Source organism: Streptomyces coerulescens (genome assembly GCF_042657965.1).
Classification (GTDB): Bacteria; Actinomycetota; Actinomycetes; order Streptomycetales; family Streptomycetaceae; genus Streptomyces; species Streptomyces coerulescens.
On record NZ_JBHSKM010000012.1, the window covers coordinates 339,600 to 394,778 of the forward strand.

Here is a 55,179-nt window from a genome sequence, read left to right on the forward strand (position 1 = left end):
GCTGTACGACAGCTGGGGCGACCTGCTCGGCACCAGCGACCATGTGCACGAGGCCGCCGACCTCGGGGCGAACGGCACCGGCGGGATCGCGCTGGAGAAGCTGCCCAAGGTCCGGCAGACGTTCAAGCCGGGCAAGGGTCCGGGCATGCGGGCGGAGGGCGGCGTCCTCGTCACGCACCTCAAGGGCCGGGTGTCCGGGGTGCACGCCGAGGTCAACGTCTGGCTGCCGCCGCAGTACCACGAGCCCGCCTACCGCAACCACAGGTTCCCGGTCGTCGAGGTGCTGCCGGGTTATCCGGGCTCGTCGAAGGCCTGGTACGGCACCATGGACGCGCCCCAGCAGCTGGCGCCGCTGATGCGCAGCGGGCAGATCGAGCCGTTCATCATCGTCTCGCCGCGCACCACGCTGCTGCCGGGGAAGGACACCGGCTGCGCGAACATACCGGGCAAGGTCAACGCAGACAGCTGGCTCAGCATCGACGTGCCGAAGATGGTCAGGGACAACTTCCGGGCCCAGGCCGCACCGGACGGCTGGGCGGTCGCCGGATACTCGGCGGGCGCGCACTGCGCGGCGAAGCTCGCCGTCGCCCACCCCGACCGCTACCGGGCCGCGGTCAGCATGTCCGGCTACAACGACCCCGCCGCGGTGCCCCAGTCGCTGGCCGGCAAGTCCCCTGCGCTGCGGGCGGCGAACAACCCCTACGAACTGCTGAAGGACGCCCGTGTCCCGCCGCGCGTCGCGCTGTACCTCTCGGGTCAGCCGAACGACGGCTACGAGGCGGCCATGGCCCTCAAGCAGACGGCGAAGGCGCCGACCACCGTGAACGTCGTGTTCGTCCCGGCCGACGCCGGCGGCCACACCATGGCGCTGTGGAAGCCGCAGGTCGTGCCCGCGTTCCGCTGGCTGACGGAGGTGATGGGCGGCGAGCAGCGGGCCCGAACGGCGCCCGGGACTACTCCTCTCGCACCGTCGACCGTCGGTTCCAGGCACGCGGAGCTCGCCAGTGGAACCGCATCGCCAGCAGACGCAGCACGAAGGCCGTGACGGCCGCGAGCGTGCTGGTGAACGGGGTCAGGGCTTCGTAGTGGATGCACAGGACGGTCATCGTGGCGCCGACGATCGCCGGAACCGCGTACAGGTCGCGGTCCCAACGCAGCAGTGACGGCACCTCGTTGGCCAGGACGTCGCGCAGCACACCGCCGCCCACGGCGGTCGCCAGGCCCAGGGCGACGGAGGCGGTGAGGTTGAGGCCGTAGTCGTACGCCTTCGCCGTCCCGGCCACGCAGAACAGGCCGAGGCCCGCCGCGTCGAAGACGTTCACGCCGGTCTGGATGCGCTCGACGTGCGGGTGGAGGAAGAAGACCAGCAGCGCGGCGAGCAGCGGGGTGAGGAAGTACCCCAGGTCCGTGAAGGCGGCCGGGGGCACGGCTCCGATGACCACGTCCCGGAACAGCCCGCCGCCCAGGGCCGTGACCTCGGCGAGGACGGCGATGCCGAAGACGTCGAAGTTCTTGCGGACGGCCAGCAGGGCGCCGGAGATCGCGAAGACGAAGATGCCGATCAGGTCGAGCGTGTGCTGGACGGACGGGCTGAACAGTTGTTGGAGCACCCGTACATTCTTACGCAGCAAAACGCCCCCGCCTTGCAAAACAAGGCGAGGGCGTCAGCAGGGTTACTTGTCGTCGCTCTTGGCGGGCGTCGCGGGCGCGTCGGCCGAGTCGCCAGGCTCGGCAGGCTCGGACGCACTGTCGGCAGGCTCGGCCGCACTGTCAGCAGCCTCGGCCGCGGTGTCGGCCTCGGCGGCCCGCACCTCCGCGGCCACCGCGGCCGACGTCTCCGCCGACTCCGCGAGCACCTCGTCGGCCACCAGCTCCGCCGCCTCCTTGGCCACGGAGAGCAGCACCGTGTCCTGCGGCTGCTGGTCCTCGAAGTTCTCCGGGTGGTGGCACGCCACGCGCTGACCGGGCCGCAGCTCCACCAGCGCCGGCTCCGTCGTCCGGCAGATCTCCGTCGCCTTCCAGCACCGGGTGTGGAAGCGGCAGCCGCTCGGCGGGGCGATGGGCGAGGGCACGTCACCGCGGAGCAGGATGCGCTCGCTCTTGGCTCCCCGGCGCTTGGGGTCCGGCACCGGCACGGCCGACATCAGGGCCTTGGTGTACGGGTGCATCGGCGCCTCGTACAGCGCGGTGCGGTCGGCGAGTTCGACGATCTTGCCGAGGTACATCACCGCGATCCGGTCCGAGACATGCCGTACGACGGACAGGTCGTGCGCGATGATCACGTACGTGAGGCCGAGCTCCTGCTGGAGGTCGTCCATCAGGTTCACGACCTGCGCCTGGATGGAGACGTCGAGGGCGGACACCGGCTCGTCCGCGACGACCAGCTTCGGCTTCAGGGCGAGCGCCCGCGCGATGCCGATGCGCTGGCGCTGACCGCCGGAGAACTCGTGCGGATAGCGGTTGTAGTGCTCGGGGCTCAGACCCACCAGCTCCAGCAGGCGCTGGACCTCCTTCTTCACCCCGCCCTCGGGCTCGACGCCCTGGAGCCGGAAGGGCGCCGAGACGATCGAGCCGATGGTGTGCCGGGGGTTCAGGGAGCCGTACGGGTCCTGGAAGATCATCTGGATGTCCCGCCGCAGCGGGCGCATCCCGGCCGTGTTCAGCCGGGTGATGTCCTTGCCCTCGAAGTGGATCGAGCCACCCGTGGGGTCCTGGAGCCGGGTGATGACCCGGCCCATGGTCGACTTGCCGCAGCCCGACTCGCCGACCACGCCGAGGGTCTCGCCCTTGCGCACCTCGAAGTCGATGCCGTCGACGGCCTTGACCGCGCCGACCTGGCGCTGGAGGACGCCCTTGCGGATCGGGAAGTGCTTCTGCAGACCCTCGACCTTGAGCAGCACCTCGCGCTCCGCGACGGGAGCCGACGTCTGCGCCGGGACGGTCGCGTCCGATTTCTTCGTCTCACTCACAGCTTCGGCGCAATCTCTTCGGTCCAGATCCGCGTGCGGTCCTCCGCCGAGAGGTGGCAGGCGGAGAAGTGTCCGCTGCCGACCGGCTGGAGCTCCGGGCGCACGGTGCGGGTGACATCGCCCTTGGGGACGTCCGCGTACGGGCAGCGGGGATGGAAGGCGCAGCCCGAGGGGACGTTGATGAGGCTCGGCGGCTGGCCCTTGACGGGGATGAGCCGGTCGGAGGTCTCCCGGTCGATGCGCGGCATCGAGCCGAGCAGGCCCCAGGTGTAGGGGTGCTGCGGCCGCTCGAAGACGTCGTCGACGGAGCCGCGCTCCACGCACCGGCCGCCGTACATCACCAGGACGTCGTCGGCGATCTCGGCGACCACACCGAGGTCGTGGGTGATGAGGACGACCGCGGAGCCGAACTCCTTCTGCAGGTCCCGGATGAGGTCGAGGATCTGCGCCTGGACGGTCACGTCGAGGGCGGTCGTCGGCTCGTCCGCGATGAGCAGCTCGGGGTTGTTGACCAGCGCCATCGCGATCATGGCGCGCTGGCGCATACCGCCGGAGAACTCGTGCGGGTAGTTGTCGACCCGCTTGTCGGGCTCGGGGATGCCGACCCGGTCGAGCATCTCGACGGCCCGCTTGCGCGCGGTCTTCTTGTTGACGTCGTGGTGGACCCGGTACGCCTCCACGATCTGGCTGCCGATCGTGTAGTACGGGTGCATCGCGGACAGCGGATCCTGGAAGATCATCGCCATCTCGCGCCCGCGCAGCCGGCGCACCTCGTCCGGGTCGGCGGAGATCAGTTCCTTGCCGCCGAGCCAGATCTCACCGGACATCTTCACGTTCTTGCCGCGCGCGCCGAGCCGGTGCAGGCCCATGATCGCCAGCGAGGTGACGGACTTGCCGGAGCCCGACTCACCCACGATGCAGAGGGTCTTGCCCTTCTCCACCTCGAAGCTGAGTCCGTCGACGGACTTGACCAGGCCGTCGTCGGTGGGGAAGTGCACCTTGAGGTCTCGGACCGCGAGGAAGGCGTCGGGCCCGTTCGAGGGTGAGCTCGTGGGCTCGCCCACGGCGGCACCGGTCTTGGAGAGTTCGGTCACGAGAGCCTCACGCGCGGGTCGGCGGCGGCGTAGAGCAGGTCCACCAGGAGATTTGCAATCACGACGAAGAGGGCGGCCAGCAGGGTGACGCCGAGGATCGGGGGGAGGTCGTTGTCGGTGATGCCCTGTACCGCGTACTGGCCGATGCCGGGCAGCGAGAACACGGTCTCCGTGATCACGGCACCGCCGAGCAGCAGACCCAGGTCCATACCGAAGACGGTGATGATCGGGGTCAGCGCGGCCCGCAGCCCGTGCCGGGCCACGACCTTGCGTTCGCGCAGGCCCTTGGCGCGGGCCGTGCGGATGAAGTCCTCGTTCATCGTCTCCAGCATGCCCGAGCGGGTGAGCCGCGCGTAGATGGCGGAGTACAGCAGAGCGAGCGAACACCAGGCCGGGAAGAGCGTGTTGGCCCACTGGGCCGGATTTTCGGTGAACGGTACATAGGTGCGGCCGAAGATCGGCCACTGGAAGGTGAAGAGCAGCAGCGCCAGGTTGCCCGTGAAGAACATGGGCAGCGAGACACCGGCGAGCGCGACGCCCATGAACGTGCGGTCGAAGAAGCTGCGGGGCTTGAGCGCGGAGATCACGCCGATCAGCACACCGGAGACCAGCCACAGCACGGCCGCGCCGGCCGCCAGCGAGAGGGTCACCGGAAGGCGCGAGGTGAGCTGCGGCCAGACCTCGACGTGGTTCTTGAAGGAGTAGCCGAAGCACGGCGCGTTGCACTGCGCCGTGGTGGGGCCCAGGTCGTAGGAGGCGCCGGCCACGATCCCCTTGATGAAGTGCCAGTACTGGACGTAAATGGGTTGGTCCAGACCGAGGTTCTGCTTGACCGCGGCGATGTCGGCCTTCGTCGGGCTCTTTCCGATGTACTGCTGCGCGAGCTGGTCGGCCGTCTGGCCGGCCATCCGTGGCAGCAGGAAGAAAATCGCGAAGGTGACCGCGGTGACGACCAGCAGCAGGATCACTGCCGCGAGCGTCCGACGGAGGATGTACGAGATCACGGGGACCGGCGCTGGTGCCCGCGGGCCGCGAAGCCCACGGGCACCAATGCCTTCACCTGCCTTCCGGGGCTACTTCTTGGTCGTGCCGATGTTGAGGTAGTCGTACTGACCGCTGAAGGCCGCCGTGGACACCAGGTTGGTGAAGTTGGCGGGGCGGTAGAGCAGGACCTTGAAGTAGGTCAGCGGGACGAGAGCGGCCTGGTCCATCGCACGCTTGTCGATCTCGGCGTACAGGCTGTTGCGCTCCGTGTCGTCCTGCGTCGCGATCGCCTTCTCCAGCATCTCGTTGATCTGCTTGTCGTTGATGTAGGAGAGGTTGGTGTTGCCGGACGTACCGATCGCGTCACCGTGCAGGATCTGCTGGAGGAAGCCGTAGCCGGACGGCCAGTCGGCACCCCACTGCATCATGTGCAGACCGATGTTCTGCTTCTTGTCGAAGGTCGGCACACCCGCGTAGTCGGTGAAGTACTTGCCCGACGGGTACTGCTTCAGGGAGGCGTTGATGCCGGCCTTCTTCAGCGAGGCGATGATCGCGGTGGCCGCGTCGATCTCCTGCGGGCGGTCGCTGCGCGCCGAGATGTTGGTGGTGATCGTCGACTTGCCGCAGGCCTTCAGCTGCTCCTTGGCCTTGGCCACGTCGCCCTTGTTGCCCTCGGTCGCGTAGACGTCCGACTTCTGGTAGCCCGGGATGTCCGGCGGGAGGACCGTGGTGGCGATGTCACCGCGGATCGGGCCGCCCTCGGCGGTCTGCACGGAGACCTTGTCGATGGCGTACTGGACGGCCTTGCGGCACTCGACCTTGTCGAACGGCGCGACCTGGTTGTTGATCGCCATGTAGACCAGGCGGCCACCGAAGGTGTTGTCGGTGTTGGCCTTCAGGTCGGCGCTGTTGACGACCTTCGCCTGGGTCGCGGCCTGGACGCCACCGCCACCGAGGTCGATCGCCGTGCCGGCCTGGACGTCCTGGTCGATCGTCTCGGCGTTGACCTTGAGCTTGACGACGATCTTGTCCGGGTACTGCTTGCGCAGCGGGTCCGTCTTGGCGTCCCAGTTCTCGTTGCGGACGAGGACGGCCTGCTTGCCCTCGTCATAGCTCTGGAACTTGTACGAGCCCGAGGACACGATGCTCTTGACGTAGTCGATGCCCGTGTCCTTGGCCTTGGGCACCGGCGCCGTCTGCGGCGTCGCGACCAGGTAGTCGAACTCCTGGAAGGCGCGGTTGAGCTTGAAGACGATCGTGGTGTCGTCCGGCGTCTCGATGGACTTCAGGCCCTCGTCGCTCTTGTCCTTGTAGGGGCCCTTGTACTTGTCGCCGCCCTCGAGGAACTGCTGGAAGTAGTTCGGGCCGAGGGAGAGCACGTCACGCGCGAAGTTGGAGCGCTCGACGGCGTACTTGACGTCCTTCGAGGTGATCGCGGAGCCGTCCTGGTACTTCAGGCCCGGACGGAGCTTGTACGTCCAGGTCTTGCCGCCGTCGCTCGGCACGCCCTTGCCGGACGCGAGGTCGGGGACGAGCTCGTTGCCCGCCTCGCCCGCGGCGGGCTTGAACGTCATCAGCGGGCGCGCATAGAGCCGGCTGAGGTTGTACATGTACGCGTAGTACGTGTTGCCGGGGTCGAAGGAGTCCGGGACGTCGGAGTACTCGTACGTGACCGTCCCACCCTTCTGGGTGGAGGCGTTGACGACACCCTTGGTCGCTGCGTTGGCCCCAGCCGACTTGTTTCCGTTGTTGTCCGAGTTGTCATCGGCCTTGCTGCAAGCCGAAAGCAGCAAACTCGCACTGCCGACGGCCGCGACCGCGGCCAGCACTGACCTTCGCATGATGGTCTGCTTCCCCTCCATTGTTGGAAATCTTATGGACTCTCGCTGCGGCCGCGGATCAGCGGCTGCGCGGGTCGAGAGCGTCACGGAGACCGTCGCCGAGCAGGTTGAATGCCAGAACGGTCACGAAGATGGCGAGGCCAGGAACGATCATGAACTGCGGATCGACCTGGTAGTAGTCGACCGCCTGGTTGATCATTCCGCCCCAGGAAGCCTGCGGAGGCTGGATACCGACTCCGAGGAAGCTCAGGGACGCCTCGAAGAGGATGTTGGTCGGGATCAGCAGCGTCGAGTAGACGATGATCGGCCCCACGAGGTTCGGCAGCAGCTCCTTGAAGAGGATGTACGGCCCCTTGGCCCCCATCCCCCGCGAGGCGTCGACGAACTCCCGCTCGCGCAGGGCCAGTGTCTGGCCCCGGACGATGCGCCCCAGATAGGGCCAGTTGAAGAAGCCGATGACGAAGATCAGCACGCAGATGTGCAGCGGCAGACCTTCCAGGCCGAAAGCACCGCCCTGGAGCGTGGCCGAGATGGCGATCGCGAACAGCAGGAGGGGGAACGCCAGGAAGGTGTCCATCAGCCTGCTGATAACGGTGTCAACGCGTCCGCCGTAGTAGCCGGCCACGACGCCGAGGACGGCTCCGATCGTGTTGGACAGGAGCGTGGCACCGAAGGCGACGACCAGCGAGACCCAGGAGCCCTCCAGGATGCGGGTGGCGATGTCCCGGCCGAACTTCGGCTCCACACCGAGCGGGTGGTCCCAGCTCATACCGCCGAAGTCACCCTTGGGCAGCGAGGTGTTGGGGTCGATCAGATCCTGGTTCAGGGCGTTGGGGTCCAGGCCGAACAGCGCCTGGATGGGCCGGGAGAGGATCGCGAGCAGGATCAGCAGGATCACGATGATCCCGCCGGCGACCGCCACCTTGTCCTTTTTGAAACGGGACCAGGCGATCTGTCCCAGCGAACGCCCCTCGATCTGGCTTTTCTTGACCCCGGAGAGCACGGCCTCGGGCTGTGCTCCAGCCTCCGCTCCCGTTGTCTCGATCGGTGCGGTCACGGTGAGATTGACCCCTCTCGGCCGGCGGTTGCCGACCCCCTCGCTGCCCGCTGTAGCGGTTGCTGTTTCTCGTACACAGGACCGACCGGCCCGTGTCTTGCGGGGAGTCTTCAACGCTCAGGCGATCTGTTGCCAGAGTTGACGGGGAAAGGATGCGCAACCGTGATGCTGTCTGGAGGGTTCCGTTATCCGAACAACGGGTAACGACCGGCGGACGCGAGCCAGTTGGGGCGTATGAGGGCGGACCGGTACCTTCCGTTCGCATCTACGCGCGGAGATTTACCTCTGAAACCGCAGTCAACCACCGCCCGCGCCTACGAAGTCGGGCTGCCGACTGAACGGTAGGTCAGCGGGCCGAATGATCAGTAACGGCCCTGTGCCGGTGGGTAACCGTAGCCGCCCGCGGGAGCCTGAGCGGGTGCGGCGTGCGCCTCGCGGTCGTAGAACGGCCGGGCGCTCGCGCGCATCCACATGGCGATCGGATCGTCCTCGTCGCTCATCGCCACGGTCGACACCGGCAGCCCGTCGGGGACCGCGCCGATCGACTGAAGCATCATCGAGCGCACCGAGTCCACCGCGGACGGGCTGGTGTCGTACACATCAAGACCGATGGCGAGATACGGCGCTCCGAGCGCGGGCTGCACCCAGGCGCGGCGCAGCGAGCGGACCGCCTGGGTGCGGTGGGCGTTCTGCGCGAGCAGGGCGTAGAACTGCGGGATCTCGATGCCGGGCTCCGACAGCCGCAGCGGTCCTGCGGGCTGGCGGTCCAGGCCGGTGGCGATGCGCCGCAGGTCGAGCCAGGGGATGCCGACGCCGCCGCCCGGGGCGTGCGGGTTCAGCCAGAGGCCGTAGTGGTCCGGGTACAGGGTGCGGGCCACATCGATGCCGTCGACCACTTCGTAGCTGCGGTTCCAGCCGCTCGCCGACAGCTCCTGGGCGGAGGTGACGCACGGGGCGTAGCCGTACCCGTCCACCTCCATGTTTCCGTACTGGGCGTCCGGGGACCCGGCCTGGCCGTGCCACAGCAGCATCCAGACCTGGCCGGAGGAAGGGGTGGCGAGGGCCCGCAGGAGGGCCTCGTAGGCGTCGTAGCGCCCGGGCGTCACCTGGCGCAGCATGTGCTCGACCTGTCCGGTCGAGGTTGTGCCGCTCGCGCTCACGATTTACCGCCCCTTCGGGAAACATGGCTTTGAGCCCAGCTTAGGCGCTCCCCCGGGAGAGCCGTGGAGAGCTCGGGACTTGAGGTGTTCTTCCGCCTGCGGGCCGGTGGGGGCTGGTCGCGCAGTTCCTCGCGCCCCCAGGTTCTCAGAGTTCCCGCGTGTAGAAGGGCCGTACCTTTGCTCTCATCCACTCGATCACCGGGTCCTGGGCCACGTCCAGGAGGACCAGGTTGACCTGCCAGGGGACCGGGGCGCGGCCCAGGGCCTGGGCGAGGGCGGTCGTGGGGGCGGCGCGCAGGTCGCCCTCCCAGTGGGTGAGTTCGACGCCTATGAACATCACGGGGGCGGCCGTCTCGATCGCCGCCAGGCAGCGGCGTGCCGTCGCGACCACGCCCGTCGCGGCGAACTCGGCCGACGCCGCGGCGAGGAAGTCGACCGGGTCCTCCTGCCAGTCCGGCTCGTAGAGCCTGACCCGGCCGCCGGAGCCGGGGCCGTCCAGCGGGGTGCGGCCCACCCGGCACAGCTCGGCGACGGCCGCCGGGGGCAGCGGGACGCCGACCACGCCGTCCGGGTTCAGGGCGATGCCCACGTGCGGCGGCAGACCGCGCGCGAACTCCACGGCCGGGGCGACCGTGAACGCCATGTGGGAGCAGACGACCTGACGGAACTGCTCCTCGGAGCTGAACACCGGGACGTACCCCTGGCCCTCGATCTCCACCGTGGGCAGGTCCAGTGGGCCGCTGTGCGGGCCGCCGCCGTTGGGCAGGGGCACCCAGACGAAGCTGCGGCCCAGCACCTCGACGATGCGGGCGCCCGCCGAGGGCATGCCGAGGGAGGCGGAGAGCACCTCCTCCAGTTCATTGCCGGGCCAGCCTCCGTGCGGGTGGAGGTGGGCCCGGGCCGAGAAGTCCGCGGGGAGATCCGCTGGGAAGTCCATCTGTCTGACCGCCTGCTGTGAACCACGTCTGTGGCTCAAAAGGCTAGCCGGTGTCCGCCCCCGTCAGGTCTGCGGGAGGTCAGCCCGCGAATCCGATCCGGCGCAGTACGTCCGCCGCGTCCCGGTCGATCAGCACCGCCGAACCGCAGCCCTGCGGCAGATCGCCCTTCGCCGCCGAGCGCAGCAGCCTGGAGGCCGCTCTGCGGTGCCGCAGGAAGGCGTACCGCGAGACGCCCCGGCCGCGCTCGCGCTGGCCCTCCAGGGCGGTGCCCGGCGTCACGTCGAGCAGCAGCAGATGCAGGGTGCCGCCCCGGCGGCGGGCCTCGCGGGCCAGCCAGCCGCGCACCCAGGCCTGGGTGCCGCAGTCGTGCACGACGACGCCCTCGCCGCTGCGCACCGCGCGCCGCAGCCCGGCGTAGTGCGCGAGGCGGACCAGGGGGCGGTAGACGGCGTAGGGGAGGAAGCCGGGCATCCGGGCGTCCCAGCGGTCCCGGGTGTCCTGGGAGTCGATACGCAGGCCCTTCACCGTCCGCTGCATCAGCGTCGACTTGCCGCTGCCGGGCAGACCGGTGATCACGACGAGGTCCTTGGGGCCGAAGAGCAGCGCGTGCGGGCTGTGGCCGGAGCGTTCGCGCAGATCGCGGACCACGGGCGCGGGGCACACGACGTGCGCTTCGACACCGGGTGCCGCGGGCTGCTTGGGCAGCGCGATGCCCGTGGTCGTGGCGTACGCCGTGGTGCGGTTCACCGTCATCGTCCTCCTCCGGGGTCCAGGAGTCCCCATCCCCACTGAGCGTAAAGAGAAGGTAATAGAGGATCTCCTCCTTTTCGTTCGCTTCCTGCCACAAGCCGGTTACAGAGATGGCCTGCCCCCGACGGGGTCCGGCATGCAATGATGGCGGCGCCAACTGCATACCGGCCGTTTGAATCCGCGCGGGAGAGTCCCCAGCAGCAGTGCATCGCTGGGGCGCCGAAGGAGCAAGTCCCTCCCTTGAATCTCTCAGGCCCCGTTACCGCGCGGGCGAGGCACATCTGAAAAGCGGGTCGCTGCGTGTAGCGGCCCCACCCAAGGTGCAAGCCGTGATCACCGTCTTCGGGATCATGGCGAACCTCTCAGGTTCCGATGACAGATGGGGAGGAACGACCTCGCCTGTCATGCCTTGGGAGACAAACGTCCGATGAGCAGCACCGCCCCCTCTGAGAAGCGCCGTACCGCGCTCGATGCCCTGCATCGCTCGCTCGGCGCGACGATGACCGACTTCGCCGGCTGGGACATGCCCCTGCGCTACGCCTCCGAGCGCGACGAGCACAACGCCGTACGCACCAAGGCCGGCCTGTTCGACCTCTCGCACATGGGCGAGATCACCGTGACCGGCGCGGACGCGGCCGCTCTGCTGAACCACGCCCTCGTCGGCAACATCGCCTCCGTCGGCGTCGGCCGCGCCCGCTACACCATGATCTGCCAGGCCGACGGCGGCATCCTCGACGACCTGATCGTCTACCGCCTCGCCGAGACCGAGTACATGGTCGTCGCCAACGCCTCCAACGCCCAGGTCGTGCTCGACGCCCTGGTGGAACGATCCGCCGGCTTCGACGCCGAGGTCCGCGACGACCGCGACGCCTACGCGCTGCTGGCCGTCCAGGGCCCCGAGTCCCCCGGCATCCTGAAGTCCCTGACCGACGCCGACCTCGACGGCCTGAAGTACTACGCCGGTCTGCCCGGCACCGTCGCCGGCGTGCCCGCGCTCATCGCCCGCACGGGCTACACCGGCGAGGACGGCTTCGAGCTGTTCGTGAAGCCGGAGCACGCCGTGGAGCTGTGGCAGGCGCTCACCAAGGCCGGTGAGGGCGTCGGGCTGGTCCCCTGCGGGCTGTCCTGCCGGGACACGCTGCGCCTGGAGGCCGGCATGCCCCTGTACGGCCACGAGCTGACCACCTCCCTCACCCCCTTCGACGCCGGGCTCGGCCGGGTGGTGAAGTTCGAGAAGGAGGGCGACTTCGTCGGGCGCGAGGCGCTGGCCGAGGCCGCCGAGCGCGCCTCGCAGAACCCGCCGCGCGTGCTGGTCGGCCTGATCGCCGAGGGGCGTCGCGTCCCGCGCGCCGGGTACCCGGTCGTCGCCGGCGGCGAGGTCATCGGCGAGGTCACCTCCGGTGCACCCTCCCCCACCCTGGGCAAGCCCGTCGCCATGGCGTACGTCGACGCGGCGCACGCGGCGCCGGGCACCGCCGGGGTCGGCGTGGACATCCGCGGCAGCCACGAGCCCTACGAGGTCGTGGCGCTGCCGTTCTACAAGCGCCAGAAGTAGCCCCCGAGCGGCACGAGCGGCGTCACAAGAAGAGACTGACAGCGGTGCGCGCGTGACCCTGCGCACATTTCCGCTGATCACGCACGTATCCAGCCGTCCCCCATTCACCACCACTCCCGCGCGTACAGGAGAATTCAGGCCATGAGCAACCCCCAGCAGCTGCGCTACAGCAAGGAGCACGAGTGGCTGTCGACCGCCGAGGACGGCGTCTCGACGGTCGGCATCACCGAGTTCGCGGCCAACGCGCTCGGCGATGTCGTCTACGCCCAGCTCCCCGAGGTCGGCTCGACCGTGACCGCGGGTGACACCTGCGGCGAGCTGGAGTCGACCAAGTCCGTCTCCGACCTGTACTCCCCCGTCACCGGCGAGGTCACCGAGATCAACGAGGACGTGGTGAACGACCCGGCGCTCGTGAACTCCGCCCCCTTCGAGGGCGGCTGGCTGTTCAAGGTACGCATCACGGAGGAGCCGGCCGACCTGCTCTCCGCCGACGAGTACGTCGCCCACACCGCCGGCTGAGGAGCCCTACCCCCTTATGTCTGACACATCTGACAAGTCCCTTCTGAACGCCCCGCTGCATGAGCTGGATCCGGCGATCGCGGCGGCGCTGGATGCCGAGCTGGAGCGTCAGCAGTCGACGCTGGAGATGATCGCGTCGGAGAACTTCGCTCCGGTCGCGGTCATGGAGGCGCAGGGCTCGGTCGCCACGAACAAGTACGCCGAGGGCTATCCGGGGCGGCGTTACTACGGCGGCTGTGAGCACGTCGATGTCGCCGAGCAGATCGCGATCGACCGGGTCAAGGAGCTGTTCGGCGCCGAGTACGCCAATGTGCAGCCGCACTCGGGTGCCTCCGCCAACCAGGCGGCGCTGTTCGCGATCGCCCAGCCCGGCGACACGATCCTGGGCCTGGACCTGGCGCACGGCGGCCACCTGACCCACGGCATGCGGCTGAACTTCTCCGGCAAGCAGTTCAACGTGGTCGCCTACCACGTGGAGACCGACACCGGCCTGGTCGACATGGCGGAGGTGGAGCGCCTGGCCAAGGAGCACCGGCCGAAGGTGATCATCGCCGGCTGGTCGGCGTACCCGCGGCAGCTGGACTTCGCGGCGTTCCGGCGGATCGCCGACGAGGTCGGCGCCTACCTGTGGGTCGACATGGCGCACTTCGCCGGGCTGGTCGCCGCGGGTCTGCATCCCAACCCGGTCCCGCACGCCGACGTGGTCACCTCCACCACCCACAAGACCCTCGGCGGCCCGCGCGGCGGGATCATCCTGGCCCGCAGCAAGGAGTTCGCGAAGAAGCTGAACTCCTCGGTGTTCCCCGGCTTCCAGGGCGGCCCGCTGGAGCATGTGATCGCCGCGAAGGCGGTGTCCTTCAAGGTGGCCGCCTCCCAGGAGTTCAAGGAGCGCCAGCGCCGCACGATCGAGGGTGCCCGCATCCTGGCCGGCCGGCTGACCGCGCCGGACGCCCGCGAGGCGGGTGTGAACGTGCTGTCCGGCGGCACCGACGTGCATCTGATCCTGGTCGACCTGCGCGCCTCCGAGCTGGACGGGCAGCAGGCCGAGGACCGTCTCCACGAGGTCGGCATCACCGTCAACCGCAACGCCGTGCCCGACGACCCGCGCCCGCCGATGGTCACCTCCGGCCTGCGGATCGGCACCCCGGCGCTGGCCACCCGCGGCTTCACCGCGGAGGACTTCACCGAGGTCGCCGACGTGATCGCCGAGACCCTGAAGCCGTCCTACGACGTCGACGCACTCAAGGCCCGGGTCAAGGCACTGGCCGAAAAGCACCCGCTCTATCCCGTTCTGAACAAGTAGTTCCTTTCCGTGGGGTGTCCCGCACACTGGTCAGTGAGCGGGCGGGGCACCCCGCGGAAGCCTTCTGCACCACCCCGTATTGAGGAGTCCCCGTGGCCATCTCGGTCTTCGACCTGTTCTCGATCGGCATCGGCCCGTCCAGCTCCCACACGGTCGGCCCGATGCGCGCGGCACGCATGTTCGCCCGCCGCCTGCACAACGAGGGCGTCCTGCCCTCCGTCGCCTCCATACGCTCCGAGCTCTACGGATCGCTCGGCGCCACCGGACACGGCCACGGCACCCCCAAGGCGGTGCTGCTCGGCCTGGCGGGCGACTCGCCCCGCACGGTCGATGTGGAGACCGCCGACGAGCGGGTCGAGAACATCAAGTCGACGGGCCGCCTGAGGCTCCTCGACGAGCACGAGATCCCCTTCGACTTCGACAAGGATCTCGTGCTGCACCGCCGCAAGGCGCTGCCCTACCACGCGAACGGCATGACCCTGTGGGCGTTCGACGCCTCGGGCGAGGAACTGCTGTCCAAGACGTACTACTCCGTGGGCGGCGGCTTCGTCGTCGACGAGGACGCGGTCGGCGCGGACCGGATCAAGCTCGACGACACGGTCCTGAAGTACCCCTTCCGCACGGGCGACGAGCTGCTGCGCCTGACGCGCGAGACGGGTCTGTCGATCTCGTCGCTGATGCTGGAGAACGAGCGGGCCTGGCGCACCGAGGAGGAGATCCGCGAGGGCCTGCTGGAGATCTGGCGGGTGATGCGCGCGTGCGTGTCGCGCGGCATGGCACGTGAGGGCATCCTGCCGGGCGGTCTGAAGGTCCGCCGCCGGGCCGCGAACACCGCCCGCAAGCTGCGCTCCGAGGGCGACCCGAAGGCGCTCGCCATGGAGTGGATCACGCTCTACGCGATGGCCGTGAACGAGGAGAACGCCGCCGGCGGCCGTGTCGTGACGGCCCCGACGAACGGCGCGGCGGGCATCATCCCGGCGGTCCTGCACTACTACATCAACTTCGTGCCCGGCGCCGACGAGGACGGCGTGGTCCGCTTCCTGCTCGCCGCGGGCGCGATCGGCATGCTCTTCAAGGAGAACGCCTCCATCTCCGGCGCCGAGGTCGGCTGCCAGGGCGAGGTCGGCTCCGCCTGCTCCATGGCGGCCGGCGCGCTGGCCGAGGTCCTCGGCTGCTCCCCGGAGCAGGTCGAGAATGCCGCCGAGATCGGCATGGAACACAATCTCGGCCTCACCTGCGACCCGGTCGGCGGTCTCGTCCAGATCCCCTGCATCGAGCGCAACGGCATGGCCGCGGTGAAGGCGGTCACTGCGGCGCGGATGGCCATGCGGGGGGACGGCTCGCACAAGGTGTCCCTGGACAAGGTCATCAAGACGATGAAGGACACCGGGGCGGACATGTCGGTGAAGTACAAGGAGACGGCGCGGGGCGGGCTCGCGGTCAACATCATCGAGTGCTGAGGGAACGGGCCCTCAGACCGGCGGCCGGCGTGCCGTCCGTGGTGTCGCGACGGCCGTCACGATCAGGTTGTCGCGCGCCTGCCAGCGGCCGTGGAATCCGCTGACGGGGCCGGGCACGAGCAGGTCGGCGGCGAACGTTCCGTCGACTTCCAGGGTGATCGCCGCCTCGTGGAAGCCCAGCCGGCGGCGGGCGAGCGGGAACCACGCCTTGTAGACGGATTCCTTGGCGCTGAACAGCAGGCGGTCCCGGTTCGGGCCCTCCCCGCCCGCCAGTTGTGCTCGTTCCCGCGGCAGGCTGATGTGTTCGAGCACCCCTTCGGGCAGCGGCTCGTCCGGCTCGGCGTCGATGCCGATGCTCGCGAACCGGGCCGTACGGCCGATCGCCGCCGCGCGGAATCCTGCGCAGTGGGTGAGGCTGCCGACGACCCCCTCGGGCCACAGCGGTTCCCGCCGGTCGCCGGTGAGGATCGGTGCGGCGGGGACGCCGAGCCGGGCCAGGGCGCGCCGGGCGCAGACCCTGGCCGCGGTGAACTCCGCCCTGCGCTTGGGCCCGGCCGTCCTGATCAGGGCCCGCTCCTCGGGGAAGAGGTCCGCTTCGGGCGCGTCGACACGCGATGCCGCCGCGACCACCTCGCGGGGCAGGATCGCCGCGATCACGCCGTCGGCCCCGTCCTCACTCACCCCCGCTCGTCCCTGTGCCGGTCTCGATGAGCCGCCCGAACGGGAGGGTGTCGAAGATGTCCGCCATCCGTACGGCACGGCCCGCCCGCAGGGTCCAGGAGTGGACGAAGTCGAGCGTCTCGGTGTCCCCGCTCAGCGAGGTCACCTCCCGTTCGCCGAACACCACCACCCGGTCCCCCGAGCACACGAACTCCTGGGGGCGCAGCCGCATCCCGCCGATCACGGCGGGTACCCGGGCCAGGAACTCGCGTACTCCCGCGTGCCCGACCTTGGTGCCGCCCAGGCCGTACCGGTCCATGCCCTCGGGGTGCACCCATGCGACGTCCGGGTCCAGGGTGGCCAGCAGGGCGTCCACGTCGCGGGCGTGGAAGGCCCGGTAGGCGGCATGTACGACGTCGATGTTTCCCATGGTCTCCTCGTTTCCCATGGTCTCCTCGTTTTCCATGGCCTCCTCAGCGCTCCTCGGGCTTCACATGTCCGGGGTGGTGCGCCGCGAGCGTGCGGCGGATGCCGTCGCGCCAGCCGACCGTGCACGGCCCGGTCAGGCGCCGCCGCAGCGTGGGGTCGAACTGGTAGGTCTCGCGCGTGACATCGCTCGGTACGAGCTTGGCCGGGACACCGGAGAGCTCTTCCAGATACCGCACGCAGTCGGTCATCCCGACCGGCTCGTCACCGCCCCAGTTGACCAGCGTCGCGGGGGTCGCGGCCGCCTCCCACAGCCGGGGCACCTGGGCCACCAGGTCGCTCGTGTACAGCAGCGAGCACCAGTTCTGGCCGGTCCGCGGCACCGGGATGGGCTCACCGGCGAGCATCCGCGCGAAGTACAGCATGGGCACTCCGCCGTAACCGCCGGGTCCGTATGCGATGTTGAGGCGGGCGATGGTGGTGGGGACGCCGAGCACCTGGGCGAAGGCACGCACCGCGCCCTCGGTGGCGATCTTGCCGACCGGGTAGGCGGGCAGCCAGTCCGCGACGCCGTCGACCGGGTCGCTCTCGGTGTACTTGTGGTCGAGCGTCTGCTTCTTGTAGACCGCCCCGGTCGACACGTACAGGAACGCCTCGGCGCGTCGGCAATGACGCATCAGACGGCCCGCGGCGACCGCGTTGACCTCGGCGGCGGCGTTGAAGTCGCCGTCGTCGCCGCGGCGCACCGCCGAGTGCAGCACATGGGTGAAGTCGTCGGGCAGGCCGCGCAGCGGGTCCCCGGAGACCTCGTCCATGTCCCAGCGCCAGGTGGTGACGGACCGCTCACGCAACTCCCGTTCCACCCCCGGTGTACCGAACCGGCCGATGCACCAGACCTCGTTCTCCGCGGCCAGCGCCTCGGCCACCGGGCGGGCGACCTGCCCGGTGCCTCCGGTGATCAGAATCTTTCGGCCCTTCACTGCTCTCCCTCGCCGTCACCCATCGCCCGGTCCAGCTCCCGGCGCAGAATCGCCTGGAACTCGGCCACATGGCGTGGGCCCATCAGTGTGTAGTGCTCGCCCGGCACCTCGATGTACCGGTTGTCCGTCGTGGTGTGGTCGTCCCAGCGGCGCAGTTCGTGGGCCAGCCAGTTCTCCTTGGTGCCGCGCAGCGGGGTGGCGTAGAAGACGCTTATCGAGCGCACCGAGCCGCTCGGTTCATACGTCCGTCCCAGGTCCGTGAGGCTGTCCGCGAGCTCCGCCCAGTCGCCGAACCTGGCCAGGTCCAGGTCGAGTTCGCGCAGCCGCCGGTCAGGGGCGAGCTCGATGAAACGCGCCAGCTGCTCGGCGCGCGGCAGGCCGCGCAGCCGGCCGGGCAGTTCGAGGGACTGCTTCTTGTCGATGAGGGCGAGGAAGAAGGCCAGGTTGGCCGCGGTCTCGACGAAGTCGAGTTCTTCCATGCGGTACTTGATGTGCGGCGGCAGATTGAAGCTGCCGACGAAGTCGACCCGTTCGCCCTGGGACTCGAGGACCTTGGCGATCTCGAAGGCGACCGCGCCGCCGTAGGAGTACCCGGCTATCGCGTACGGGCCGTGCGGCTGCCGGCCGCGGATGGCGGTGACATAGGTGTCGACCATCTCCTCGAAGGTGGCGAAGGGCTTCTCCCCCTCGTTGAAGCCGCGGGCGCGCAGCGCGTAGAAGGGGCGGTCGCCCGTGAAGTACTTGGCGAGGTTGACGAAGACCAGGACCTCGCCGACGCCCGGGTGGACGCAGAACAGGGGCGTTTTGGTGCCGCTGCGCTGCATCGGTACGAGGGGGTCGTACGGCTCGGGGGCGCCGGGGGCGGCGCGCTCGGCCAGCCGTGTGGCGAGGGCGCGGACGGTGGGGGCGGTCAGCAGGTCGATGACCTGGAGCCCGGGCGCGTCGAGCCGCTGGGCCACCGCGCTGCGCAGTCGGAGGATGTCGAGCGAGGTCCCGCCCAGGTCGAAGAAGTCGGCGGTGGCGCTGACCGAGTCCGGTGCGATCCCGAACAGCTCGGCGTAGATCCCGGCGAGTGTCCGCTCGGTGGCGCCCTCGGGCTCCGTGTGGCCTCCGAGTACGCGCTCGACGAGCTCGGTCACCGAGCGCACCGCGCTGTCGTACGCGCCCGATTCCAGGCGGCGCCGCATCAGCGCCCGCTGGATCTTGCCCAGGCTGGTCTTGGGGAACGCGTCCTTGTCCAGGGGCAGAAGCAGGCCGGGCCGGAAACCCCACTGCGCCACCACGGTGCCGCGCACGGCGGTCAGCACGCGGTGCAGTGCGGCGTCGTCGTCGTGCGGGACCTCGGGGTGGAAGGCCACGACCAGTTGCTCGGTGTCGCTGTGCGCCGGGCGGGTGGGGAAGGCGGCGACGTAGGAGCGGGACACTCCGTCGAGCTGTTCGAGCGCGCTCTCCACCTCGTGGCTGAAGTAGTTGACGCCATTGACGATGACGCTGTCCTTGCTGCGTCCCACCAGGGTGAGACGGCCCGCGGTGATCCGGCCGAGGTCGCCGCTGCGGAACCAGCCGTCGGCGGTGAACGCCTCGGCGGTGGCCCGGGGATTGTTGTAGTAGCCGGTCGTGACGACGGGTCCGGACAGCTGGAGTTCGCCGGTCTCGCCCTCGGGCAGCGCCCTGTCGCCGTCGTCCGCGATTCGGATGCGCAGCCCTTCGACGGGGGTGCCGACGGCGGCGAACTCCTGGTCGTGGTCGGCCTCGGGGAAGCCCAGGTTGTAGATGCTGCCGGCGCAGGTCTCGGTCATCCCGAAGGCGGGCCACAGGATCTCGGGGCCGAGTCCGTACGGCGCGAAGCGCTCGAGGAAGGCACGGCCGGTGGCGCCGACCACCGCCTCCCCGCCGCTGATCAGGTGCCGCAGCGAGGACAGGTCGAGGGGCTCGGCTCCGGGCTCGGTCGTCAGGAGCAGTCCCAGCAGGAAGTTGGGAGCGAAGGTCGCCGTGACCCGGTGGCGGGAGAGCAGCCGCACGAACTCCAGTGGTTCGCCGAGGACGGCCGACGGCTCGGCATGGCACTGCCGGGAGCCCGCGTACAGCGGCAGCAGATGGCATTCGAGGAGGGCCGCGACATGGTCGAACGACACCCAGTTGAGGGTGGTGTCGGCGGCGGTGAGCCGGTGGTAGCCGTTCTTGCCGGCCATCGACGCGAGCAGGTTGGCGTGGCTGAGCCGGACCGCCTTGGAGTTGCCGGTCGACCCGGAGGTCAGCACGAGCACGGCGATGTCCTCGGGGGCCGCCCGGTGCGGCTCGGCGGCCGGCGCGGAAGGCTCCACGCCGTGCAGCGACTCGATGGCGGCGACCCGGAGCCCGTCCGTCGCGGGCAGTTCGGCGGCGAGGGACGCCTCGGTGAGCACCAGCGGGCTCTCCAGCAGGGTGTTCACATGGGTGAGCTGGGCGGCCCAGCGGGTCGGGTCGCCGCGCTGCGGGGAGAGCGGACACGGCACGAATCCGCCGAGCAGACAGGCCCAGAAGGCGGTGAGGAAATTCCGGGGGCGTTCGAGAATCAGGACCACTTTGTCGCGCGGGGCCAGGCCGCGGGCGCACAGGGCGGAGTGGAGGAGGCGGGCTTCCTTCAGGAGCTCGGGGTAGCTCTGGAACTCGTGCGGTGCGTCGGCACCGCCGAGGCAGTAGGTGAGCCCGGATTCCGCATGGTTCCGCGCGGTTCGGGTGAGCAGGTCCGTGATGTTCGAAATCGGGGAGTTGTTCGTCAGTGCTTTCTTCAAGGAACGCTCCGGAATCGAATCCTGAATGGAAACACGGAGACCCTAGGCGCCGGAATTTTCGTGGAGTGCGGAAAGACCTGTAGCGGCCAGCTCTTGCAGGTTGCTGACACATCGATCACCGCATGGCCACGACTTTGGTTGGCGATTCAAATAAACAGGCGAGTGTCTCGTGTGCGGTGCGCCACAGGAAGAGTGGGGAAGCGATTTGACAGACAACTGCCAGCGGATGAGTACAACCCCGCTCCGGCCTGGCGAATTGGTCAGCTTTCTGCCAGCGTATGCGGTTCGGTTTGGGGAGATTTACGCCCTAAGTCTTGTTTTTTCTTGAGCGATAAACCGGCCCTTGCCCGACGCGCGGGCCGAAGATTTGTTGACTGAAAGTGAGCGCCCGAACTATCGTGGGCGGTGATTTGTCAACTGGCTGCCTGTCGCGGTTCGACGTCTTTTCCGGGGCGCATCGAACGCGTCGACAGGAATTTGCCAATTGTGCGGTCCTGGTTGACGCCGGGGCAGTATGTGCGAATGCGAGATGCCTGGACGGACGGGGGAGTCGTCAGTGACAGGTGCCGATGGGCCGACCGGAGCTGCGGTCGGCGGGGACGGCGCCGAGACGGTCGTGCGGCCGCCCGCGCAATCGACGGCGGACGACGACCACGGTGCGTCTGTGGAGGAGGCGCTCCTCAAGGCCCATGCGCTGATCGACTCCACCGTCGACCTGTACCACCGCCGATCCGCCGGCCCCGCCGCACTGCTGCGCACCAATGGAGTCCCGGTCGGCGGATCCCTGGAACAGCTCATCGGCCGGGCCCGGCACACCGTGAGCATCACCCTGACCCACGCCGACGAGTGGGCGGAGGCCGCGCGGAATCTGGTGCCCCGCATACCGGCCCAGGTCACGGTGCGGGCACTGTGCACCGTCGAGGCCGCGGACCTGCTGCCGGCGCCGCCCACCCCGCCCGACGACGTACGCCTGGAACTACGGGTGACCGCCTGCCCCGTGCCCGAGACCCTGGTGGTCGACGGCACCTCGGCCCTGGTGCGTACGACCGAGAAGATGGGCGGCCACACCGCCGTGGTGAACGACGTCGCCGCGGTGCGTGCCCTGGAAATACTCTTCGCCGGTGCCTGGTCACGGGGGCGCGGGCTCACCGAGCACCTGCTGATGCGCGAACGGCTCAGCACCGAACTCGCCCGGGAGATCCTGGTGCGGCTGAGCGAGGGCAAGACCGACGAGGCCGCGGCCCGCGAGCTCGATGTCTCCCTGCGTACCTACCGACGGTACGTCGCCAGGTTCCTGCGTGAGCTCGATGTGGACTCCCGCTTCCAGGCGGGTGTGAGAGCGGCGGAGCTGGGGTTGATCGCACCGGCCTCGGCGCGGAACGGCGGTGCGAGGGGCCGCGGTGGGGACTAGGCCGCGCGGAGGTGAGCCGGAGCGGGGAGCACTGCGGCGCAGGGCGGGACAGCCGGCGGACGATCTGGAGCAGGCGCTGCTCAAGGTGCGGACACTGATCGAGTCGACCGTGGCGCTGCACCGCGACCGCAGCGTCGAGGAGCAGCTGATCACCGAGGTCGAGGGCGGCTACGACGTGGTGCTCGACACCGCGCGCCGCCTCATCCGCGAGGCCACCCGCACCATCGACATCGTGCATGCCCGGGTGTCGGGCACGGACGGGCCCACCGGCGCGGAACCGGAGCTGATCCACGGTGCTGCCGAGCCGGTGTCGGTGCGGCTGCTGACCGTACCCGTGTTCCTGGATGCCTCGCCCGACCCCGAACAGTTCGTCAGGGAGCGGCCGATGGCGATCCGGGTGGCTCCGGTTCCACCGCTGCAGGCGCTGCTGGTCGACGGCGCCCGCGCCCTGGTGGTGGCCGAGTCCCCGACCGGTCCGCGCGCCTCGCTGATCCGGGCGCCCGAGTTCCTGCACACCCTGAACTCCCTCTACGAGACGGTCTGGGGCCAGGCGGTGCCCGCGCAGGAACGGATCGTCTTCGCGAGCCCCGAACGGGCCCAGCTGGCCCGGCAGGTGCTGGGCGCGCTGCGGGCCGGGGTCACCGACGAGGTGGCCGCCCGCGAGCTCACGGTCTCGGTGCGCACCTACCGCCGCCATGTGGCCGAGATCATGGCACTGCTCGGCGCCAACTCCCGCTTCCAGGCCGGGGTCCGGGCCGCCGAACTGGGCCTGCTGCCACCGCTCCCCCAGGGAACCGACAGCTGATCGCCTGCCCCGGAATTCCGCTGGCAGCTTCCTGAAAGTTCCGTTGCCGCGTGCAATGCCAGGCATTTGGATGAAGGTGTGGAAGGCACTCAGTCCCTTCGCGGATGTCTTCCCTGCGGCATGCTTCCCCCGGCGTGCCGCCCTTGCGGAACACGCCTGCGGAAGACGGAAATCATGAATCAGCCATCCATCGGCCTGGTGTTTCCCGGACAGGGGACACAGAAGGCGGGAATGGGCGAGGTCTGGCGGGACACCCCGTCCTGGAAACTCACCGAGTCCCTTTCCGAAGCCACTGGAGAAGACCTCTCCGAACTGCTCCTGCATACCCCCGCCGAGCAGTTGCTGCGCACCGACCTGGCCCAGCTCACGGTGTTCGCCGTGGGCGTCGTCGCCCATGCCGAGATGATGCGCCGTGACGTGTTGCCCGGCACGGTCGTGGCGTGTGCGGGGCACAGCCTGGGCGAGTACACGGCCCTGGTCGCGGCCGGCGCGCTCACCGTCGACGCGGCGGCTCGGCTCGTCGCCGCGCGGGGCCGGGCCATGCGCGACGCCACGCGGATGCGCGAGGGCACCATGGGCGTCCTGGTCGCGGCGCCGCTGCCGGATGTGACGGAGCTGGTGCGCGAACTGCGCGACGAAGGCGCCGAGTTGTGGGTCGCCAATGTCAACGCGCCGGGCCAGACCGTGGTCTCCGGCTCCGCCGAAGGCATTGAGCTGGCCGCCGAGCGGGCACCGTCGATCGGCGCCAAGGCGATCCGGCTCAAGGTGGCGGGCGCCTTCCACAGCCCCTATATGGCGCCCGCCGCGGACGCCCTGCGGCTCGCCCTGCGGGACACCGTCTTCGCGCCGGCGCATCTGCCGGTGGTGGCGAACGTCGACGCCCGGCCCCACGGCGGCGACGGCGACTGGCCGGAGCTGGCCGCCCGCCAGCTCACCTCGCCGGTGCTGTGGGAGCAGTCGGTGCGCACCCTCACCGAGGAGCTCGGCTGCCGCCGCCTGGTCGAGCTCGGACCCGGCAGCACCCTCGCGGGAATGATCCGCCGGATCGCCCCCGCGATCGAGGTGCTGTCGGTGGACGGTCCCGACGCCCTGCCCACCGACCGAGTGACGAGGGGAGTTCACGATGACGCCGGCCGAGAAGGTCGATGAGCTCGCGCGCATCCGGGAAGGCGTGCTCGCCGGGGTGGACCGGGCCACCGAGGCGCAGCACGCCAAGGGCAAGCTGACCGCGCGGGAACGCCTCGCGCTGCTTTTCGACGAGGGTTCGTTCACCGAGGTGGAACAGCTGCGCCGGCACCGGGCCACCGGGTTCGGACTGGAGGCGAAGCGGCCGTACACCGACGGGGTGGTGACCGGCTGGGGCACGGTTCAGGGCCGCACGGTCTTCGCCTTCGCCCATGACTTCCGGATCTTCGGCGGGGCGCTCGGCGAGGCCCATGCCACCAAGATCCACAAGATCATGGATCTCGCGCTGTCGGCGGGGGCCCCGCTGGTCTCGCTGAACGACGGCGCGGGGGCGCGCATCCAGGAGGGTGTGAGCGCCCTGGCCGGTTACGGCGGGATCTTCCAGCGCAACACCAAGGCGTCGGGCGTCATTCCGCAGATCAGCGTGATGCTCGGCCCGTGCGCGGGCGGTGCCGCCTACAGCCCCGCACTGACCGACTTCGTCTTCATGGTCCGTGACACCTCGCAGATGTTCATCACCGGGCCCGATGTGGTCAAGGCGGTGACCGGCGAGGAGATCACACAGAACGGCCTCGGCGGCGCCGATGTGCACGCGGGGACCTCCGGAGTGGCGCACTTCGCGTACGACGACGAGGAGACCTGCATCGCCGAGGTCCGCTATCTCCTGTCGATGCTCCCGGCCAACAACCGTGAGCTGCCGCCGTCCATGCCGGTCGAGGACCCGGTCGACCGGCGCTGCGAGCGTCTGTCCGATCTGGTGCCGGTCGACGGCAACCGGCCGTACGACATGCGCGAGGTCATCGCCGAACTCGTCGACGACGGGGAGCACATGGAGGTCCACGAGCGCTGGGCGGGCAGCGTCATCACCACCCTGGCCCGGCTCGGCGGCCAGGTCGTCGGCATCGTCGCCAACCAGCCCCAGGCCCTCGCCGGGGTCCTGGACATCCACTCCTCCGAGAAGGCGGCGCGCTTCGTGCAGATGTGCGACTCCTTCAATATCCCGCTGGTGACCCTGGTCGATGTGCCCGGCTTTCTGCCCGGCGTGGACCAGGAGCACGGCGGCATCATCCGGCACGGCGCCAAACTGCTCTACGCCTACTGCAACGCCACCGTCCCGCGTGTCCAGGTCATTCTGCGCAAGGCCTACGGCGGCGCGTACATCGTCATGGACTCGCGTTCCATCGGGTGCGACCTCTCGCTCGCCTGGCCCGCAAACGAGATCGCGGTGATGGGTGCCGAGGGCGCCGCCAACGTCGTGTTCCGGCGTGAGATCGCCGCCGCCGACGACCCGGACGCGACGCGGGAGCAACTGGTCAAGGAGTACAAGGCCGAGCTGATGCATCCGTACTACGCCGCCGAGCGCGGACTCGTCGACGATGTCATCGACCCCGCCGACACCCGCTCCACGCTGATCGGAGCACTGTCGATGCTGCGCGCCAAGCACGCGCCGCTGCCGTCGCGCAAGCACGGCAATCCCCCCGCATGAGCGGCACGGACACGCCGGAGCCGCCGCTCGAAGGGCCGCTCGGAGCCACCCTGTTGAAGGTCATCAGGGGCGCCCCGACGGCCGAGGAGCTTGCCGTCGTCACGGTCCTGCTCACCACCCTCGCCACGGCGGCCGACGACGGGCCGCAGCCCGGCTCCGAGCCGGCCGCCGCGACCTGGGACCGGCCCGTCGACCGCTCGCCCGTCTCCTGGCCGGCCCTCCGCTGAGCCCTGTCACCTGGCCGGCCCCTCCGCTGAACCCCGTCTTCTGGCCGGCCCTCCGCTGAACCCTGTCACCTGGCCGGCCCCTCCGCCGGGCCGCGTCACAGGCCGGCGAGCAGCGACGCCGCGGACTCCTGCGCGAGTTGCTCCGCGTGAGCGGGCAGCTCCTCGCCCGCGCGCAGCGGCCGCCGTACGACGGTCAGCGGCAGATCGATGACGGCCAGGGCGACCCGCTCGGCCGCCATCCGGTCCTGGGCGCCAAGTGCTTCGCACAGTTGGGCGACCGCGCTCCGGACCCGGCGGCGGTTCGCGGCGGCCCGCCGTGCGTCGTCGGCGGGCCAGTCGGGCTGCCCGAACGCGTCCGGACCGTGCAGCAGGACGGCCGCCGCATGGGGGTGGGCGCGGCTCCAGGCGACGACATGGTGTGCGGCGCCGCGCGCGGCGCGGTGTGGATCGACGTCGTCGAGGGCGGCGAACCAGCCCTCCTGAAAGCTCTCGACGGTGCGCACCCACAACGCGCCAAGGAGCGCCGAGCGGGACGGGAAGCGGTGATAGACCGACCCGCTCGGCGCGCCCAGCTCCTTCGCGACCGCGGCCATGGTGACGCCGTGCGGGCCCGTCGCGGCGGCCAGCCGGAGCGCCGTGTCCAGCAGCTGGTCCCTGTCGTACCGAGATGGCCTCGCCATGTATTGGAGCGTACCCTCCAATACAAATAGAGACTGCTCTCTGAAACGAGGTTCCTGGTGGCTGTGCTCAATGTTCACGAGCGTGTGTTCCCGGCGAGGCCCGAGGACGTGGGGGCCCTGCTCGACTCCCTCGCCGGCCCCGACGACCAGGTGTGGCCCGGCGGGCAGTGGCCGGCGCTGCACCTGGACCGGGGCCTGGCCGTCGGCTCGCACGGCGGGCACGGACCGGTCCGCTACACGGTCGCCGCGTATGTGCCGGGGCAGTGGGTCCGCTTCGAGTTCAGCGCCCCGCGGGGCTTCCACGGGTTCCACGAGTTCACCGTGCATCCGGCCCGTGACGGCCATGCCGCACTGCGCCACACCCTGTCGATGCGCGCACGCGGAGCGGCCCGGCTGACCTGGCCCATGATGTTCCGCTGGACGCACGACGCGCTGATCGAGGACGGCCTCGACGGCGTCGAGCGCACCCTGACCGGTACGGTCGCGCATCCCGCGCGCTGGAGCGCCCGGGTGCGATTCCTGCGGCTGATCCGCCGGGTTGCATCCGGCTCACGTCAGAAACCTGCCAGCCCGGCCGAATGACAGCGATGTCCACCGCTCGTCGACGGCACCTTGTGCCCCCGCCCATTGCCTGCTCTCGCGCGCGCACGTAGCTTGATCGAGACGCCCGACCGGGACAGTGTCGTCCCAGGTCACCGGCGTCATATTCCATGTCATGTACGGGGGTACGTGCCGAGGGGACCGCGCGCCGACGACCAAGGCCGCCGTCCTCGGAACGCTGACGCCCCGTCATGAGGGAAAGACAAGAGCGGGGGATCAAGAACATGACGGGTCACGGGCTTCACCCGGACCGTAGTGCCACACCTATCGGAAACGACCTGGAACACGCGTTGCTGCGCATGCGGGTTCTGGTCGAGGAAGCGGTGTCCAAGGCGCGGGACACCAGCGGACCGGCCGGCGGCGCGCTCGCCGTACTGCCGGACCCCAGCGACGAGCGGATCCGAATGAGCGCGGAGCGGTTGATCTCCACCGCGCGCCGGTCCGTGTCGCTCGCGCTTCCCTATCGCGCCCCCACCTCGGGCCGCGCCGGCGTGCAGAGCCTCACCACGCTGATGGACCGGCTGCGGCAGATCAACGCCGCCGGCGTCACCGTCCGTATCCTCGGCGGCCCGGGGATCCTCGACGACCCCCATGTCCGGCGCCATCTGGACCAGTGCGGCCCCGACACCGGCCTGCACCTGCGGATATCCAGCCAGCGCCACCAGGCGGTGGTCATCGTGGACGAGAGCATCGCCCTGCTCAACGCCGAATTCGGCAGAGCCGGGCGGCAGTCGCTGACCGTTCGGGTCCCGGCCGTGCTGCGTGCCCTGGACACCCTGTACACGGGGGCCTGGTCCAAGGCCACCCCGGCCGCCTACTACCGGAAGATCTTCGTGCGCAGCCGTAACGAGATGACCCGGCGGGTGCTGGAGTCCCTCTTCTCCGGCAGCACCGATGAGGCCGCGGCGCAGGCCCTGGGCCTGTCCGTGCGCACCTACCGGCGTCATGTCGCGGGCCTCATGCAGGAGCTCGGTGCCGGCTCCCGGTTCCAGGCGGGCGCACGGGCCGTCGAACTGGGGCTCCTGGAGCCGCAGTTGGCCGCCGGGTAACCGCCCCGTACGAAGGCCGCCCCCCGGCAGCTCACGCTGCCGGGGGGCGGCCTTCCTTCAGCTGTGGCGGCGGCGCACTCACCACGCCCCTGCGGCGCGCACGAAGGGCAGGGGGGTGTGGGGGCGTACGGGGGCCAGGGTTGCCCGCATCACGCTCCACGCGTCGGCGACGACCTGCTCGTAGGGCGGGCGCGGACCGTGGGTGACCGCGTCCTCGACCACCGCCCACAGCGCCGCCGTCGCGGCGGTCGACCGCACCTCCACGGCCGGGGTGAGCGAGACCCGAACGACGCTCAGGCGCCGGGCCAGCGCGGTGGCCTGGGCACGCCTGGCGTCGCGCATCGCCCGGCCGGGCGGGCGCGCGAAGACGGCCGGGGACAGCGGGTTGCGGTACACCTGGTGGATCCAGGCCGCGACCCTCAGCCGCTCGTCGCCGAGGCGGCCGGTGGCCGGGGCCCGGACGGTGCGGTCGACCGCCCGCTCCAGGGCCTTGAAATAGTGGGCCACGTCGTGGTCCGTCAGCCCGGTGCGCTCCCGTGCCGCCGTCGGCGGCGGTTTCGCGGCCATGACATCAACTCCCCCTCGTGCGGGCTGCTTCCCAGCGCCGGACGGTCGGTCAGCGCACGGTCGCGTACACCGCGATGGCGCCGCTCATGAGACCCAGCGCGATGCACAGCGGCGAGTACAGCACCGCGTTGAGCCGCTGGAACTCGCCGGTGGCGTTCGCCCCCATCAGATAGCCGCCGAGGCCACGGCCGAGCAGCACCAGAGCGAGTCCGTAACTGCCCGCGATGCACAGCCAGTCCGGTCCGACCTCGGGAACGGACCCGTTGGTCATCAGGCTGACGGCGCCGCCGCCGAGCAGGACCACACCCACCAGGGCGGAGAGCGGCGCCGGCGGCATGGTGCCGCTCGCGTTGCCGAGCACCGCCTTGGTGAAGGCCACCTCGTCCTTGAGCGGCCACGGCGAGAACGCCCAGATGAAATGGAGCACGCCGATGACCGTCAGTCCTGCCGTCAGGACTGCCGTGACCAGGGTGGGGATCATGACCGCCTCTTCTCTCGGTTCATACGGGGGGGGTGGGCGGGCGCGGACCGTGCGCGCCCGCCGAACACGATCGGGCCGAACGCCGGACCGGTGCCCTAGACGACGATGCCGCCGTCGATCTGCACGACGGTCCCCGTGATGTACGCGGCCCGGTCGGAGGCCAGGAAGGCGACGAGCTCGGCCACCTCGTCGGCGGTGCCGACCCGGCCGAGCGGGACCCGCTCGACCATCTTGCGCATATGGCCGGCGTCCAGCCCGGCCACCATGTCCGTCTCGATGAAGCCCGGAGCGACCGCGTTGGCACGGATGCCGTACGGGCCCACCTCCTTCGCGACGGACTTGGTGAATCCGATGATCCCGGCCTTGGTGGAGGCGTAGTTGGACTGGGTCGGGGTGCCGTGGACGCCCGCGACCGAGGAGACCGTGATGATGCTGCCGGAGCGGCGCTTCAGCATCTCGAAGACGACCGCCCGGCAGGCGTTGTAGGTGCCGGTGAGGTTGACGTCGAGGGTCTCCTGCCACTGGTCGTCCTTCATCAGCAGCAGGGGGTTGTCCCGCACGATACCGGCCGAGGTGACCAGCACGTCGATCGGGCCCAGCTCCTCGCCGACCTGCTTGACCAGGCCGCGCACCGAGTCGGCGGACGCGACGTCGGCGCGGGCGGCCAGGACCCTGGTGCCGTACTGCGCGGCCTCCTTGCGGACCAGTTCGGCGGCCTCGGCCTGCGACGAGTAGCAGAACGCCACGTCGTGGCCGTCCTGGGCGAGGCGAAGGACACAGGCGCGGCCGATGCCCCGGGAACCTCCGGTGACCAGGGCCACCTTCGCGGCCGGCTTGTTGTCATGCTGCTCAGGCACGGGTGGACTCTCCTTGTTCCGTACGGACGGGTGCGCCCTGGTCCTCGGGGGCGGCCAGTTCGCCGCCCGGGCGCATGGTGATCACGATCGAGCCGACGGTCAGCAGCGGCCGGCCGTCGAGCAGGCTCTCTCCCTCGAAGATCAGCGTCGTGCCGACGCTGCGGACATGGCGCACCCGGTGTTCGACCAGGCTCCCCGGCAGGGCCTCGCCGTGTACCTCGATGCCGCTGATCGAGCCGAAGAGCATGACCAGACCGGCGCGTTCCTCGGCGCTGACCCGCTCCCAGGTCGCGAGCACCCCCGCCGACTGGCACCAGGACTCGACCAGCAGGGAGACCGGATAGGCGTGATCGGCGTCGTCCGCGCCGTCCGGCACATCGGCGTACCAGGGCTCGTTGCAGGTGATCGCCTTGACGGCGGTGAGGGAGACGCCCGGGTCGATCTCGGTGACACGGTCGACGAGCAGCATCGGGTAGCGGTGCGGCAGCGTCTCCTTGATACGGCTCGCGGTGATCATGCGGCTCCCTCGATCGCCTCGGTCGCCTCGGAGCCGGAATCCGCCAGCTCGTACCCGAGGCGTATCTGCGCGGTTCTGCCGCGGGCCGTGGACAGCGTCGCGTACGCCTTCCAGGCGCCGGACTTGAGCTTCCAGGCCAGTTCCACGGTCAGGTCGTCGCCGGGAAACACGGGGCTGAGGAAGCGCACCGACTCCACGGCGGTGAGCACGGGGCGGCCGGTGGCGGGCGGGTGGGCCCGGACCGCGTGATGGACGCACTCGACCAGGCAGACCCCCGGGAAGATCGGGAAGTCCGGGTAGTGGCCGCGGAAGACCTGCTCGTCGGCGGCCACGCTGATCCGGGCGACGGCGCCTTCCGGGCGGGTTTCCGGGATCTGCACGGTGCGGTTGAGCGGGGTGGCGAAGCCCACGGTCATGGGACGTACAACTCCTTTCGTCTGAGGGCGGGTTCAGTGCGGCCGGGGCGTCACATGGGTGAGCGAGACATTGCCCTGGGCGGAGACGCCGACGACCAGCTGCGGCCCGGCACCTGGTTCCCGCAGGGCCTCGGTGACGTGCAGCACCGGAGTCAGGCACCCGACGCCGGCCGGGTGGCGGGCGACCGCGGTGCCGAGCCCGGCCGCGACGGCCTCGGTGACGGCGTCGTCCGCCCCCACGAGGCGTACGGGAGGGAGCGGTCCGGACAGGCCGAGCCCGTCGAGGGCGGCGCCGAGCAGCCGGGCGGCCGTACCGGCCCCGTCCGCGGCCGCGGCGACCGGCGGCGGCAGCAGGAAGCTGCGCACCCGGACCCGGCCGTGCACCCGGCCGCCGCGTGCCGCGACGACCGCGGCCGGCTCCACGACCAGCGCCACAGCCCCGTCCTCGCTGCCCTCGCTGCCCGGTTCCGACCAGTCGAGGGGGGACTCGGCGGCACCGGCCAGGAGCCACCGTGCCCGCCCGGCGAGAAGCGCCCTGCTGCCGTGTTCGAGGGCCTCCAGACCCGCGACCGCGGGGCTGTGCACGCCGAGGCTGTAGCCCTTCAGGGCGTGCTCCATCGCCACCCGGCTGCCGACCAGGTTGACCGAGAAGTACGGCACCGACGCGGGGCTCAGCAGCGTCGAGTCGCTCTCGATCACCGTGCGGTCGAACTCGCCGTACAGCCGCGACATCCCGTTGTTGGTGCCGATGGTGACCGCGCGGTGATGCTCGGGCACGTCCGCCAGGTCGGCGCCGGTGTCGGCGAGCGCCCGGCCGGTCGCGGCGAGGAGATACTGGCTGGCCTGCGGCAAGTACTTGTAGCCCCGGCCCAGTTGGGCCCGGTGGTCGAACCAGGCGCCGGTCCGCTCGCCCGCCGGGTCGAGGACCTCGGGGGTGACCACACCGATACCGGTGATCACCGGGTCCACGGCGGTGGTGGTCGTGGCGGTCATCGCGGCTCACCTCGCAGCAGAAGGGACATGTTGTTGCCGCCGAAGGCATAGGAGTTGACCATCGCGACGCGGCCGGCCGGGGTCCGCTCGACCGGCACCCGCACCGGGCACTCGGGGTCGGGGTCGGCCACGGGCAGGTTCGGCGCCATGACCTGGTGGTGCAGGAAGAGCGCGGCCGCCACGACGGCGAGCCCGCCCGAGGCGCCACCGGTGTGCCCGAGCAGCGCCTTCAGGCTGTACAGCGGAATCTCGGCCGTGCGCTCGCCGAACACCCCGTACATCGCCTGGGTCTCGATGAGGTCGTTGAGCTTGGTCCCGGTGGCGTGCGGCACCACGAAGTCGACCTCGTCGGGGGTGTGGCCCGCCTCGGCGAGGGCGTCCCGCATCGCCCTGATGATCTGGCCGCCGTCCGGGTCGAGACCGGTGGCGTGGTACGCCTCGCAGCTCCATCCGGAGCCGGTCAGGGTCGCGTAGACACGGGCACCACGGGCTCGCGCCGCATCCGCCCGCTCCAGGACGACCGCGCCCGCGCCCTCCCCGAGCACGGTGCCGCCGCGGGTGGCGTCGAAGGGACGGCAGCTGACCGGGTCGAGCGCTCCCACCTGGTTGAACGCGGCGTGCGCGACCCGCGAGTACGTCTCGAAGCCCCCGGCGATCACGGTGTCCGCCTCACCCGCACGGATCATGTCGACGCCGGTCGCCATCGAATAGCCGCTGCCCGAGCAGGCGTTGCTGAAGGTGCTGGCCGTGCCGTGCGCTCCGAGCTCCCGGGCGACGACGGACGCGGTGGCGAACACCGGGGTCCAGCGGTCGTCCTCCGGGAAGGACTCGGTGCCGCGCCACTGCTCGATGACATAAGCGTCGGCGATGGAGGAGCCGAACAGCACGGCGGTGCGCGCGGGGTCGGTTCCGGTCGGGCCGGCGTCGGCGACCGCTTCCCTGGCCACCGTGAGGGCGGCCCGGGTGGCACGGCCGATCGCGAGGCCGTCCACGTTCGTGGGCACCTCGGGCAGCGCGCCCTCGGGCAGGAAGTGGAAGGCCGGGATGGGCACATGGGCCAAGGGGTCCGGGGCGACGGACGGGGTGGGGCGGACGGGGTCGAGCAGTCCCTGCCAGAACCGGTCCACGCCCGCGCCGAGACGGCACAGCGCCCCCAGGCCGGTGATGACGACTTCGGTCACCTTGAGTCTCCCGCTTTCAGTTGCTGATCGTGGCGGCGCGCGCCCGGTCGGTGACGGCGCGTCAGAGGTGGAAGATCCGGTCGTACTCGGGCCAGCGGGCGGCGAGTTCACCGGGGGCCGCGGTCCGTACGCCGTCGATCAGCCGGTCCCGGCCGATCCCGAGGGCGGCGAGTCCGTCCTCCTCCACCCAGATCCCGGCGCCCGCGTCACGCAGTCGCCGCAGGTCGTCCCGTGGTGTGTCCAGGGTCGTGAGCAGCCGCCCGCCGATCCGGACCGGTGGTGCGGCGGGGGCCGCCAGCGCGTAGCCGACCGCCTCGCCGCGCAGCAGGACGTCGAGTCCCAGCTGCCGGTGGATCTCGATACCGAGGTAGAGGGCGTCGAAGTACGCGACCTCCAGCGCGCCCCGGTAGGCGCGCTCGACGATGGCCAGTGAGGTCATCTCACGCCACCCCCATGAACAGCGTCCGGGTGGCGGAGCGGACATGGCCGCCGAAGGTGTGCGGCGCCCGCGCACGGACCTCGGGGATATGGCCGGTGGCGCCGCGGTGCTCGCTGCAGGCGCGGCAGCCGAACCAGAAGAGCCGGCCGGGGAAGGCGTCGAGGAGTTCGCGGATCAGGGCCACCGTGGTCGGGTACTCGGCGTACCGGTCGAGCAGGTTGGCCGGCTTGTGTTCGCCCAGGGCCTCCTGGCTCAGCATGGCGCTGTAGCCGCAGGCCCACACCTGGACACTGGCGCCCCGCTCCAGAAGTGCCTGGAGGAGCCGGAACACCGAGGTGACGAGCTCGCCGCTGTGCGGCGGTCCCATCACCACGAGCAGCACATCGGTCTGCGGGGTACGGGCCATCAGTGCCACACCACCTTGGTGTCGTCGGCGAGCAGCTCGCCGGCCACCTCGGCCATCCCGATCGTCCTGGCTTCAGGCACCAACGCCTCGATGGCCAGGCCGCGTTGGGCCAGAGAGAACTCGTCGACCCACAGCTCGGCGCCGGCCCGCAGTGCCTGGTCGAGCTCGGCCAGGGCGCCGGGCAGCGCGGCGGTGACGCCCTCCTGGAGGAGCACCACCCGCACCGGGTGTCCGGCCCGGGCCAGGGCGGTCGCGTCGGTGAGGAAGCGGGCGCAGCCCGGCCCGGACTCCCGTCCGTTCGACTCGATCAGTACGAAGCCGGTCATGCTCGTCACTCGCCGCGCAGGGCCGCAAGGACGTGCTGGTCGAAGTTGACGAGGGACCAGTCCTTGCGGTTCTCGAAGACCGCGTAGCCGTGCACGATGGTGCCGGTGGCGGTGGGCACGAGCTTGCCGTCCCGGATGACGTAGCAGTCCATCCGCGAGGTGTAGGTCACGTCCTTGAAGACCTCCTCGACGGTGAAGACGATGTGCAGCTCCTCCTCCATCAGCGCCTCGTCCAGGAAGCGGATCTTGGAGTGCGGGACGACGGGGATCCACTTGCGCTCGTCCAGCAGGGTCTTGATGGAGATGCCCCGGTGCGCGACGAGGCGGTCCTTGGCCTCTTCCATCAGGCGCAGATAGCCGGACATCTGCAGGCGCTCGTTGTTGTGGCAGTACGGGTAGGCGATCCGCCACCGCCAGGCGATGGCGTTGCTGCCCTCGGTGAGCTCCTTGAGCAGCGGGTCGGTGTTGTGCGTGGCGGTCAGGCCCAGGTCGGCGGTGGGGAGGAGCTCGGCGTCGCGGACCGGCTCGGCGGTGGCGATCCTCTCGACGGCGAACCGCTTCAGCTCGGCGGGCACCGCGTAGGCGTCGTCGACGTAGCGCTCGCGGCGCAGCGCCACCTTGACCTTGGAGGTCACGTCCTTGTTCTGGCCGTCCTTGGTGAGCACGACCCGGAAGGCGAGCGTGTCCCCCTCGCCGACCGGCTCGACCCGGGCCGTGGCCGTCTCGTCGAGGTGGAAGGCGTTGAGGATGCGCGTGTCGAGGTCGGTGATCTCAAGGCCGAGGCCGTACTCCTCGAAGAGCGTCCGCGAGGGCAGGCCGTGCGCGCGGAAGTGCCCCAGGACGGCCTCCTCCACGAGGTAGTTGACGTGCTTGAAGCCGATCCAGGTGTTGATGTTGTTGCCCTCGTAGCGGGGGCGCACCGTCGTCTCGGTGGGCTGGGTGATCAGGGCGGTCACCACCGCGTCCAGGGCGTATTCCTTGTTCGTGGCAGACATCGGCTGTTCCTCTTCGGGAGTCGTCGGAAGTCGCCCGCGGGCTTCGATCATGCCCGGGCTGCCCTGAAAGCTAGGACGAACAGCCCCTGGGACCCGTGGTCTTGACAGGTTCCTGCGCCTGTGCGTGCCGCCGGGCCGCGGAACCTTACAGCTTGCTGCCGATCTGCTGCTGGGGCCGTCGTGACCTGCCTAGTCTCGGCCGGGCCCGAGGTCCCCAGCAGATTGGAAGGGTGCACGGTGAGTGAGATCGCCATAACCGGCCTTGGCGTCGTCAGCCGCCTCGGCTCCGGGGCCGAGGCGTTCTGGTCCGGGGTCCTCGCCCGCGACACGGCACCTCCCGACCGCGTGCCCGACCCCGACGCCCGAGTTCCTCTGCCCCTCTACTACTTGGTGCCACCGGAGCCGTCGACGGCGGACGCCGATCTCGGTCCGGCGACCCGCTACACCCTCAGGGCGGGCCTGGAGGCGGGTGCGGACGCCCGGGTCGATGAGGTGGCGCCGGACCGTGTGGCCGTGGTGACGGGGTCCAGCGTCGGCGACGCCCGCCAGGTCGAACTGGTGCGGGCCGGGCAGGCGGCGTCCCGGCCGGTCGCGTCGCCGCCGTTCGAGCAGGCCTCGGCCCTCGCCGCGCGGCTCGGCGCGGGTGCGGGCGCCGTCAATCTGAGCAACGCCTGCGCCGGCAGCGGCTACGCGATCACGCTCGGCGCGCAGATGATCCGGGACGGCGAGGCGGATGTGGTGGTGGCGGCCGGCGCGGAGGCCTACTCCAGGGTGACCGTGGCCGCGTTCAACCGGATGGGCGCGCTCGGCGCCGACCGGCCCCGTCCGTTCGCCCGGGACCGCGCCGGTGTGATGCTCGGCGAGGGCGCCGGAGCCGTCGTACTGGAGACGGTCGCGCATGCCCGGGCGCGCGGGGCGCGGATCTACGCGCGGCTCGCCGGCTCCGGGTGGAGCTGCGACGCCGCCCACCTCACCGCGCCGGACCCGGCGGGCACACAGGCCGCCCGGGCCATGCGGGCGGCTCTCGCCGAGGCCGGCGCCGAGCCCGCGGACGTCGCGCTGATCGTGCCGCACGCCACCGGGACCAAACTCAACGACTCCACCGAAGCCGCCGCCATGGCCGAGGTGTTCGGACCGCGGCTCGGCCGGATCCCGCTGCACAACCTGAAGGCGATCGTCGGGCATCTGGCGGGCGGTGCCGGGGCGCTGGGCACGGTGCTCGCCGCTCTGTGCCTGCACCACCGCACCGTCCCCGGCAATGTGCCGATCGCCGAGCTCGACCCGGAGTGCCCCGTGCACCTGCCCACGGCGCCCACCGCGCTGGACTCCGGGGTGGCGCTGGTGAACGCCTACGCCTTCGGCGGCAACAACATCTCCCTCGCGCTGACCGGAGCACCGTCATGACCTCAGGCTCCCTGGCACCCACCGACTTCGTCGTCACCGCCGTGGGTTCGGCCCTGCCGCCGGACCATCCGGCCGACGCGGCATCCCCGTGGTTCGACCACCGTGCCGAACTGGGCCGCGGCTACCGCCATCTGCCGCCGTCCTGCCAGTACTTGCTCGCCGCCGTCGAGCGTGCCCTGGCACCGGACGGCATCCGGGACGCGCTGCTCGCGGTGCCCGAGGAGGAGCGCGCGGTCGCGGTCGGCACCAACCACGGGGTGTCCGGTGTGCACGCCGAGGTCGACCGGGCCACCGTGTCCGGCGAGGCGCACCTGATCTCGCCGGCGGGGGTGCCGTACTTCTCGCCCAACCTTCTCGCGAGCCGTGTCGCCATGGAGCACGGGCTCAAGGGGTTCAGCCTGGCCGTGCACAGCCCCCGCTCGGCGGGGCTCGAAGCGCTGCAGGAGGGACTGCGGGCGCTGCGCTCCGGGCGGGCCCGCTGGCTGCTCGCGGGCGTCACCGAGGCCCCGGTCCCGGAGGCGGACAAGGCGGCCGTGCACAGCTCCGGGCGGACCGAGGACGGCGCGCTCGCGCTGGTCGTCGAGGACGCGGCCGCGGTCCGGGCCCGGGGCGGGCGGGCACTCGGCCGGGTCCGGGTGCGCTCGGTCTTCCTCTCCCCGCACACCGCCGGCTCCGCGTCGGGGACCGAGCGGGCCCGGGCCGCGCTGGCCGCGGCCTTCGCCGGACTCGGGGTCGTGCCTCCCACGGACCGGCGAACGCGCCTGATCGGAGACGGCTCTGCGGTCGCGCGAGCCGTCGCCGAGGTGCTCACCGACCCGGTGCCGGCCGGTACGGGCTCTCTGCTCGCCGTCCGGGAGGTCGCGGACGCCCTGGTCGGCGCCGCCGGTGAGCACCTGGTGGTGACCGCGACGGGCGCGGGCGCCATCACCGTCGCCCGGGTGGTGCCGGAACCAGCCCGACCCGCATTCCCTCATCTCAACCCCGCTGGAAGGAACCCGATATGACAACGGCCACGCTCGACAAGGAAGAACTGCGCGAACTGGTCGCGGACGCCCTGGACGTCGAACTGGAGGAACTCACCGACGACGCCCACTACGTCGAGACCCTCGGCGTCGACTCCCTGATGGGCCTGGAGATCCTCGTCCAACTGGAGAAGCGGTTCGGCGTGAAGATCTCCGAGGAGGAGTTCGGACAGATCACCAACTTCGGCCAGACCTTCAACCTGCTCAACGCGAAGATCTCCCATGTCTGAGAGGACGTCATCCGCCGTGGGAACCACAGAGACGGGCACGGGAGGGCGCGGCTGGACCCTCGCCATCGTCTCCACCGCCACCTTCATGCTGTTGCTCGACCTCACCGTCGTCAACGTCGCCCTGCCCGACCTGCGGACCACGTTCGAAGCGGACTTCACCGAGTTGCAGTGGGTACTCGACGCCTACGCCCTGACGCTCGCCGTGTTCCTCCTCACCAGCGGGTCGTTCGCCGACAAGCTGGGCCGCAAGCGGGTGTTCAACGTCGGCTTCGTCGTCTTCACCCTGGCCTCCCTCGCCTGCGGACTCGCCCAGGACATCGTCGTGCTGAACCTGGCGCGCGGCGTCCAGGGCATCGGGGCGGCCGTGCTCTTCGCCGTGGGCCCCGCCCTGCTCAGCAATGAGTTCCAGGGCAAGGACCGCGGCAAGGCCTTCGGTGTCTTCGGCGCCGTGGGCGGGCTCGCCATCGCCTTCGGACCGATGATCGGCGGCGGGCTCACGGAGTATCTGAGCTGGCGCTGGATCTTCCTGCTCAACGTGCCGATCGGCGTCCTGGCCATCCTGATCGGTGTCCTGCGCATCCGCGAGTCCAAGGGCAGCACCGAGCACCCGGTGGACTGGGCGGGCCTGGTGGTCTTCTCCGGTGCGCTCGGTCTGCTGGTGACCGGGTTCCTGCGCGGTCACGCGGAGGGCTGGACCAGTGCGCCCATCCTCGGCATGTTCGGCGGCGCCGCCGTACTGCTCCTGGTCTTCTACGTCATCGAGCGGCGGCTCGGCGAGGCGGCCATGCTGGACCTCTCGCTCTTCCGTATCCCGACCTTCAACGGGGTCTCCACGTCGGCGCTGGTGTGGAACTCGGCCGTGCTCGGGTCGATCTTCCTGGAGATCTCCTATCTGCAGAACGCTCTCGGACTCACCGCCTGGGAGACGGGGCTGCGGTTCCTGCCGATGACCCTGACCATCTTCGTGGCGGGCGCGCTCACCGGCCCGCTGACCACGATGGTCTCGCCAAAGCTGCTGGCGACCGCGTGCGGGACGCTGATGGCGACCGGGATCGCCCTGATGACGTTGATCGACGAGAACAGCGGCTGGACCGCGCTGCTGCCGAGCATGGTGGTGCAGGGCATCGGCATGGGCATCTACACGCCGATGCGCGCGGCCTACTCGGTCGGTGTGGCGGAGCCGGAGAAGGCCGGCATGGCCTCCGGCATCGGTGAGACCTTCCAGCAGGTCGGCATCGCCGTCGGCATCGCCGCGTTCGGCGCACTCTTCCAGAGCCGGGTCACCCACGCCCTGGAGGAGACCGCGCTCGGGGCCCAATTGGGCAGCCGTACCGATGAGTTCGGCGAGGCTGTGGCCTCGGGCGCCGGGCCGGAGGCGGTGGCCGCGCTGCCCGGCGAGGCCACCGGGCAGGCGGCGGACGCCGTGCGCGCCGCCTTCGTCGGCGGACTCGAGGACACCATGGTCGTCTGCTCCGTGGTCGTCGCCTTCGGAACCCTCATCGCGCTGCTGTTCGTCCGGGCCAAGGACCTGCACGAGAGCGCACGGGGCGACCGGGCACCGGCCGGACCGCACGACGAGCGCACCGCCGGGCCGGAACCGGTGGCCTCGGCCCGCTGACACGGACGGGGCCGCTCGACCGCGCTCTCCCGTTCGCACTCTCTTCCCGCGCCCGATCGCCCGGTGCGTACCGAAAAGAACCGGAAGGACTGGAAAGGAACAGCATGCCCACCATCACCACGCGCCGCGCCACCGGGGCGACCGTGCAGCGGGCCTGGGAAGCGCTCGCGTACCGGGCCACCCTCCCCTCGTACGTCCCCGAGATCGCGGCGGTCGACCTGCTGTGGCAGGACGCGGACCGGCAGGGCAGCCGCTGGCGCGTACGGCTCGGCGAGGCCCTCCTCACCTGGCAGGAGGAGGCCGTCGTCGACCACGCGGCGCGCCGGATCGACTTCTCCCAGACGCACGGCGACCTCGCGGCCCTGTCCGGCCACTGGCTGGTGGCGCCCGAGGGCGCCGGATCCGTGGTGGAGCTGCGGCTCGACTTCGATGCCGGCATCCCGCTCCTCGACGCCATGGTCCACCCCATCGCCGAGGGCGCGTTGCGGGACTTCACCGAGGTGGTCCTCGACCGGATCGCGGAGCGGGTCGCCGTGCCGGCCGCGAGCGCGCGATGACCACCGCCCCAGCCACCCGATCCCCGAGGAGTACCCGATGAAGATCCTGCTGACCGGTTCCGGCGGCGTCGTCGGCAGTGAAGTCGCCGACCGGCTGGCGGCGTTGGGCGGGAGGGCCGAGGTGACCTCGGTGACCCGCCGGCCCTCCCGGCCCGGCGAGACCGGCTGGGTGCTCGGAGCCGAGCCGGCCCCCGCCGAACTGCGCGGCCACTGGGACGTGATCATCCACAGTGCCGCGTCCACCCGCTGGACCATGACCCCGGACGAAGCCGTCGCGGCCAATGTGCGCACCACGGAGGCGGTGCTCGACCTCGTCGACGCCGACACGCATCTGGTGCACATCTCGACGGCGTACGTCGAGGGCCAGGACCCGGCGATCCTGGGCTCCGGAGCCGGATTCGGCCGCTTCCGCAACACCTACGAGTGGTCCAAGGCCGAATCCGAGGAACTGGTCCGCTCGAAGCACCCGGGCGCGCTGACCATCGTGCGGCCGCCGCTCGTCTTCGGCCGCCGCGCCGACGGGGCGATCGCCCGCCTCACCGGTCCGTACGCCATGGTCCAGACGCTGGTCTCCGGGCTCGCGCCCGCGCTGGTCGGGAACCCCGCCGGGTTCATCGAGCTGGCGCCGGTGGACCAGGTGACCGAGGTGATCGTGGCCGCCGCCCTGGGAATGCCGCCGAGCGCTCCGGTGGTGGAGACCATCGCGGCCGGGCCGGCCGGCTGTCTGCGGGTGACCGACCTGGCGGAGGGCATCTGCGGCGCGGTCAACGCGTGGCGGGCGGAGCGGGGCATCGCCCCGGTCCCGGTGGCCCCGGTGATCCCCTCCGAGACCTGGCGCCGCTTCCATCTGCCGCTGACCGCACGGCACTTCTCCACGGTGCAGAAGCGCGCCCTGGAACTGCTCTCCGCGTTCGAGGGCTACGCCTGTATGCCCACCCCGTTCCGCCCCACCCAGACGGTCGTGGACCCGGCGGACGTGCTGGCGAAGTCGGTCCGCTGGTGGGCCGACGCCAAGTCCCGGCACGCCCGGCGGGCCCCCGAGCCATGGACCCTCATAGCGGCCTGACCGCACCCGACCACCCTGGAAGGAACCCGATATGACAACGGCCACGCTCGACAAGGAAGAACTGCGCGAACTGGTCGCGGACGCCCTGGACGTCGAACTGGAGGAACTCACCGACGACGCCCACTACGTCGAGACACTCGGCGTCGACTCCCTGATGGGCCTGGAGATCCTCGTCCAACTGGAGAAGCGGTTCGGCGTGAAGATCTCCGAGGAGGAGTTCGGACAGATCACCAACTTCGGCCAGACCTTCAACCTGCTCAACGCGAAGATCACCGGATGACCCGGTACCCGACGAGCCGGTCGGTGCGTGCCCCGTTCACGGAGGTACGCACCGACGGCACCGGCTCCGACGGCGTGGCGGTCAGCCTGCCGCTCGACCCCGGCGAGTCCGTCTTCCACGGCCACTACCGAGGTTTCCCGATCTTCGCCGGCGTCTTCCTCGTCGAGACCGCGCACCTCGCGGCCCTGGCCCACCCGCCGGCCGCCGCCCCTCGACTGCGCCTGGCGCGCCTGGAGTCGGCCCGTTTCCTGCACCCCTCGTACCCCGGCGACACGCTGGTGTTCACGCTGCGCTGGACCCATGACGCCCGGGGCTGGGTGTGCCGTGCGACGGCGGCCACCGAGGAACACCAGGTCGCCCGGATCCGGCTGCGGTACGAGACGGCGGACTCGGCGGTGCGACCGCTCGCGGGCGATGACCGGCCGCCCGGTGACACAGCCGACTTGGGGCCGCTGTCACTGCCCGAGGTGATGGCCCGGATCCCGCACCGCGACCAGATGCTGCTGATCGACCGGGTCGACGAGTTCCGCCCGGGCGAGCGGGTCGCCGCGGTCAAGGCGGTGACCTTCTCGGAGCCGTGCTACCGCCATCTCGCCGACGAGGCCGCGGGACCGGCCGCGTACGGCTATCCGATCGGGCTCCTGATGGAGTCCTTCAACCAGGCCGCCGCCGTGCTCGCCACCGCCGAGCGGGCCAACACCGACGTCCTGGCCGAAGAGGTCCTGATGCTCGGCGGCTACACCGACCTCGGCTTCGGCGCCCCGGTGCTCCCCGGCGACCTGCTGGAGCACTCGGTGCGGCTCACCCGCACCGTCGATGACATCCAGATCTTCGAGGGCTGCACCCGGGTGCGCGGCGAGGTGGTCCTGACCGTGGGCGCCGCCGTGCTCGCGCGTCGCCCCGCGGCCGTGCTGCGCGGCTGACCGAATTCCCTCTGGCAACTTCCTGCAGATTCTGCTTTCCCACTCCGGGATGCGAACGAGAATTACGTGACAGGAAGCCGATGAGGCCCCTTCGCAAGAATTCCCGAGAATGACGAATCCCTTTGCCCAAGGAGGGCTTTGCATGTCCGAAACCCAGCTGGCCGAGCGTATCGACGCCATCAAGGAGATTGTCTGCGACATTCTGGAGATCGAGGAGGACGAGGTCACCGGGACCAGCCTCTTCAAGGAGGACCACAAGGCGGATTCGCTCCGCGCCATTGAAATCCTCGCCGCTCTGGAGAAGAAGTTCGGCGTGGTCATCGACCAGAGCGAACTGCCGCGGATGGTGAACATCGACGGCGTGTACCAGGTGGTGGCCGAGGCCGCCCGCTGGTAGTCGCGTCCGGCGCCCGTCCACGGGCGCACCGGCCAGTCGGCGTCATACGAGAACAATCGGGTCAACCGGATCGGAAGGGTGGCATGTCAGCACAGCAGGGCCGGGTCGTGCTCACCGGCTTGGGGGTGGTGTCCAGTATCGGCCTGGGCGTCACGGAGTTCCTCGCCGGACTCCGCGCGGGCCGCAGTGGGGCAAAGCCGATATCGGTCTTCGAAACCAGCGGTTACTCCCACTCGACCGGGTGCGAGGTCACCGGCTTCGATCCGGACCGGTGGATCGACAACCTTCCGCTGGGCCAGTTGGGCCGGGCCACCCAGTTCTCGGTGGCCGCGGCCCGGATGGCCCTCCAGGACGCCGGCCTCGATCCACAGCGGCTGCGCGAGCAGCGCGGCCTGATCTCCATCGGCACGACCGACGGAGAGTCGTACGACCTCGACCAGCTGGTGGAGGCCGACATCGGCCTGGGCGCCGAGAAGATGGACCCGGAGGCGGCCCGGCGGGTTCCCGCCGGACGCCTGTCGGTCGCCATCGCCCAGGAGCTCGGCCTCTCGGACGTCGAGGCGGTGACCGTACCGACCGCCTGCGCGGCCGGCAACTACGCCATCGGCTACGGCTTCGACGCGGTCAGTTCCGGCGAGGCGGACTTCGCGTTCTGCGGGGGCGCCGACGCGATGTGCCGCAAGACCTTCACCGGGTTCTACCGGCTCGGCACCATCGCGCCCCACCGCTGCCAGCCCTTCGACATCGACCGCAAGGGCATCCTGACCGGCGAGGGCGCGGGCGTCCTGGTCCTGGAACGCCTGGAGTCGGCGGTCGCCCGCGGGGCCCACATCTACGCCGAAGTCCTCGGCTACGGCCTCAACTGCGACGCCTACCACCAGGTCGCCCCGAACCAGGCGAGCGTCGCCCGCTGCATGGAACGCGCCCTGGAGAACTCCGGGGTCGCGCCGGAACAGGTCGACCTGATCTCCGCGCACGGCACCGGCACCAAGGCCAACGACGTCACCGAGGTCGGCGCGATACGGCAGGTGTTCGGCGGCGTCCCGCCGCGCACCGTGTCCATGAAGTCGATGCTCGGGCACAGCATGGGCGCCGCCAGCGCGCTCGGCGCGATCGGCTGCGCACTCGCCATCGACAACCGCTTCGTGCCGCCGACCATCAACCACGTCACCCCCGACCCGGCGTGCGACGTCGACTGCGTACCGAACCAGGCCATCGAGGCCGACCTCAAGGTCGTGCAGAACAACGGTCTGGCCTTCGGCGGCAACAACGCCGTCGTCCTCTTCGGCCGCTACGACGGGGCCGACACGGAAGAGAAGGAGCAGGCGCTGTGCTGAACCAGGCCATCACCGGCATCGGGGCTGTGGCGAGCACCGGCCGGGACATCGACGAACTGTTCCACAACCTGTGCGCCGGAGTGACCGGGCACGCCCCGCTGCGCGGCTTCGAGCGCGCCAACTTCCGCGCCCGGCACGCCTACGAGGTGGACGACCGCCCGGTCGAGGGCCAGGACGTCGCGGGCCGCGCCACCGCCCTGCTGCTGCAGGCCGTCGCCCAGGCGGCGAAGGAGGCCGGGCTCAGCGAAGACCTCAGCGGCATCCCGATCCTGGTCGGCACCGGCCTGCGTGAGCTGCGCTCCGCGGAGCTGTGGTGGCGCGGCGAGCATCAACTCACCGAGCACGACCTGCACTTCGGACCCGCGCTGCGCGAGCGCTTCGGCGCCGAGCAGACGTACACCTTCTCCAACGCCTGCTCCGCCTCCCTGTACGCGCTCGCCCTCGGTTCCGATCTGCTCGCCCAGGAGGGCGGCCCGGACACGGTGATCGTGGCCGGCGTCGACGTTCTGACGGAGAGCATGCACGGCCTGCTCGAACGGGTGCACCCCACAGCCCCGGAACGCGTCCGGCCCTTCGACCGCAATCGCACCGGAGTGCTGATGGGCGACGGCGCCGCCGCCGTCGTGCTGCGCCGGGACGGCTACGGGGAGCAGGTGCACGGCCGGCTGCGCGGCGTCGCCGTCAACTGCGACGCGTACCACGCCACCGCGCCGTCCCCGGAGGGAATCGCCGTGGCGATGCGCGAGGCGCACCGGATCTCCCGGGTCACCCCGGCCGACCTGGATCTGGTGATGCTGCACGGCACCGGCACCCTGCTCAACGACGAGGCCGAGGCGGTCGCGCTCGCCGATGTGTTCGGCGCGGACCGCGGCCGCCCGCTCATGACCGCCATCAAGTCGATGACGGGACACACCTCCGGTGGTTCCGGACTGCTGAACCTGGTGGTGGGCCTGCGCGCGCTGGGCGAGGGCAGGGTGCCGCCGACCGTCGGCCTGGACGATCCGGTCGCCGAGGCGGAGGGCTTCCGCTTCGTCACCGGCGCACCGCGAGACGAGGAGATGACCCTGATGCAGCTGAACGCCTTCGGCTTCGGCGGGATCAACGCCGTCGCGATCGTGGAGGGGGCCCGATGAGCCGGTCCGACCGGATCGTGATCACCGGGGCCGCCGTCCTGATCCCCGGCGCCGACTCGCCCGCCGCCCTGGTCGCGGGCCCCGCGCCGGACGCGGAGCCGGTCGCCCCCGAGCAGGTGGTCGGCAAGAAGGGCCTGCGGTACAAGGACCGGGCCACCCAACTGGCGTACGGACTCGCGTGGAAGGCGCTGCGGGACGCGGGCCTGCTCGACGAGGACGGTCCGACCGTGCCGGCCGAGAGCCTCGGCGTGGTCGCCAGCTCCAACTTCGGCAACCTGGACACCGTCACCCGGGCCCTGGACACCCTTCACACCGAGACGGTGTCGGGGACCTCCCCGATGGACCTGCCGAACGCCTCCAGCAATGTCATCGCCTCCTCGGTGGCGATCCGGTTCGGCCTGCGCGGTCCCAACCTGATGGTCTGCAACGGCGCGACCTCCGGCCTGGACGCCCTGCACTGGGCCGCCACCGTCCTGGCGGCGGGCCGGACGGACCGGGTCCTGGTCATCGGAGTCGAACCGGACAACGACACGGTGCGACGGCTGCTCGGCGACGGCAGGGTCGCCGTCGACGGCGGCGCGGCGGTCGTACTGGAGCGGGAGGCGGCGGCGCGCGAGCGCTCGGCCCCGGTCCGTGCGGTCTACCTGGGCTACCGGGCCGCGGCCGATGTGCGCTCCTGCCTCGATCGGCTGAGCGCGCTGGGGTCCGGCGCGGCACCCGCCCGCTGGCAGACCCCCCAGACCGATTCCGGCGCGCTCCCCGACGACCTGCTGCCCGGCGTGCCCCGGGCCGGCTTCGGACCCGGCCGGGCGTCGGGCGCCCTCGGGGTGCTCCAGGCGGCCGCGGCGACCGGCTGGTTCGACGGCGGCGGCACTGGCCCGGTGTTCACGGTGGCCGGTGCGGACGTGGCGGACCCGGCCGCCGGGGTGGCGCTGCTGGCTCCCCAGGGAGCCTGAGGTGCTGGGAGCCGACGATCCCGCGACGATGTCCCCGGTCGAGGTGCGGCGGTACGGAGCCGCCGCACCCGGCGCTCCCAAGGTCCTGTTCCTGCACGGGCTCGCCGGGAACGACACGATGTGGCAGCGGGCCGGGGACGTTCTCGCCGGGCGTCAGGAACTCTGGTTCGCTCAACTGCCGTGGCGGGGACAGGGGCTCGCGGGCTGGGGGCACGACCCGGATCTGGGCCGGTGGGTGGAGCAGGCACTGCTCGCGGTGCCCGGCGGCCCGGACGCGGTGGTCGCCCACTCGATGTCCTCCAACGTCCTGCTCGAACTGCTCGACCGGGAGCAGCGTGCGGGCCGCGACCCGTTCGCCCTGCACGGCATCCGGGCCCTGGTGCTGACCGCCCCGTTCTACCGGGGACGGCACGACGCCTTCGACTGGCCCGCCATCAGCTACTACCTCAACGACTTCCATCTGATCCTGCGCGAGGGCATCCACGCCCAGTCCCGGGGCCGTATCGCCCCGGAGACGGAGGTGGCCATGGCGGAGCGGGTCCGGGAGTGGATCGGGCCCGCCGGCTGGATCCGCTTCTTCGACCTGTACCTGCGCACCCCCGATCTGCGGACCGACCGGATCACCGCGCCGTGCCTGGTGCTCGCAGGTGCCGCCGACTTCGCCGCCCCGCCGGACAACGCCACCGCGATCGCCGCGGCGCTGCCGGATGCCCGGCTGCGGATCCTCACCGGCAGCGGCCACTTCCCGATGGTGGACGAGACGGAACTGTTCGGTGCCGAGCTCCAGACCTTCTTCGACGCGGTCCTGGAGCCCCGAGAAACCCTCACCACCGGGTCCCGACCCGCGGGGCCCGTCCGCACAGAAACGTGACGAGCATGACTGCTACCGCAACGGCCGCGCACCGTCTGGTCATCACCGCGTGGTCTGCCGTGTCGCCCTTCGGCATCGGCCGAGCCGCGTTCATCTCGGGCATCCGGGCGAACCGTCCCACCCGTGCGCCGCTCGGCCCCGACCACACCGACACCCCGAGCCCCGACGCCTGTCTGGTGCCCGGCTTCGACACCCGCAAGGAACTCGGCCGCAAGGGCACCCGCTCGATGGACCGGGTCACCGGTCTGACGGTGACCGCGGTCGGTACCCTGCTCGGTGAGAGCGAGCGCAACCAGCGGGTCGGCACCGGCGAGGGCGCGGCCTTCGCCCTCGGCACCACCACCGGCAGCGCGCAGTCCATGATGGACTTCACCCGCGACTCGCTCACCGGCGATCAGCCGTTCTTCGTGGACCCCGCCCAGTTCCCCAACACCGTGATGAACTGCGCGAGCGGCCAGAGCGCCATCTGGTACCAGCTCAAGGGCCCCAACACCACCATCGCCGGTGGCCGCAGCGCCGGACTGCACGCTCTCAACTACGCCCGCCGGCTGCTGACTTCGGGCCACGCCGAGAGCGTCCTGTGCGGCACGGCGGAGGAATTCTCGCGGTCCCGGGCCTGGCTGGAGCACCACTCGGCCGAGCAGGACCCCGAGCAGGCGCCGCCGCTCGGCGAGGGCAGCACCATGCTGCTCGTCGAGGCGGCCGGGGACGAGAGCCAGCCGGTGCTCGCGGAGATCCTCGCCGTCGAGCTGGGCGTCGTCCTCGACGACGATGTGCGCTCCGCCCTCACCTCCTGCCTGCGCCGTGCCCTCACCCGGGCCGAGGTGAGCGCCGACGAGGTGGCCGTGGTCGTCCGCTCCGGAAGCACCGACCGGGCGGGCCTGGACGAGGACGCGGCCCTCACCGAGACCCTGGGCGCCGCGCACGGCGCCGATCAGCTGGCGCCGCACGAGCTGATCGGTGACACGGGCGCGGCGGCGGGCGGCTTCCAGCTGGCCGCCCTGCTCGCACACGCCGAGGTCCACCCCGCCGGACCGGCGGGCCGCATCGGCCTGGTCACTTCGGTGGACCGGACGGGTTCGGTCGGCTGCGCCCTGCTGCGCCTGCGCTGACCGCCGCCGCCCGCTCCCCCGGTACGTTCCCTTCCCTGGAGGCTCCCATGGCCCGACGCGGGCCCCGCTGGTACTTCTCGCTCCGCAGCCCTTACTCCTGGCTCGCGTACCGGGATCTGCTCGACCGCTACCCCGATGTCGCGGAGGAGATCGACTGGCTCCCGTTCTGGGAGCCCGACGCGGCCACCACCCAGGAGCTGGCCGGGCGGGACATCACACTGCCGTATGTCGCGATGTCCCGCGAGAAGCACCTGTACATGCTCCAGGACGTGCGTCGCCTGGTGCAGGAACGTGGCCTCGCCATGGCCTGGCCGGTGGATCAGGAGCCGGTCTGGGAGGTGTCGCACCTGGCGTACCTGGTGGCCGAAGGGCTCGGCAGGGGCCGCGCGTTCATCGACGCCGCGTACCGGGCCCGCTGGGAGCAGGGCAAGGACATCTCGGACCCGGAGGTCATGGCCGCGATCGGCCGGGAACTCGGTATCGACCCGGGTGCGCTGGCCGGTGCCCACACCGACCCGGCCCTGCGTGCGGAGGGCATCCGCCGGCTCGAACTGCTGCATCGTGACGGGGTGTTCGGGGTGCCGTACTTCATCGACGGCTTCGAGCGGTTCTGGGGTGTGGACCGGCTCGCGGCCTTCGCCGCCTCGGTCCGGTCCGGCCGGACCGGGGCCGCCGAGTCCCTGGTCCCCTCGCTCGACCAGGGGCACGCGGGCGGGTGCGGCTGAGGGCGCGCGTGCAAGCGCGTTCTGCCACCGAATGTTGACAATTCCACGTCAGGTACGCGTCAGCCATGCCAGGGTGGGGCATACACCCCATCCAACTCCTCTCCCCCCACCAGCACTTCAGGGAGTCCCCCCATGATCCGCGGCATCGACGTAAGCGCGTACCAGTCCTCGTCCTACGACACCGACGGCATCTCCTTCGTCTTCATCAAGGCGACGGAGGGCCGCTCCTACACCAATCCCAAACTCGCGGCCCAGACCAAACGGGCCCGGGACGCCGGCCTGGTCGTCGGCTTCTACCACTTTCTGTGGCCCGGCAACCTCTCGGCCCAGGCGGACTACTTCGTCGGCAAGGCGCCCGAGCGGGCGGGCGACATCCTCGCCGTCGACTGGGAGACGACGAGCGAGGGGACGCATGCGAGCAACGCGGAGAAGGATCTGTTCATCCGGAAGGTGAAGGAGAAGCGGCCGAACAATCCGGTCGTCCTCTACGCCAACAGGCACTACTGGCTCAATGTCGACACCACGTCCTACGCGGGCGACGGCCTCTGGATCGCCGACTATGTGACGGCGGGCAAGCCCCGCATCCAGGCGAAGTGGCGCTTCCACCAGTACACGGACGATCCGCTGGACAAGAACGTCGCGAACTTCTCGAGCAAGGCCGCACTGCGCGAATGGGCCGAGAACGCCTGACGGCCGCTCCCATGACGAAGGGGCGCCCTCCCGTTGGAGGGCGCCCCTTCGTGGGTGTCACTTGCTCAGGAAGGCCCAGAACTCGTCGAACGACAGAAGCTTGTCGCCGTTGAGGTCGCGGCTCTTGATGATCGCCTCGGCGACGGCCTCGGTGACGTTCCAGTCGCCGCCCTGAGCCAGGGCGGTCTTGAACTCGGCGGCGGTGATGGTGCCGTCACCGTCCGCATCGATGCGCTCGAACTGCTTGCGTGCTTCCTCGATGTCGATGTGCGCCACCGGTCCGCCCCTTTACTCGCGTCTACTCGCGTAAGTCGTTGTTGTGCTGGCTTGCTGCCGCAGGTCAGATTAACCGCCCCCGCGTCCCTCCAGTACGGCGACCACCCGGGCCTCGGGGGCTAGCGGAAGATGCCGGTGTGGCCGAGGGAGTAGCGCCCCGGCTGCGGGTACACGGCGAGGCCGTGCGGGCCCTCGCCCACCGGGATACGGGCGAGCTCGGCGCCGGTGCGGGTGTCGAGGGCGTACACCTCGGAGTCGTAGCGGCCGGAGAGCCACAGCACCTTGCCGTCGGCGGAGACGCCGCCCATGTCGGGGCTGCCGCCCTCGGGGAGGTGCCACTTCTTGGTGAGCTCGTTCCGGGTGAAGTCGAAGACGGAGACGGTGCCTTCGCCGCGGTTGGAGACGTACATCTCGCGTGAGTCGCGGCTGACGTAGAGGCCGTGGGTGCCCTTGCCGGTGGGCAGCAGCGTCGGGGTGTCGAAGGTGTCGCCGTCCAGCACCCACATGCCGTCGGCCATCATGTCGGCGATGTAGAACCGCTTGCCGTCCGGGGAGACCTTGACGTCCTGCGGCATGGCGCCGTCGAAGGGGAGTTTCTGCTGCCCGACGACCTTCATCTTCTCGGTGTCGACCTTCAGCAGTTCGCCGCTGAACTCGCAGGAGACGATGAAGTAGCGGCCGTCGAGGGAGAAGTCGGCGTGGTTGACGCCGTAGCAGGTGACCGGTTCGGTCTTGATCCGCTTCATGGTGTGGGGGTCGCGGAAGACGAGTTCGCGGTCGAGGGAGGCCATGACGACGGCGTACTTGCCGTTGGGAGTGAAGTAGAGGTTGTAGGGATCATGGACCTCCACCTCCTCGCCCGCCTTGCCGGTCTTCGGGTCGATGGGGGTGAGGGTGTGGCCGCGGTTGTTGTTGACCCACAGGGTCTTCAAATCCCAGGACGGGACGACGTGCTGGGGCTGGCGGCCGACCGGGATGGTCTCGATGATCTCGTACGTCTCCGGGTCGATGACGGAGACGGTGTCGGACTCGCTGTTCGGGACGTAGACGCGGGACGGGAAGTCCTTGACGACCGGGGAGAGCTTGTTCGGGCGGTCGGCGGCGTAGACGTCCTTCGGGTCGAGGACGGGCGGCATGCCGGGCAGCCCCTTGACGGTCTCCTCCTTGACCGGGGCGGGGACGGCGGCCTGGGTGCCGTGCGGTGTCCCGGTGTCGTCCTCGCCCCTGGGGGAGTCGGTGCCGCAGGCGGCGAGCGCGAGGAGGGCCAGGCCGGCGAGAAGGGTGCGGTACGTGTGGTTCATCGGCAGTTCTTCCGGTGCGGCGGCGGGATGGGGACGCAGCACTATTTAATGAGGATTACGCCGAAAACCATGCTATTTACCCGATTGGCCCAACTGCGGGTCGCCGATCCGACCGGCAGGGATCCGGCTCCGGAGCCGACCGCTACCGGTCCGCCACCCTCATCTCGAACCATGTCGTCTTGCCGCGCGGCAGCAGGTCCACGCCCCAGCGGTCGGCGAGTTTGTCGACCAGGAACAGACCCCGGCCGCTGATGTCCATCTCCTGTACCGGCATCAGACAGGGCAGACCGCGGGACGGGTCGCGGACCTCGATACGGATCCAGCCCCGGCGGCGGCGCATCCGCAGGCCGAAGACCCGGGCGCCGGTGTGGCGGACGGCGTTGCCGACCAGTTCCGAGACGAGCAGGACCGCGTCCTCGGTCATCTTGGGAGTCAGGCCCCACTGGCGCAGAACCACCACTTGCGCGAGCCGGCGCGCGGTGGCGGCGGACTCCGGCCGGGACGGGAGCGGAACCTCCGCCTCCGTAGGATTACCGAACAGCTCCAGCGCCTTTGAGGCAGCTTCGTCCTCGACCGCCGGCGACCAGCGCGCCGCAGTCACACGGCCGTTTCCCCGCGGGTGTTCCACACCCTCCAGCCCCGCCATGCCCCCATCATGGCGGCCCGTGGGACCCTCCGGGGCCGTTCCGGAGGAATACACCCCCCGGAAGCCCTCATTCCGCACGAGTCGAACGGCATATGACGGTGGCAGTTCGGAGCCTTCAGGGGCCCGCCCGACCTGCGACGAAGGGTCCGCCGGGGGCAATCGACAGACTCCCTCGACAAGACAGGCTTAAGGTTGCCTTAAGGCTGCCATAAACCGCCCCATCGAGGGACCCGGATCAGACACCCCGTCAATTGCAAGTGGTTCGGGCGCGTTTCAGGGGTGACCTTGCTCGCCGGACGACCGGCCGTCAGAGGAACTTGGCCTTGCCCGGCCCCTCCTCCACGAAGCTCCGCATGCCCCGCTCCCGGTCCTCCGTCGCGAACAGCCCGGCGAACCAGCCGCGCTCCACCGCGAGGCCCGTCTCGATGTCCGTCTCCAGACCCGTGTCGATCGACTCCTTCGCCGCACGCAGCGCGATCGCCGGACCCTGCGCCAACTTCGCGGCCCAGGCGTGCGCCTCGGCGTAGACCTCCTCCGGCGCGACCACACGGTCCACGAGGCCCAACTCCCGCGCCTCGTCGGCCTTCACCATACGGCCCGTGAAGATCAGGTCCTTCGCCTTGGACGGGCCGATCAGCCGGGCCAGCCGCTGGGTGCCACCGGCGCCCGGGATCAGGCCGAGCAGGATCTCCGGCTGGCCCAGCTTGGCGTTGTCCGCGGCGATACGGAAGTCCGCGCACAGCGCCAGCTCGCAGCCGCCGCCGAGCGCATAGCCGGTCACGGCCGCCACGACCGGCTTGGGGATACGGGCCACCGCGGTGAACGACTCCTGGAGGCCGCGGGCGCGCAGGACCATCGCCGTGTGGTCCATGGCCTGCATCTCCTTGATGTCCGCGCCCGCGGCGAACACCTTCTCCCCGCCGTAGATCACCACGGCCCGCACGTCGTCACGGCGGGTCGCCTCCTCGGCGAGCTCCTTGAGCCGGTCCTGGGTGGCGACGTCCAGCGCGTTCATGGGCGGGCGGTCGAGACGGAGGGTACCGACACCTTCGGCGACTTCGAGATTCACGGTCATGCGAGCAGGTTAACGGTGCTTAACGGGAGCGGCCCCGGTGCCGTACCTCACATCGAGGTCGTGCACCGGGGCCGTGAGCCCGTCAAGGGGAGAGCTACGCCTTCCACTTCTCCCAGGACATGTTCCAGCCGTTGAGGCCGTTCTCCGGCGCGACCGTCGCGTCGGCGGAGTTCTTCACGACCACCACGTCGCCGATCATCGAGTGGTTGAAGAACCACGCGGCCGGCGTGCTCTTGTCCCACGCGCCCTTGACGTCGCGCAGGCCGATGCAGCCGTGGCTGGCGTTGTAGTTGCCGAAGGCGCCGCCGCCCCAGTAGTTGCCGTGGATGAAGGTGCCCGAGTCGGTCAGGCGGGTGGCGTGCGGGACGTCCTCGATGTCGTACTCGCCGTCGTAGCCGACGGTGTCGCCGTTCATCCGGGTCTGCACGAACTTCTCGGTCATCACCATCTGGCCGTTCCAGGTGTCGTACCCGGGCTTGCCGGTGGTGACGGGGATGGTCTTGACGACCTTGCCGTCCTGAGTGACCTTCATCTTCTTGGTCTTCACGTCGACGACCGAGACCTGGTTGCGGCCGATGGTGAAGGAGACCTTCTTGTCCTGCTCGCCGTAGACGCCGGGGCGGCCCTCGACGCCGTCGAGGTTGAGCTCGACGGTGACCTTCGTGCCGGTCTTCCAGTATTTCTCGGGACGGAAGTCGAGGCGGTCGTTGCCGAACCAGTGGCCCGCGACCTCGACGGCCGGCTCGGTCTTGATGCGGATCGCCTTCTCGACGTCCTCGGGGTGGGTGATGCCCCGGTCGAAGCGCAGGGAGAACGGCATTCCGACGCCGACCTTCGAACCGTCCTCCGGAGTGAACCGGCCGATGAAGGTGTTCTTCGGGGTCAGGGTGGTGAAGTCGGCCTCCTTGGCGGCCTCCAGGCCGTCGGCGTCCTTGGCGACCGCGTGCACCGTGTACTTCGTGGCGGCGGCGAGGTGCGTGGACGGAGTCCATGTGCCGCCGTCGCCGGATATCTTCCCGTCTATCGCGTTGCCCTTGGCGTCCTTGACCTCGACGTCCGTGAGCTTGCCCTGGGCCGCGGTCACCTTCAGCGCCCCGCTGGTGTCGACGGACTTCGCGCCGTCGCCCGGCGCTATGGTCACGACCGCCCGGGACTTCTTGGACTCCGCCGCGCTGGAGTCCCCTCCCTTGCCGTCGCCGGCACCCGAGTCCGATCCGCCGCCCCCGCCGCACGCGGTGACGGTGATCAGCAGGACGCCCGCCAGTGCCGCGAGGCCGGTGCGTCCGCGCCGCCCCCCGCGTCCGTCAACCGACGCCCCCGATATCGGCCGCACGTTCAAGTCGTTCTCCCCTCCCCGGGCCTGGTCCGGCCCGCACCCCCGCGCGTCAGCCGCGCGCATCGGCGCATATTAACCACAAGGCCAGGCGCGTTTGCGCCGCGCGTTTGTCACTGTTCCGTTCCAACATCGCCGGGCGGCCGGCCGGTCGAGCGGTCCGCCGCAACTCACCCCCCTGTCCGGTTACTTCACCGCACTCCCCGCCTTCCACTCCTTCCAACCCATATTCCACCCTCCGAGGCCATTGTCGGGAGCAACCTTTTTGTCATTGCTGCGGACGACCTCGACGACGTCCCCGACCAGAGTGCGGTCGAAGAACCAGCCCGCGGGCGTCTCGGATCCGCCGCCCTTGACATCCCTGAGGCCCACGCATCCGTGGCTGACGTTGCTGTGTCCGAAGATGGCTTCGTCCGCCCAGTAGTTGCCGTGCAGGAAGGTGCCGGAGTCGGTCAGGCGCATCGCGTGCGGGACGTCGGGGATGTCGTACTCGCCCTTGCCGTCCTTCTTCTTGAAGCCGACCGTGGCGCCGTTCATCCGGGTGAGTTCGAACATCTCGGTGACCACCATCTTGCCGTTGTAGGTGGTCATCTTCGGAGCGCCGGCAGTGACGGGCACGGTGGCGAGCAGTGCGCCGTCGCGACGGACCTCCATGGTGTGTTCGGTGGCGTCGACGACGGAGACCTGGTCGCGGCCGACGGTGAAGGAGAAGGTCTTGTGCTGCAGCCCGTACACCCCGCGTGCCCCCTCGACGTCCCGCAGTCGCAGCGCGACGGTGACGCGGGTGCCGGGCCGCCAGTAGGTGCGGGGGCGGAAGTCGAGGCGGGACTTGCCGAACCAGTGCGGGCGGATGTCCACGGCCGGCTCGGCGGTGACCTCGACGGCGCGTTCCACCGCGGCCCGGTTCTCGATCTCCCGGTTGAACTCCAGGGAGACGATCATTCCGGTGCCGACGGTGGAGCGGTTCTCCGGGGCGACGTACCCGACGAACCGCTCGTCGGGTACGTATGTGGTGAAGGTCGTGTGCCGTGCGCTGCGGCGGCCGTGGGCGTCGAGGGCCACCGCGTCGACCGTGTACTTGGCGGCGAGCGCGAGCCTCGGTTCCTCGGGCTCCCAGCGCAGGCCGTCCTTGGAGA

The 55,179-nt window shown here is 70.4% G+C and carries 59 protein-coding genes and 2 riboswitches (2 of these 61 running past the window's edge); of the genes, 28 read left to right on the plus strand and 31 right to left on the minus strand.

Annotated elements, in window-relative coordinates:
- Nucleotides 1-1,045, plus strand: the 3' portion of a protein-coding gene (locus tag ACFPQ9_RS21040) for an alpha/beta hydrolase (protein ID WP_380855090.1). It extends 194 nt beyond the left edge of the window; only the last 1,045 of its 1,239 coding nucleotides appear in the window; its start codon lies beyond the left edge, outside the window; it ends in the stop codon at nucleotides 1,043-1,045.
- Here the strand turns inward: ACFPQ9_RS21040 and ACFPQ9_RS21045 are convergent.
- From ACFPQ9_RS21045 to ACFPQ9_RS21085, 9 genes are all read right to left on the minus strand, one after another.
- Nucleotides 954-1,610 carry a trimeric intracellular cation channel family protein gene (locus ACFPQ9_RS21045; RefSeq protein ID WP_380855093.1) on the minus strand — a complete coding sequence of 219 codons (657 nt, stop codon included), beginning with the start codon at nucleotides 1,608-1,610 and terminating at the stop codon, nucleotides 954-956. The two genes, ACFPQ9_RS21040 and ACFPQ9_RS21045, sit on opposite strands and share 92 nt — an antisense overlap.
- A 63-nt stretch (nucleotides 1,611-1,673) precedes the next feature.
- A complete protein-coding gene (locus tag ACFPQ9_RS21050; protein ID WP_380855096.1) occupies nucleotides 1,674-2,969 on the minus strand; it encodes an ABC transporter ATP-binding protein in 1,296 nt (431 codons plus the stop codon).
- Entirely contained in the window at nucleotides 2,966-4,063 is a 1,098-nt protein-coding gene (locus ACFPQ9_RS21055; RefSeq protein WP_380855099.1) for an ABC transporter ATP-binding protein, read from the minus strand. The genes ACFPQ9_RS21050 and ACFPQ9_RS21055 overlap by 4 nt, the downstream gene beginning before the upstream one ends.
- Nucleotides 4,060-5,067: an ABC transporter permease gene (locus ACFPQ9_RS21060; protein ID WP_380855102.1), complete on the minus strand. Its 1,008-nt coding sequence runs from the start codon at nucleotides 5,065-5,067 to the stop codon at nucleotides 4,060-4,062. Before ACFPQ9_RS21060 ends, ACFPQ9_RS21055 begins: the two co-directional genes overlap by 4 nt.
- Nucleotides 5,068-5,136: 69 nt before the next feature.
- A complete protein-coding gene (locus ACFPQ9_RS21065; protein WP_465269578.1) occupies nucleotides 5,137-6,888 on the minus strand; it encodes an ABC transporter substrate-binding protein in 1,752 nt (583 codons plus the stop codon).
- A gap of 58 nt (nucleotides 6,889-6,946) precedes the next feature.
- The gene (locus ACFPQ9_RS21070) at nucleotides 6,947-7,945 is read right to left on the minus strand and encodes an ABC transporter permease (RefSeq protein ID WP_380855108.1); all 999 of its coding nucleotides are present in this window, start codon (nucleotides 7,943-7,945) and stop codon (nucleotides 6,947-6,949) included.
- A gap of 362 nt (nucleotides 7,946-8,307) precedes the next feature.
- Nucleotides 8,308-9,105 (minus strand): enhanced serine sensitivity protein SseB C-terminal domain-containing protein, encoded by a 798-nt coding sequence (locus ACFPQ9_RS21075; RefSeq protein WP_380855111.1) that lies wholly within the window; start codon nucleotides 9,103-9,105, stop codon nucleotides 8,308-8,310.
- Between the two features lie 145 nt (nucleotides 9,106-9,250).
- Complete coding sequence (locus ACFPQ9_RS21080) at nucleotides 9,251-10,042, minus strand: enhanced serine sensitivity protein SseB (protein ID WP_380855114.1); 792 nt, start codon at nucleotides 10,040-10,042, stop codon at nucleotides 9,251-9,253.
- 79 nt (nucleotides 10,043-10,121) lie between these two features.
- On the minus strand, nucleotides 10,122-10,796 hold the full coding sequence (locus ACFPQ9_RS21085; protein WP_380855117.1) for an AAA family ATPase: 675 nt from the start codon (nucleotides 10,794-10,796) through the stop codon (nucleotides 10,122-10,124).
- 170 nt (nucleotides 10,797-10,966) lie between these two features.
- Nucleotides 10,967-11,068: riboswitch (glycine riboswitch) on the plus strand.
- A riboswitch (glycine riboswitch) is annotated at nucleotides 11,069-11,182 on the plus strand.
- Nucleotides 11,183-11,220: 38 nt separating this feature from the next.
- Between ACFPQ9_RS21085 and gcvT the strand changes: the two genes are divergently transcribed.
- The 4 genes from gcvT (at nucleotide 11,221) to ACFPQ9_RS21105 (ending at nucleotide 15,630) form a co-directional block, all read left to right on the plus strand.
- Nucleotides 11,221-12,348 (plus strand): glycine cleavage system aminomethyltransferase GcvT, encoded by a 1,128-nt coding sequence (gene gcvT / locus ACFPQ9_RS21090; RefSeq protein ID WP_380855120.1) that lies wholly within the window; start codon nucleotides 11,221-11,223, stop codon nucleotides 12,346-12,348.
- Between the two features lie 141 nt (nucleotides 12,349-12,489).
- A complete protein-coding gene (gene gcvH, locus ACFPQ9_RS21095; RefSeq protein ID WP_107902594.1) occupies nucleotides 12,490-12,867 on the plus strand; it encodes a glycine cleavage system protein GcvH in 378 nt (125 codons plus the stop codon).
- A 16-nt stretch (nucleotides 12,868-12,883) separates the two neighbouring features.
- Complete coding sequence (glyA, locus tag ACFPQ9_RS21100; protein WP_380855123.1) at nucleotides 12,884-14,170, plus strand: serine hydroxymethyltransferase; 1,287 nt, start codon at nucleotides 12,884-12,886, stop codon at nucleotides 14,168-14,170.
- 92 nt (nucleotides 14,171-14,262) lie between these two features.
- Nucleotides 14,263-15,630, plus strand: coding sequence for an L-serine ammonia-lyase (locus ACFPQ9_RS21105; protein WP_380855126.1), 1,368 nt, complete (start codon nucleotides 14,263-14,265; stop codon nucleotides 15,628-15,630).
- Nucleotides 15,631-15,642: 12 nt separating this feature from the next.
- Here ACFPQ9_RS21105 and ACFPQ9_RS21110 read toward each other — a convergent pair whose 3' ends face one another.
- Genes ACFPQ9_RS21110 through ACFPQ9_RS21125 form a run of 4 tightly spaced genes read right to left on the minus strand, consistent with a single transcriptional unit; the run spans nucleotide 15,643 to nucleotide 20,470 of the window.
- Nucleotides 15,643-16,287: a 4'-phosphopantetheinyl transferase family protein gene (locus ACFPQ9_RS21110; protein WP_380855323.1), complete on the minus strand. Its 645-nt coding sequence runs from the start codon at nucleotides 16,285-16,287 to the stop codon at nucleotides 15,643-15,645.
- 16 nt (nucleotides 16,288-16,303) lie between these two features.
- Complete coding sequence (locus ACFPQ9_RS21115; RefSeq protein WP_380855129.1) at nucleotides 16,304-16,756, minus strand: nuclear transport factor 2 family protein; 453 nt, start codon at nucleotides 16,754-16,756, stop codon at nucleotides 16,304-16,306.
- Nucleotides 16,757-16,763: 7 nt separating this feature from the next.
- Complete coding sequence (locus ACFPQ9_RS21120) at nucleotides 16,764-17,696, minus strand: NAD-dependent epimerase/dehydratase family protein (RefSeq protein WP_380855132.1); 933 nt, start codon at nucleotides 17,694-17,696, stop codon at nucleotides 16,764-16,766.
- Complete coding sequence (locus tag ACFPQ9_RS21125) at nucleotides 17,693-20,470, minus strand: alpha/beta fold hydrolase (protein ID WP_380855135.1); 2,778 nt, start codon at nucleotides 20,468-20,470, stop codon at nucleotides 17,693-17,695. Before ACFPQ9_RS21125 ends, ACFPQ9_RS21120 begins: the two co-directional genes overlap by 4 nt.
- A gap of 556 nt (nucleotides 20,471-21,026) precedes the next feature.
- Here ACFPQ9_RS21125 and ACFPQ9_RS21130 point away from each other — a divergent pair.
- The 5 genes from ACFPQ9_RS21130 (at nucleotide 21,027) to ACFPQ9_RS21150 (ending at nucleotide 25,584) form a co-directional block, all read left to right on the plus strand.
- Nucleotides 21,027-21,881: a helix-turn-helix domain-containing protein gene (locus ACFPQ9_RS21130; RefSeq protein ID WP_380855138.1), complete on the plus strand. Its 855-nt coding sequence runs from the start codon at nucleotides 21,027-21,029 to the stop codon at nucleotides 21,879-21,881.
- Complete coding sequence (locus ACFPQ9_RS21135) at nucleotides 21,871-22,686, plus strand: helix-turn-helix transcriptional regulator (RefSeq protein ID WP_380855141.1); 816 nt, start codon at nucleotides 21,871-21,873, stop codon at nucleotides 22,684-22,686. The genes ACFPQ9_RS21130 and ACFPQ9_RS21135 overlap by 11 nt, the downstream gene beginning before the upstream one ends.
- Nucleotides 22,687-22,860: 174 nt before the next feature.
- Nucleotides 22,861-23,835, plus strand: coding sequence for an ACP S-malonyltransferase (locus ACFPQ9_RS21140; protein WP_380855144.1), 975 nt, complete (start codon nucleotides 22,861-22,863; stop codon nucleotides 23,833-23,835).
- Nucleotides 23,810-25,357, plus strand: a complete 1,548-nt coding sequence (locus ACFPQ9_RS21145; RefSeq protein ID WP_380855147.1) for an acyl-CoA carboxylase subunit beta — start codon at nucleotides 23,810-23,812, stop codon at nucleotides 25,355-25,357. Before ACFPQ9_RS21140 ends, ACFPQ9_RS21145 begins: the two co-directional genes overlap by 26 nt.
- Nucleotides 25,354-25,584, plus strand: coding sequence for an acyl-CoA carboxylase subunit epsilon (locus ACFPQ9_RS21150; RefSeq protein WP_380855150.1), 231 nt, complete (start codon nucleotides 25,354-25,356; stop codon nucleotides 25,582-25,584). The genes ACFPQ9_RS21145 and ACFPQ9_RS21150 overlap by 4 nt, the downstream gene beginning before the upstream one ends.
- 95 nt (nucleotides 25,585-25,679) lie before the next feature.
- Here ACFPQ9_RS21150 and ACFPQ9_RS21155 read toward each other — a convergent pair whose 3' ends face one another.
- The gene (locus tag ACFPQ9_RS21155) at nucleotides 25,680-26,264 is read right to left on the minus strand and encodes a TetR/AcrR family transcriptional regulator (RefSeq protein ID WP_380855153.1); all 585 of its coding nucleotides are present in this window, start codon (nucleotides 26,262-26,264) and stop codon (nucleotides 25,680-25,682) included.
- 57 nt (nucleotides 26,265-26,321) lie between these two features.
- Between ACFPQ9_RS21155 and ACFPQ9_RS21160 the strand changes: the two genes are divergently transcribed.
- Together ACFPQ9_RS21160 and ACFPQ9_RS21165 are read left to right on the plus strand one after the other, a co-directional pair.
- Entirely contained in the window at nucleotides 26,322-26,846 is a 525-nt protein-coding gene (locus ACFPQ9_RS21160) for an SRPBCC family protein (protein ID WP_380855156.1), read from the plus strand.
- Nucleotides 26,847-27,163: 317 nt separating this feature from the next.
- The gene (locus ACFPQ9_RS21165; protein WP_380855159.1) at nucleotides 27,164-27,913 is read left to right on the plus strand and encodes a hypothetical protein; all 750 of its coding nucleotides are present in this window, start codon (nucleotides 27,164-27,166) and stop codon (nucleotides 27,911-27,913) included.
- A gap of 78 nt (nucleotides 27,914-27,991) precedes the next feature.
- On the opposite strand, the gene ACFPQ9_RS21170 is transcribed toward ACFPQ9_RS21165, so the two are convergent.
- The 11 genes from ACFPQ9_RS21170 to ACFPQ9_RS21220 form a co-directional block, all read right to left on the minus strand.
- Nucleotides 27,992-28,480, minus strand: coding sequence for a hypothetical protein (locus tag ACFPQ9_RS21170; protein WP_380855162.1), 489 nt, complete (start codon nucleotides 28,478-28,480; stop codon nucleotides 27,992-27,994).
- Between the two features lie 49 nt (nucleotides 28,481-28,529).
- Complete coding sequence (locus ACFPQ9_RS21175) at nucleotides 28,530-28,961, minus strand: DUF3995 domain-containing protein (RefSeq protein ID WP_380855165.1); 432 nt, start codon at nucleotides 28,959-28,961, stop codon at nucleotides 28,530-28,532.
- 95 nt (nucleotides 28,962-29,056) lie between these two features.
- Entirely contained in the window at nucleotides 29,057-29,818 is a 762-nt protein-coding gene (gene fabG / locus ACFPQ9_RS21180) for a 3-oxoacyl-[acyl-carrier-protein] reductase (RefSeq protein ID WP_380855168.1), read from the minus strand.
- Nucleotides 29,811-30,335 carry a 3-hydroxyacyl-ACP dehydratase FabZ family protein gene (locus tag ACFPQ9_RS21185; RefSeq protein WP_380855171.1) on the minus strand — a complete coding sequence of 175 codons (525 nt, stop codon included), beginning with the start codon at nucleotides 30,333-30,335 and terminating at the stop codon, nucleotides 29,811-29,813. The genes fabG and ACFPQ9_RS21185 overlap by 8 nt, the downstream gene beginning before the upstream one ends.
- A complete protein-coding gene (locus ACFPQ9_RS21190; protein WP_380855174.1) occupies nucleotides 30,332-30,751 on the minus strand; it encodes a 3-hydroxyacyl-ACP dehydratase FabZ family protein in 420 nt (139 codons plus the stop codon). Before ACFPQ9_RS21190 ends, ACFPQ9_RS21185 begins: the two co-directional genes overlap by 4 nt.
- Before the next feature lie 33 nt (nucleotides 30,752-30,784).
- On the minus strand, nucleotides 30,785-31,744 hold the full coding sequence (locus tag ACFPQ9_RS21195; protein WP_380855177.1) for a beta-ketoacyl synthase N-terminal-like domain-containing protein: 960 nt from the start codon (nucleotides 31,742-31,744) through the stop codon (nucleotides 30,785-30,787).
- A complete protein-coding gene (locus ACFPQ9_RS21200) occupies nucleotides 31,741-32,925 on the minus strand; it encodes a beta-ketoacyl-[acyl-carrier-protein] synthase family protein (protein ID WP_380855180.1) in 1,185 nt (394 codons plus the stop codon). Before ACFPQ9_RS21200 ends, ACFPQ9_RS21195 begins: the two co-directional genes overlap by 4 nt.
- A 61-nt stretch (nucleotides 32,926-32,986) precedes the next feature.
- Entirely contained in the window at nucleotides 32,987-33,364 is a 378-nt protein-coding gene (locus ACFPQ9_RS21205; protein WP_380855183.1) for a hypothetical protein, read from the minus strand.
- A 1-nt stretch (nucleotide 33,365) separates the two neighbouring features.
- A complete protein-coding gene (locus tag ACFPQ9_RS21210) occupies nucleotides 33,366-33,770 on the minus strand; it encodes a hypothetical protein (RefSeq protein ID WP_380855186.1) in 405 nt (134 codons plus the stop codon).
- Entirely contained in the window at nucleotides 33,770-34,096 is a 327-nt protein-coding gene (locus tag ACFPQ9_RS21215) for a DsrE family protein (protein WP_380855189.1), read from the minus strand. Before ACFPQ9_RS21215 ends, ACFPQ9_RS21210 begins: the two co-directional genes overlap by 1 nt.
- Before the next feature lie 5 nt (nucleotides 34,097-34,101).
- Entirely contained in the window at nucleotides 34,102-35,091 is a 990-nt protein-coding gene (locus ACFPQ9_RS21220) for a thioesterase family protein (protein WP_380855192.1), read from the minus strand.
- Nucleotides 35,092-35,328: 237 nt separating this feature from the next.
- On the opposite strand from ACFPQ9_RS21220, the gene ACFPQ9_RS21225 reads away from it, so the two are divergent.
- From ACFPQ9_RS21225 to ACFPQ9_RS21300, 16 genes are all read left to right on the plus strand, one after another.
- Nucleotides 35,329-36,495 carry a beta-ketoacyl-[acyl-carrier-protein] synthase family protein gene (locus ACFPQ9_RS21225; protein ID WP_380855195.1) on the plus strand — a complete coding sequence of 389 codons (1,167 nt, stop codon included), beginning with the start codon at nucleotides 35,329-35,331 and terminating at the stop codon, nucleotides 36,493-36,495.
- Nucleotides 36,492-37,499: a beta-ketoacyl synthase N-terminal-like domain-containing protein gene (locus ACFPQ9_RS21230; RefSeq protein WP_380855198.1), complete on the plus strand. Its 1,008-nt coding sequence runs from the start codon at nucleotides 36,492-36,494 to the stop codon at nucleotides 37,497-37,499. The genes ACFPQ9_RS21225 and ACFPQ9_RS21230 overlap by 4 nt, the downstream gene beginning before the upstream one ends.
- Complete coding sequence (locus tag ACFPQ9_RS21235) at nucleotides 37,496-37,747, plus strand: acyl carrier protein (RefSeq protein WP_380855201.1); 252 nt, start codon at nucleotides 37,496-37,498, stop codon at nucleotides 37,745-37,747. Before ACFPQ9_RS21230 ends, ACFPQ9_RS21235 begins: the two co-directional genes overlap by 4 nt.
- Nucleotides 37,748-37,763: 16 nt before the next feature.
- Nucleotides 37,764-39,365 (plus strand): MFS transporter, encoded by a 1,602-nt coding sequence (locus ACFPQ9_RS21240; protein WP_380855204.1) that lies wholly within the window; start codon nucleotides 37,764-37,766, stop codon nucleotides 39,363-39,365.
- A gap of 104 nt (nucleotides 39,366-39,469) precedes the next feature.
- Nucleotides 39,470-39,922 (plus strand): type II toxin-antitoxin system RatA family toxin, encoded by a 453-nt coding sequence (locus ACFPQ9_RS21245; protein ID WP_380855207.1) that lies wholly within the window; start codon nucleotides 39,470-39,472, stop codon nucleotides 39,920-39,922.
- A gap of 37 nt (nucleotides 39,923-39,959) precedes the next feature.
- On the plus strand, nucleotides 39,960-40,988 hold the full coding sequence (locus tag ACFPQ9_RS21250; RefSeq protein WP_380855210.1) for an SDR family oxidoreductase: 1,029 nt from the start codon (nucleotides 39,960-39,962) through the stop codon (nucleotides 40,986-40,988).
- A 31-nt stretch (nucleotides 40,989-41,019) separates the two neighbouring features.
- Nucleotides 41,020-41,268, plus strand: coding sequence for an acyl carrier protein (locus ACFPQ9_RS21255; protein WP_380855213.1), 249 nt, complete (start codon nucleotides 41,020-41,022; stop codon nucleotides 41,266-41,268).
- A complete protein-coding gene (locus ACFPQ9_RS21260) occupies nucleotides 41,265-42,191 on the plus strand; it encodes an ApeI family dehydratase (RefSeq protein ID WP_380855216.1) in 927 nt (308 codons plus the stop codon). The genes ACFPQ9_RS21255 and ACFPQ9_RS21260 overlap by 4 nt, the downstream gene beginning before the upstream one ends.
- 142 nt (nucleotides 42,192-42,333) lie before the next feature.
- On the plus strand, nucleotides 42,334-42,588 hold the full coding sequence (locus ACFPQ9_RS21265) for an acyl carrier protein (protein ID WP_380855219.1): 255 nt from the start codon (nucleotides 42,334-42,336) through the stop codon (nucleotides 42,586-42,588).
- An 83-nt stretch (nucleotides 42,589-42,671) separates the two neighbouring features.
- Complete coding sequence (locus tag ACFPQ9_RS21270; protein ID WP_380855222.1) at nucleotides 42,672-43,925, plus strand: beta-ketoacyl-[acyl-carrier-protein] synthase family protein; 1,254 nt, start codon at nucleotides 42,672-42,674, stop codon at nucleotides 43,923-43,925.
- Complete coding sequence (locus ACFPQ9_RS21275) at nucleotides 43,922-45,058, plus strand: beta-ketoacyl synthase N-terminal-like domain-containing protein (protein ID WP_380855326.1); 1,137 nt, start codon at nucleotides 43,922-43,924, stop codon at nucleotides 45,056-45,058. The genes ACFPQ9_RS21270 and ACFPQ9_RS21275 overlap by 4 nt, the downstream gene beginning before the upstream one ends.
- On the plus strand, nucleotides 45,055-46,014 hold the full coding sequence (locus ACFPQ9_RS21280; RefSeq protein ID WP_380855225.1) for a beta-ketoacyl synthase N-terminal-like domain-containing protein: 960 nt from the start codon (nucleotides 45,055-45,057) through the stop codon (nucleotides 46,012-46,014). Before ACFPQ9_RS21275 ends, ACFPQ9_RS21280 begins: the two co-directional genes overlap by 4 nt.
- A gap of 1 nt (nucleotide 46,015) precedes the next feature.
- Complete coding sequence (locus ACFPQ9_RS21285; protein WP_380855228.1) at nucleotides 46,016-46,885, plus strand: alpha/beta fold hydrolase; 870 nt, start codon at nucleotides 46,016-46,018, stop codon at nucleotides 46,883-46,885.
- A 5-nt stretch (nucleotides 46,886-46,890) separates the two neighbouring features.
- A complete protein-coding gene (locus ACFPQ9_RS21290) occupies nucleotides 46,891-47,997 on the plus strand; it encodes a beta-ketoacyl synthase N-terminal-like domain-containing protein (protein WP_380855231.1) in 1,107 nt (368 codons plus the stop codon).
- A 47-nt stretch (nucleotides 47,998-48,044) separates the two neighbouring features.
- Entirely contained in the window at nucleotides 48,045-48,722 is a 678-nt protein-coding gene (locus tag ACFPQ9_RS21295; RefSeq protein ID WP_380855234.1) for a 2-hydroxychromene-2-carboxylate isomerase, read from the plus strand.
- 132 nt (nucleotides 48,723-48,854) lie between these two features.
- A complete protein-coding gene (locus tag ACFPQ9_RS21300) occupies nucleotides 48,855-49,412 on the plus strand; it encodes a glycoside hydrolase family 25 protein (RefSeq protein ID WP_380855237.1) in 558 nt (185 codons plus the stop codon).
- A 57-nt stretch (nucleotides 49,413-49,469) separates the two neighbouring features.
- Here ACFPQ9_RS21300 and ACFPQ9_RS21305 read toward each other — a convergent pair whose 3' ends face one another.
- The 6 genes from ACFPQ9_RS21305 to ACFPQ9_RS21330 all read right to left on the minus strand — a co-directional run.
- Nucleotides 49,470-49,688, minus strand: a complete 219-nt coding sequence (locus ACFPQ9_RS21305) for an EF-hand domain-containing protein (protein ID WP_030967105.1) — start codon at nucleotides 49,686-49,688, stop codon at nucleotides 49,470-49,472.
- A gap of 119 nt (nucleotides 49,689-49,807) precedes the next feature.
- Nucleotides 49,808-50,989: a YncE family protein gene (locus ACFPQ9_RS21310; protein ID WP_380855240.1), complete on the minus strand. Its 1,182-nt coding sequence runs from the start codon at nucleotides 50,987-50,989 to the stop codon at nucleotides 49,808-49,810.
- A gap of 142 nt (nucleotides 50,990-51,131) precedes the next feature.
- Nucleotides 51,132-51,635, minus strand: a complete 504-nt coding sequence (locus ACFPQ9_RS21315) for an ATP-binding protein (RefSeq protein WP_380855243.1) — start codon at nucleotides 51,633-51,635, stop codon at nucleotides 51,132-51,134.
- 307 nt (nucleotides 51,636-51,942) lie between these two features.
- On the minus strand, nucleotides 51,943-52,710 hold the full coding sequence (locus tag ACFPQ9_RS21320; protein WP_380855246.1) for an enoyl-CoA hydratase/isomerase family protein: 768 nt from the start codon (nucleotides 52,708-52,710) through the stop codon (nucleotides 51,943-51,945).
- Nucleotides 52,711-52,804: 94 nt separating this feature from the next.
- On the minus strand, nucleotides 52,805-54,049 hold the full coding sequence (locus tag ACFPQ9_RS21325) for a L,D-transpeptidase (protein ID WP_380855329.1): 1,245 nt from the start codon (nucleotides 54,047-54,049) through the stop codon (nucleotides 52,805-52,807).
- A gap of 180 nt (nucleotides 54,050-54,229) precedes the next feature.
- A protein-coding gene (locus ACFPQ9_RS21330; RefSeq protein WP_380855249.1) for a L,D-transpeptidase crosses the window boundary here: on the minus strand, nucleotides 54,230-55,179 show its 3' portion. The gene runs 292 nt beyond the window's last position; only the last 950 of its 1,242 coding nucleotides appear in the window; its start codon lies off the right edge, out of view; it ends in the stop codon at nucleotides 54,230-54,232.

Coding starts and splice junctions, on each gene's coding strand:
- ACFPQ9_RS21065 (WP_465269578.1), bottom strand. CDS start 6,888: ATGCGAAGGTCAGTGCTGGCCGCGGTCGCGGCCGTCGGCAGTGCGAGT.
- ACFPQ9_RS21080 (WP_380855114.1), bottom strand. CDS start 10,042: ATGGACTTCCCAGCGGATCTCCCCGCGGACTTCTCGGCCCGGGCCCAC.
- ACFPQ9_RS21085 (WP_380855117.1), bottom strand. CDS start 10,796: ATGACGGTGAACCGCACCACGGCGTACGCCACGACCACGGGCATCGCG.
- gcvT (WP_380855120.1), top strand. CDS start 11,221: ATGAGCAGCACCGCCCCCTCTGAGAAGCGCCGTACCGCGCTCGATGCC.
- gcvH (WP_107902594.1), top strand. CDS start 12,490: ATGAGCAACCCCCAGCAGCTGCGCTACAGCAAGGAGCACGAGTGGCTG.
- glyA (WP_380855123.1), top strand. CDS start 12,884: ATGTCTGACACATCTGACAAGTCCCTTCTGAACGCCCCGCTGCATGAG.
- ACFPQ9_RS21115 (WP_380855129.1), bottom strand. CDS start 16,756: ATGGAAAACGAGGAGACCATGGGAAACGAGGAGACCATGGGAAACATC.
- ACFPQ9_RS21140 (WP_380855144.1), top strand. CDS start 22,861: ATGAATCAGCCATCCATCGGCCTGGTGTTTCCCGGACAGGGGACACAG.
- ACFPQ9_RS21145 (WP_380855147.1), top strand. CDS start 23,810: ATGACGCCGGCCGAGAAGGTCGATGAGCTCGCGCGCATCCGGGAAGGC.
- ACFPQ9_RS21150 (WP_380855150.1), top strand. CDS start 25,354: ATGAGCGGCACGGACACGCCGGAGCCGCCGCTCGAAGGGCCGCTCGGA.
- ACFPQ9_RS21155 (WP_380855153.1), bottom strand. CDS start 26,264: ATGGCGAGGCCATCTCGGTACGACAGGGACCAGCTGCTGGACACGGCG.
- ACFPQ9_RS21165 (WP_380855159.1), top strand. CDS start 27,164: ATGCGGGTTCTGGTCGAGGAAGCGGTGTCCAAGGCGCGGGACACCAGC.
- ACFPQ9_RS21170 (WP_380855162.1), bottom strand. CDS start 28,480: ATGGCCGCGAAACCGCCGCCGACGGCGGCACGGGAGCGCACCGGGCTG.
- ACFPQ9_RS21175 (WP_380855165.1), bottom strand. CDS start 28,961: ATGATCCCCACCCTGGTCACGGCAGTCCTGACGGCAGGACTGACGGTC.
- ACFPQ9_RS21185 (WP_380855171.1), bottom strand. CDS start 30,335: ATGATCACCGCGAGCCGTATCAAGGAGACGCTGCCGCACCGCTACCCG.
- ACFPQ9_RS21190 (WP_380855174.1), bottom strand. CDS start 30,751: ATGACCGTGGGCTTCGCCACCCCGCTCAACCGCACCGTGCAGATCCCG.
- ACFPQ9_RS21195 (WP_380855177.1), bottom strand. CDS start 31,744: ATGACCGCCACGACCACCACCGCCGTGGACCCGGTGATCACCGGTATC.
- ACFPQ9_RS21205 (WP_380855183.1), bottom strand. CDS start 33,364: ATGACCTCACTGGCCATCGTCGAGCGCGCCTACCGGGGCGCGCTGGAG.
- ACFPQ9_RS21210 (WP_380855186.1), bottom strand. CDS start 33,770: ATGGCCCGTACCCCGCAGACCGATGTGCTGCTCGTGGTGATGGGACCG.
- ACFPQ9_RS21215 (WP_380855189.1), bottom strand. CDS start 34,096: ATGACCGGCTTCGTACTGATCGAGTCGAACGGACGGGAGTCCGGGCCG.
- ACFPQ9_RS21220 (WP_380855192.1), bottom strand. CDS start 35,091: ATGTCTGCCACGAACAAGGAATACGCCCTGGACGCGGTGGTGACCGCC.
- ACFPQ9_RS21230 (WP_380855198.1), top strand. CDS start 36,492: ATGACCTCAGGCTCCCTGGCACCCACCGACTTCGTCGTCACCGCCGTG.
- ACFPQ9_RS21235 (WP_380855201.1), top strand. CDS start 37,496: ATGACAACGGCCACGCTCGACAAGGAAGAACTGCGCGAACTGGTCGCG.
- ACFPQ9_RS21245 (WP_380855207.1), top strand. CDS start 39,470: ATGCCCACCATCACCACGCGCCGCGCCACCGGGGCGACCGTGCAGCGG.
- ACFPQ9_RS21250 (WP_380855210.1), top strand. CDS start 39,960: ATGAAGATCCTGCTGACCGGTTCCGGCGGCGTCGTCGGCAGTGAAGTC.
- ACFPQ9_RS21255 (WP_380855213.1), top strand. CDS start 41,020: ATGACAACGGCCACGCTCGACAAGGAAGAACTGCGCGAACTGGTCGCG.
- ACFPQ9_RS21260 (WP_380855216.1), top strand. CDS start 41,265: ATGACCCGGTACCCGACGAGCCGGTCGGTGCGTGCCCCGTTCACGGAG.
- ACFPQ9_RS21265 (WP_380855219.1), top strand. CDS start 42,334: ATGTCCGAAACCCAGCTGGCCGAGCGTATCGACGCCATCAAGGAGATT.
- ACFPQ9_RS21270 (WP_380855222.1), top strand. CDS start 42,672: ATGTCAGCACAGCAGGGCCGGGTCGTGCTCACCGGCTTGGGGGTGGTG.
- ACFPQ9_RS21280 (WP_380855225.1), top strand. CDS start 45,055: ATGAGCCGGTCCGACCGGATCGTGATCACCGGGGCCGCCGTCCTGATC.
- ACFPQ9_RS21290 (WP_380855231.1), top strand. CDS start 46,891: ATGACTGCTACCGCAACGGCCGCGCACCGTCTGGTCATCACCGCGTGG.
- ACFPQ9_RS21295 (WP_380855234.1), top strand. CDS start 48,045: ATGGCCCGACGCGGGCCCCGCTGGTACTTCTCGCTCCGCAGCCCTTAC.
- ACFPQ9_RS21300 (WP_380855237.1), top strand. CDS start 48,855: ATGATCCGCGGCATCGACGTAAGCGCGTACCAGTCCTCGTCCTACGAC.
- ACFPQ9_RS21310 (WP_380855240.1), bottom strand. CDS start 50,989: ATGAACCACACGTACCGCACCCTTCTCGCCGGCCTGGCCCTCCTCGCG.
- ACFPQ9_RS21315 (WP_380855243.1), bottom strand. CDS start 51,635: ATGGCGGGGCTGGAGGGTGTGGAACACCCGCGGGGAAACGGCCGTGTG.
- ACFPQ9_RS21320 (WP_380855246.1), bottom strand. CDS start 52,710: ATGACCGTGAATCTCGAAGTCGCCGAAGGTGTCGGTACCCTCCGTCTC.